The following is a 56,628-nucleotide window of genomic DNA, read 5'->3' as shown; positions in this document are numbered from 1 at the left end:
ACAACAGCGGCGAATGCGGCGGGCGCGGCGAATCCGGCTCGCGACCAGCGCGGGTATATCGAAAGAGCGACATGAGCCTGCCTTCAAGGTGGGTCACGCGCATGGTGGCAGAACCCCCGCCACACCGATATTCACATTTTCGACAACCTTTAACGGCAGATCCCCGCCGAGGCGGGGATCCGGTTTTTCAGGCATGCCAGGACCAGCGCTTACAGATACCGGCCCTTCAACATCGCCCACGCCGAGCGCAACGCCAGCGCCTCGCCACCGGCCGGGCGACCCGGGCGTTCGCCATCGTTCCAGGCGTACACATCCAGGTGCGCCCACACCTGGCCTTCGGCAATGAAGCGCTCCAGGTACAGCGCCGCAGTGACCGAACCGGCCATGCGCGAACCGGCATTGGCCAGGTCGGCAATGCCGCTGTGCAGGTAACGCAGGTACGGGCGCCACAGCGGCATGCGCCACACCGGGTCACGCGTGGTGTCGCCGGCCTGCAGCCACTGCTGGGCCAGCGTGTCGTTGTTGCTGAACAGCGCCGGCAGGTCCGGGCCCAGTGCAATACGCGCCGCGCCGGTGAGCGTGGCGAAGTCCAGCACGATCTCCGGCTTCTGCTCGCTGGCGTAGGTCAGCGCGTCGCACAGCACCAGCCGACCTTCGGCGTCGGTGTTGTCGATCTCGATGCTCAGCCCCTTGCGGGTGGCGATCACTTCGCCCGGGCGGAACGCGTCCGGCCCGATCGCGTTTTCCACCGCGGCAATCAGCAGGGTCAGCTGCACCGGCAGGTCCTGCGCCATGATCAGCCCGGCCAGCGCCAGCGCGTGCGCGGCGCCGCCCATGTCCTTCTTCATGTTGCGCATGCCGTCGGCCGGCTTGATGTCCAGGCCGCCGGTGTCGAAGCACACGCCCTTGCCGACCAGCGCCACGTGCGGGCGACCGGCCTGGCCCCAGCGCAGTGCGATCAGGCGCGGCGCGCGGTGCGAGGCGCGGCCCACCGCGTGGATGGCCGGGAAATTCTGCTCCAGCAGTGCGTCGCCGGTGATCACCTCGACCTGCCCGCCATGCGCGGCAGCCAGTTCGCGGGCGGCATCTTCCAGCTGCTGCGGGCCCATGTCTTCGGTGGGCGTGTTGACCCAGTCGCGCACGCGCAGGCTGGCGGTGATCACATCGCGCACTTCGGCAGCGGGGCTGGCCACCAGCTGCGCCGGGGCGCGGTTGGGCTTGCGGTAGCGTGCGAAGCGGTAGCTGCCCAGGCCCCAGCCCAGGTGCAGCAGGGTTTCGATCGGCGCGGGCAGTGCGTCGGCCAGCTGCCACACCGTGCCTTCGGGCAGTGCGAACGGGGCATGCGCGTAGGCGTAGGCATCGCCGCTGTCGCCCACGCCGACGATCGCGCCGGCCAGGCCGTGCTCGCCCGGCAGCAGTACGACGCTGCAGCCGCTGCCGTTGAAGTGCTGCGCGTCCAGCCAGGCAACCAGTGCAGGCGCCTGCTGCGCGCGCCATGCCGCGAACTGTTCGCGATCCATCACGTGCAGCGGCAGGGCGTTGGCCGAATCGGTGGTGAAACCGGTGATCTGGGTCATGCGGGGTCGTGCTCCGTTCGTGGCCGGGCGTCCTGCGCCGATGCATTCGCATCGAGCCAGTCGGCCAGCCCGGTCAGGGTGTCGAACTGCAGGTCGGGCTGCAGCGAAGGATGGTGCCAGGTGTGTTCAACGCGGTTGATCCAGCAGCCGCGCAGGCCAGCCTGCATGGCGCCGACCACGTCCATTTCCACGTGGTCGCCTACGTGCAGCACGTGCGCCGGGGCCACGCCCAAGCGTTCGCAGGCGGCATGGAAGATGCTGGCGGCCGGCTTGGCTGCGCCGTGTTCGCGCGAGCCCAGCTGGAAGGCGAAGTGGTGGTCCAGCCCGATCCGGGCCAGGTCGGCATTGCCATTGCTGAGTGCGGCCACCGGCACGCGGGCGGCGATGCGGGTCAGCGCCTCGATCGCATCCGGGTAGCACTCCACCTGGTTGCGCGCGGCGTAGAACGCCTCGTAGGCCGGTTCCAGCAGGCCCAGGTCGGCCCCGCTGTTCTCCAGCGCCTCCTGCAGGGTCAACCGGCGCAGCGCGCTGAGGTCGTAGTGCAGGTGCGGGTTATCGCGGAAGGAACGCTCGCGCAGTTCGCGCATCGCCGCCACCGGGTACATCGCGGCGGTGGCGGGGCTGTGCTGGAGCATCCACTCGTACAACACCTGGTCGATGCGGGCGCCGATGGGGGCGAACGGCCACAGGGTGTCGTCGAGGTCGAGGGTGATGGCTAGGACTGGGAAATTCACCCGGCCATTCTACGCCTGTGGGGGCAGACACGCAGGGCGTGGCTCTACCGGTTACTCCAGCAGCTTGGCCCAGCCCTGGGTGCCTTCCAGCCGCGCCAGCACCAGCTTGATGCAGACCAGCAGCGGGACCGACAGCAGCAGGCCGATCATGCCCCACAGCCAGCCGAACACCATCAGCGCCAGGATCAGGATCAGCGGCGAGATCGCCATCTGCCGGCCCAGCACGATCGGGGTCACCACCTGGCCTTCAATGGTGTGCAGGGCCAGGTAGCAGGCCGCCGGCAGCATCGCCTGGAACGGGTCGCTGAACTCCACGAAGCCCATCAGCAGCATCAGGGTCACGCCGATCAATGGCCCCACGTAGGGCGCGAAGTTCAGCAGCGCCGCCACGGTGCCCCACAACAGAGCCTCCTGCAGGCTGATTCCGAGCAGCAGCAGTACGCCGGAGAAAATCAGCCCGACCAGCGCGTTGATCACGGTGATGGTCAGCACATAACGCGACACCTCGCGCTCGATCGAGCGCAGGATGTCGGCGGTAAACCGCTGCTGCTGGCGGCTGGGGAACAGCGCGATGGCGTGTTTCTGCAGGTTCTGCCCGTAGATCATGAAGAACAGGGTCAGCAGCACTACCGCCAGTACCGAGGCGGCCAGCCGCGGCGCCCGGGTCAACACCTTATAGGGGTCGTCCAGCTGGGTGCGCACCACCTGCACGCGCCGGGCACTTTCGCCGCCGGCCACGCGCGCGAAGTTTTCCGCCGCCTGGTTGGCCTGCTGCACCGGCTTGGTCAGGTTCTGTACCTGGCGCGCCACCTTGCGCAGTTGCTGCGGCGCCTCCTGCGCCCAGTCCATGGCCGGGCCCACAAGCTGCACGCCCAGCGCGGTGGCGCCGCTCAGGCCGACACCAATGACCAGCACCGCAGCCAGGAAGCGCGGAATCCACAGGCGGCCCAGGAAGCGCAGGATCGGGTTGCCGACCAGCGCGAAAAACATCGCCAGCAGGATCGGCAGGACGATGTCCTGCGCGGCCCACAAGGTGAAACAGACAGCGAGGAAGGCCAGCACCACCAGCGACATCGGGCCACGGGGGCGCGGTGCGTGCGGCGGCGGTGCGACGACGTCGAGGTCGGCAGCAGGGGAGGTCACAGGAACGCTCATGCAGGTCGCACGCTGGGTAGGTCACGCATTATTGGGTACGCCGGTGGGTATGGCGTGTGGGTAGCGCCCTGCCGCTGGCAGGGCGATGACGATGACTAACGTTCGGACAGGTCCGTCGCCGCTTCCGCCGGCTGCGGCTGTGCCGCTTCCTGCGTGGCGGTGACCTGCGCGCGCGGCGTGGCCACCGGCGCAACGGTCGGCTGCGGCGTCCGCACCGGTGCGACCGGGGTGGGGTCCACGGCCTCGTCGACCTTGTCGGCCGCCTGCTCGGCGGTCTCGGCCGCGTCGCTGGCCTGCATCGAGGCGACCGCTGCCTGCGCACTGGCCAGCAGATTGGAGACCGACCCGATCATCTGCAGCCAGCGTGCGCCATGGAAGCGGGCACCGCCCGGTTCCAGCTTGCCCGCCAGGAAGCCACCGGCCAGGCCCACGCTGATGATGCGCAGCGGGGTCCAGCCCTCGCGCCAGGCCTGGCTGAGGGTGAACCAGCTGCACTGGGTTTCGTCGACCCGGACCGACACGACCTTTTCCGCGCGTTTGACCCGGTGGCGCAACGCTTCGAACTTCATGGCGAACGCTCCGTCGGTTCGGGCTGCCCTTCGACATCCTCATCGGTGGGCTCGTCGAACAGGCCCAACCGCGCCAGCTGCCGCCGGGTGGCATGCATGCCGGTGTGGCGGAAGAAGAACGACACCCGCCAGATCGCATAGCCGGTCATGGCCAGGCTGACCAGCGAAGTGATCAGCAGCGAATGGAACCAGGACAGGCCCCAGCGCTGCATCAGCGCGATCAGCGTGCCGGCCAGCAACAGCCAGGCCGAGGCGCCGAACACAATCGCCACCCCGCTCCACGCCAGGGCCCGACCAAATGCACTGCGGGCGAGGGCGAACTCGAACGAGGCCAGCCGCCGCAGCGAACGCAGCGTGTGCTTGGCCGAATCCACCGTGGCGCGGCCGGCCTGGCCGACCTCGCGGATGCTTTCATCCAGGCGCGGCGCGGCGCGCGCGCCCGTATCGCCCTCCGGTGGAGGCGTTGCTCCACCGTCGGGCGTCGACTGTGCTTGATCGCTCACGCCGACTTACTTGTCGCCGCCGCTGCGGGCCAGCTTGGCGATGATCCAGCCTGCAGCGAAGGCCACGCCGAACGAGGCCAGCGGGCGCTCGCGGATCAGCTCGGCGGCGCTGTCGACCAGGTCCTTGCCCTTGTCCATCAGCGCGTCGACCTGCTCCTTGGCAGCGGCGCCGCCGAATTCAGCAGCGGCCAGGCCGGACAGCGCGGTGTCGGACAGCTCGGCCTTGACGTTGGCACGGCCGATACGCAGCTCATCACCGGCAGCGCCGGTGGCGCCCTTGATCGCACCGCCGGCGGCGCTGGCGGCCGACTTCAGGTGCGAACCGGCTTCGCCCAGGTGTTCCTTGAGGTTTTCGGTATTGGTGGGGCTCATCGTGACTCTCCGTTATGTAATCGATGGGGAAGGTGACCGCGGATGAACCCGTCGGCAACGAACACAAGGTAATAGCACCGACCGGGTGTAGAGGGTGTCAGCTGGCGTGATCCGCACGCGAAGGCTGGCTGAGCGGTTCAGCGCATCACCAGGTCGCCGCGTGCGTTGCCGCGCACGATGCGCAGCACCAGCTGCTGCGGCGGCTTCTGGAAGTTGGCGCGCCAGCTGGCCAGGTCCGCGAACTCGCCCACGCTGGACTGGATGATCACGTCGCCTGCGGCCAGCCCGGAGTTGGCCGCCCGGCTGCCGCGCTTGACCTCGCTGACCATTACGCCGCCGTCGCCGGCCTGGCGCAGTGTTTCGGGCAGGTCGACAAAGGTTGCACCGGCCAGGCGCGGGTCGAGGGTTTCGCCCGCCACCGCGCGCGGCTGCTCCTTCAGCGTCGCCTTGACCTGCAGCGGCTTGCCGTCGCGGCGCACGTCCAGGCTCAACGCGCTGCCCACCGGCTGCAGGCCTTCCACATTGTGCAGCGCCACCGCGCTGTCAATCCGCTGGCCATTGGCCGCCACCACCACATCGCCCGGCTTGATCCCGGCCGCCGCTGCGCCCGAACCGGCCAGCACGCGGGTGACCAGCGCGCCGCGCGCTTCGCTCAGGCCCAGGTTCTGCGCCAGCGCCTGGGTCAGGTTCTGTGCCTCGATCCCGAGCGTGCCGCGCACCACCACGCCGTGCTTGACCAGCTGGTCCACCACGTCGCGCGCCAGGTTGGTGGGAATGGCCAGGCCCAGCCCGATGTTGCCGGCCATGCTGCCCTGCGGATTGAAGCTGGCCGTGTTGATACCGACCAGCTGGCCCTGCAGGTTGACCAGCGCGCCGCCGGAGTTACCCGGGTTGATCGACGCGTCGGTCTGGATGAAGTTCTGGTAGCCCAGCCCGCGGATACCGGTGCGGCCGACCGCCGAGACGATGCCCGAGGTGACCGTCTGGCTGAAGCCGAACGGGTTGCCGATCGCCACCACGAAGTCGCCCACGCGCAGCTGCGCGCTGTCGCCCAGCGGCAGCGCGGTGAGCTTGTCGGCCGGAATGCGGATCAGCGCCACGTCGGTGTCGCGGTCCGAACCCAGGAACTCGGCCTTGACCGTGCGCCCGTCGGACAGGGTCACCTGCACGTCGTCGGCGTTGTCGATCACATGGTGGTTGGTCAGTACCAGGCCCTCGGCCGCGTCGATGATGACGCCCGAGCCCAGCGACTCGTTGATCCGTTCCTGCGGCACTTCCGGGAACAGGCGGCGGAAGAACGGGTCGTTGAAGTAGGGGTTGCGCACCCGCACCACCTGCTTGGTGTTGACGCTGACCACCGCCGGCATCACCCGTTCCAGCATCGGCGCCAGCGACGGCACCGGCTGCCCGGCCACCGAGGCCGGCAGCGCGGCCGTGGCCGGAATCGCCAGCGACGCCGGCGCCGCCTCGGCACGGTTGTCCAGGTTGGCATTGATCGCGGAGGCGACGAAGCCACCGAAGGCGGCAGCAAGTGCGAGCGTAAGCAGGGTCGGAAGCGGTCGCATGGGAGTCCGGTGGGTGCGGGGGACGGGTATACGGTAATTCAAGCTGAATGAGTCTGTCTCGGCACGGCTGAAACTGGGGTGAGCGGTAGGGGGGGCCGCGGGATTACAGGCATCGGTGCGGGTCTGCACGGACGCGACGCGCGGACGATGCGCGGTCGCAACCGCATGCCGAAACCAGCCCTCCATCCACCGGTAGGGTCGGTTCCCAAACGACCGCCGATAACGCCGATCGGCGCTTTAACGCATGGACCTCAAACCGAATAACGCTCTGCCACCACACGTCCACGTACCTGCAAACCCGCGCACTTGCAGAAAATTTGGCAACAAACCGATCGCACACAACGACCAATTACGCCGCACGCGCCACCGCTCCGCCGCACCCGAACAAAACCGCCGCCACGCATCTTCGTACCAACCGCACCGCTGTTTTAAAGCACTTTTCAGAAAACTGCCTGCCGACACACGTTCCCAACCACCCACCTACCCACCACACCCGCGACTCAAAACCTGCGACAAGACCGTTCCACCGCGGACAACTCCGGTATAGCATCGCCAGCGAAATCACTGACCAGGCCCCTCAGGAGGGCAACATGAGCAACGGAAATGGTGTGACCGCGACCCTGTCGCAGGGCGTCGACAGCGTAAAAGAGACGGCCGAGAACGTTGGCGAAACCATCGCCCACACCGCTGAAGAAGTGGTGGCCTCGGTGAAGAAGACCGCCAAGCGCGCCCGCAAGGCCGCCACCACCCAGGTTGCCAAGGTCAAGAAGGCCGTCAAGAAGGCCGAGAAGACCGTCGCCAAGAAGGCTGACAAGGCCGCCAAGTCGGTGGGCAAGACCCTGGCCAGCGCCAAGAAGAAGCTGGAAGCGGCCAAGTCCAACGCCAAGGCCGAAGCGGCCGCGCTGACCAAGAAGGTTGCCAAGAAGAAGGCCGCCGCCGAAAAGGCCGTGACCAAGACCACCAAGGCCGCCAAGAAGGTTGCCGGCAAGAAGGTCGCCACCGCCAAGAAGGCCGTGACCAAGAAGACCGCCGCTGCCAAGAAGGCCGTGACCAAGAAGACTGCCGCTGCCAAGAAGGTCGTGGGCAAGAAGGTCGCGACCGCGAAGAAGGCTGTCGCCAAGAAGTCGGCCACCGCCCGCAAGGTCGCTGGCAAGAAGACCGTTGCCGCCAAGAAGGTCGTCGGCAAGAAGGTCGCCACCGCCAAGAAGGCTGTGGCCAAGAAGTCGGCCACCGCCAAGAAGGTCGTGGGCAAGAAGACCGCCACCGCCCGCAAGACGGTCGGCAAGAAGGTCGCCACCGCCAAGAAGGCTGTCGCCCGCAAGTCGGCTGCTACCAAGAAGACCGTCGGCAAGAAGGTCGCCACCGCCAAGAAGGCCGTAGCCCGCAAGTCGGCCGCCACCAAGAAGGCTGTCGGCAAGAAGACCGCCGTGGCCCGCAAGTCGGTCGCCCGCAAGGCCGCTCCGGCCAAGCGCGCCGCCAAGACCGTGGCCCGCAAGGCCCCGGCCAAGCGCGTCGCCCGCAAGTAATAGCGTCAAGCACGGCGCCTGCCTTCGGGCCGGCGCCGTGTAGCAATCCCGAGTCGATGTTACACCTGCACCGATTGGGACGTTCAATCGTGCCTCAACTCGTGCAGGTCCGACTTGTTAGTACGTCGGTAGTTGTGAAATGGCGCATTCAGCTTGAATAGCGCTGAGCCGAATGCCTTCAACACTGAATCCTGGTGTCGCTGTGCGCTTGCAACGGCACAAGCTGCCGAATCGGCGGCGACCTAGGTACTTCATCCGAAGATCGAAGCAACCGCCGCGTAGTGGTGGGTCTCCTGCGTGCCGGCAGCAATGCCAAGCCGGAGTTAAAACGCTTGGCGTGACAGGGCGCACCAGACCCGTTGATGTCCACATCCTGTGAAGTAAACTTGCCCGAAACGATAAATCAAGGGGCAAGGGATGCTGGCGATAGTTACGGGCGTGATATCAGGGCTTGTGGTGATCTTCTTTGCTTGGACTGCCAAGCGGATATTTCTAGCGCGTCGCCTGTTTCTCATTCAGCCGAAGCTATTCGACTACTCAGACCTCGTCAGCCAAAAAACCGCGAGAACAATTGAGTTAACCGTATTCAACGGCGGCTCTCGACCTGAAGAAGACGTAAGGGTCCAACTTTCCCCTGCCTTCAACTACACCATTCTTGCTGCAGACCGTCCGGATATGGCTGTGGGGCCAGATGGTTTCCTCAGAATTGATCGCCTTGCACCGAAACAAGACCTCACGGTGGTTATGACCGCTGAGGGCGGGGAGTTTCGCAAGGAGCACGTTGTAGGCTTGGCGTCGAAAGAAGTTGTGGGGAAGGTCAAAGAGAAGCTTCAGGACGCTCAGCTATCGCCAGTAGGCAGTGTAGCGGTGATGCTGCTCATATTTGTGGTGATGCCCCTGCTCGGGTGGGGAGCGGGCAACTTCATTGAGAAGGAGGTCATTCCAGTCTTCGGGTCGCAGATTGGGGATGATGAGCGAGAGGCGGCGACGGCTGTCGTCAGTAGCGCGCTTCGCTTCAAGCAGATTGCTGGTTCGTCGTTTGTCTCTTATGGAGCTTCAAAAAAGACCGCAGACCAGATGCTGGACACGGTTCAAGTCGAGAAGCTAACTCGAACTGGTGATGTCGTGCATATCGAGGTGGCTATCAGCAATCGTACAAAGGAGCGCTTGGTCTACTCTTTGTCCTCCGCTTCGCAGATGAGTGATGGGCGAGGTAGGTCAAAAGATTCGCTTAACTACATTGAGGCCGATATCGTTGCTTTTCCAAACACCGACAAGACGGTAGCTCTGTCCGATTACCTCCCTCCAGCAGCACGTCCGCAAACTCTTTTGCTTGAAGTCAGGGCGGAGTCGGACGGTGTTTACGCTCGCCGCACGTTGGAACTCCAAATCATTACGAATTGAACCAAGCAAGCCCATTGCCTTCGATCATGCAGGCCTTGGTGTAGTTCGTTGGCACTTGCCGTAAGAGTCGAGGTAGGAGCTTTCGATGGCGGGGTCAACTCACGTGCACGTCTCAATCATCCATCAGTATGATGATTGCGCTGCAAAAAATCAGTCAAGGAAGTCTTTCCAGCATGCTCGAAACGCAGAGAAATTCATGGCCCCAAGAATTTGTGTAGGGTCAGTTCAGGCGAGCGGAAAGCCTTAGGTGCAGATGGATTGAGTCAGTTGAACTTCAGGGGTGAGATTCGATGGACGTGAAGCAGTCTCCGTTTTCTCTTTATGACTTTCTTGGATATCTATTTCCGGGCGCCATTGCGATCTTCGCGTTCGAGTACATCTTCAGTTACCTTGGATTGGATACGGGCCTTACCGAGCTAACCGCCCTCACGCGGGCATCAGCCCTGCTCCCGTTTATCTTGTCTTCGTACATTGCGGGACATCTCATTTCATTACTGTCGTCTTTTACGATTGAGCGTCTCTATATCTGGACCCTGGATTATCCATCCAAGTCTCTTCTGAGTTATGAAAGAAGAGCAATCTTCGAAGACAAGTTATCCGCTTTGAACTGTGTGAAGTTCGTTTGTCTAATCATTCTGGCTCCGGTTGCTCTAGGTGTGCTGGCGATGTGTTTCTTCTCTGCTGGTCGACCTGGCCTAGCGCAATCTATGGATAATCTGCTGACAAAGATCATTCGATTGAAAATTACCCGGCTTCTTATCGAAAAGGGACAGGTGGACAACCCCAACAGGTACGCTGGGCCGTGCGATAGCGATTTCTTTCGCTTTGTCTACCACCACGCTCTAGAGAATTCACCCGCCCACATTGGGAAAATGCAGAACTATGTTGCTCTATTTGGCTTCCATCGTGCGATGAGTTTCCTCTGTTGTCTCCTCTTCTGGATTGGTATCGTTTCGGTTGTCTCAAGTTCCGAAGACAGGGCGATGCGAGTGGTAGTAGCGTCTTCAGTACTCTCGTTATTCTTCTTCTTTGGCTTTGCTAAGTTCTATAGAAGGTTCAGCTTGGAAGCTTTGATGGCAATGGCTGTGACCTACTTTTACCCACCTGAGATGGCGGAGATAAGCGTCGCGCCCGTACACCCATCAAAACGCGAGGGATTTTCGAGAGGAAGACACTCCCAGTTCAGTGCCGTATTGAACGATCTCAATCGACGCATCACGACGACGCGTGACAGGCGAAAGGCTGCGAAAGCAGCTAGAGGTGGTTGAATGCGCAACCTAGACTTCAGCTCCTGGCAGGCCATGCTCTCGACCCTGGTCGGGTTGGCCGTCATTACGCTCATAGGCGTGGGTATCCGCCTGCTCTTCATGCAGACCCTGCAGCAGCGCCGCGAGCGCGAGAACCGCCAGATCAACGAGCGGCTGCGTACCCTGATTGCCGCCTACAAGACACTGGGTGGGTCATTCACCGGGGCATTGCACGTTGATCCGCGCCACCTGCGCGACCTGCGGCAACTGGAAGCGGGCAGTGACGAAGGCCTGGACCTCCCGGCCAGCGCCGGCAGCGACCGCGCCCGCCGCATACGCGATGCCGTGGAAGCGGCCCTCTCCGACATCGTGCTGCTCGGCACCGACGAGCAGGTTCGCCTGGCTGCGCATGCCGCCAACGAACTGGCCGAAGGCCGCGCCGTGCCCACCGCCGAGCTGGTGGTGTCGCTGCGCGACTTCATCCGCGAAGCCCTCGACCTGGCACCCATTCCTCCAAGCGTGACCATTCCGCGCCAGGGGCCCGCCCGGCCTGCGCCGGGTGGCGCGCGCGGCAAGGCCGGCGGTGACGACCGCGCTGGCGGACGGGGCGGCGGTGGTGGCGGTATGGGAGGAATGGGTGGCGGTGGCGCAGGCATGGGCATGGGCCACCGCACGGACGACGACGGCAGCCACACCCGCTGACCAAGGCGGTGGCTGCATGCGTCGTCGTCGCTGCGTGGCGGCCTGTTACTTCTTGCCGCTCAATTCCACGATCGGTACGAAGCCGGCATAGATCATCCGCTTGCCGTCGAACGGCATCGGGTTGTTGGCCGGGTCCATGCGCGGGTCTTTCATCATCTTCTCCATGCCGGCATCGCGGGTGGCCTTGTCCGGCCATTCGATCCAGGAGAACACGATGGTCTCATCGTCCTTGGCTTCCACGGCGCGGAAGAAGTCGGTCTGCTTGCCGTGGGTGACATCGTCGCCCCAGCATTCCACGACGCGGGTGGCACCAAATTCGATGAACACCGAATCGCCTTCATTGGCGTGTTTGATGAACTTCTCTTTGTTGGCGGTGGGTACGGCCAGTACGAAACCGTCGATATAGGACATCTGCAGCCTCCGGTAACCGGTGCGCCGGAATGGGCACCTTCAATGGGTACGACGCGGGGGAGTGAGGGAAATCGACAATGCGCTCTGGATCCGTCAGATCCGGTGACGACCACGTGTGCACGCGGTGTCATCACGAAGAATCAAGGGGTTGCGCGACGGAATCGACCCGTTTTTGCCAGTCAGGGTCAGAAAATCCCTAACATCAGTGGGGAACATTCTGATGTTAATGGGCGCCGATTCAGCCCACTATTCAGTGGCCGGGCAGGACGCTCCCCAAGAGACCTGCGGTGTGACGCCCCAGCTGCGTCAGCCGGTGCACTACGGAAAATGGGCGCGTTCGCCGACTACTCCCCAAGAGCGGCTTCCCCAACGCGCGACGCCCCGCAAGGGTATCGTCGTGACCAGATTTCCCTTTTCTCCTTGCTTCAATCAACTTCCTGCGCGGTGTCCACGCGCGGTTCATGCATGTTCGTGCACGCGCAAAACACCTGAAAAATGCAGCGCGCGCGTATGCCAGAGCGCGACTGAACCGTTGCCCAAAATCCACGGTGTTGAAAGCGGCGCACTTCAGGGCGCGTTGTGTCGAATAACGGAGAATTTACATTCCCGATGCAGAAGCCGCTTGCGCCACTGCACGAACGAACAAGAAAAGGTGTACCCCCATGAAGACTTCCCTGATTGCCCTGGCGCTGGCCGCCGCCCTGCCGTTCGGCGCTTCTGCTGCTGAAGGCCTTTCCTACAATTACGCCGAAGGCGATTACGTCAAGACCGATGCCGACGGTGGCAAGGCTGACGGTTGGGGTGTAAAGGGTTCGTACGGTTTCCTGCCGAACTTCCACGCGTTCGGTGAGTTCAACCAGCAGAAGACCGACATCGGCGACTTCAAGATCGACCAGTGGCGCGTCGGCGTGGGCTACAACCACGAAATCGCCACCAGCACCGACTTCGTGGGCCGCGTTGCCTACAACAAGTTCGACCCGAAGGAAGGCCTGGACTTCAACGGTTACAGCGCTGAAGCCGGTATCCGTACCGCGTTCGGGCAGCACGCCGAAGTCTATGCAATGGCCGGCTACGAGGACTACAGCAAGAAGCACGGCATCAATCCGGATGGCCAGTTCTATGGGCGCCTGGGTGGCCAGGTCAAGTTGAACCAGAACTGGGGCATCAACGGCGACATCAAGATGGATCGCCACGGTGACAAGGAATGGTCGGTCGGCCCGCGCTTCAGCTGGTAAGCGGCGTCTGATCGCTTCGCTACGCGCGGTACCGGCGTAGCGGCAGGGGCCCGGCAACTTGCCGGGCCTTTTTTATGCGCGCGCTGGGGCGATAATGCGGCGACTTCCGGAGATCTCCATGTCTGAGTCCATCCCGTTGCAGCAACCCCGCGTCGGCTGCGGCGCCGTCATCCAGCGCGCCGACGGCGCGGTGCTGCTGGTCCAGCGCGGGCGTCAACCCGAACAGGGCCACTGGGGCCTTCCCGGCGGCAAGGTCGACTGGATGGAGAAGGTCGAAGACGCAATGGTGCGCGAAGTGCTGGAAGAGACCGGCCTGCAGGTCAGCGTGGAAAGGCTGCTGTGCGTGGTGGACCATTTCGAGCCTGCGCTGGGCCAGCACTGGGTCGCCCCGGTCTACCTGGTGCGTGCACCGGCCGACGCACAGGCCATGCACCTGGAGCCGGAGGCGATACTGGCGCTGGACTGGTTCCAGCCCGATGCGCTGCCCGCCCCGCTGACGCGCTCCGCTACGGCAGGCCTGGCGCGGCTGTCACCACCGCGCTGAAACAATCAGCGCCGCGCAGCGGCGCCTTCGCCGCGCGCGACGGCTTCCACTTCTTCGCGGCTGGCGCACGCGGTGTCGCCCGGCGTGGACATCGCCAGCGCCCCATGCGCGGCGCCCAGCTCCACGGCCGCCTGCTCGCCCAGACCCTCCAGCAGCGCATGCACCACCCCGGCCACGAACGCGTCGCCACCGCCGACACGGTCGAGCAGGTCGACATCGCGCACGGCGGAGACGTACAGCGCCTCACGGTTGCGCAGCGCGCCGGCCCAGCCATTGCGGGCCGCATTGCTGGCATCGCGCAGGGTGAACGCTACCGCCTGCAGGTTGGGGAACTGCTGCAGGGCGCGCACTGCCGCTGCGTCGGCCGGGCCCACGTCCATCGGCGTGGCACGCTTGCCCAGGTCGGCCAGGTCCACGCCCAGGCAGGCCGCGAACGAATACTCATCGCCGACCAGCAGGTCGCATTCGGCGGCGATCGCGCAGTTGGCGTGGCGCGCTGCGTCCGGGTCCGGGTGGCTGTTCCACAGGCTGGCGCGGTAGTTGAGGTCGTAGGACACCGCCACCCCATGTCGGCGTGCGGCGCGCACCGCCGCAATGGCGGTCTGCGCGCTGTGTTCGGACAACGCCGCGAAGATTCCACCGGTGTGCAGCCAGCGCACCCCGTGCTGGCCGAACAGCACCTCCCAGTCCAGCTCCTGCGGCTGCAGCTGCGACGCGGCCGAGTATGCGCGGTCGCTCACGCCCAGCGGCGCGCGCACGCCGAAGCCGCGCTCTGTGAAATTCAAGCCCATGCGCGTGTCGCGCCCAATGCCGTCGTAGTCGCGCCACACGATCTGGCTGGTGTCCACGCCACCGGCCTGGATCAGCTGCTGGGCGAGCAGGCCGAGCTCGTTGCGAGGCAGCGCGGTGAGCACCGCACTGGCATGGCCGAAGGTGCTGCTCAGGCCGCGCGCCACGTTGTACTCGCCGCCCCCTTCCCATACCTGGAACTGGCGCGCGTTGCGCACCCGGCCTTCGCCGGGATCGAAGCGCAGCATTACTTCGCCCAATGCCATCGCCTGCCAGCGCGGGTGGCTGTGTGCGGCCAGCTGGAACTGCTGCATGCTCATCGTGCCTTGCAGCCGAGCAGGGCCAGGTCGACGCCTTCGGACATGCGCCTGTAGCCGTCGTCATTGGGGTGCAGGAAGTCGCGGGTGATCGCCTCGGGCAGGAACTCCGGCTTGGCCGGGTCGCGCAGGATCTGGTCGAAGTCGATCAGCGCGTCGAAGCCGCTGCGGCCGCCGCGCATCCAGGTGTTGAGAGTGGTGCGGGTACCGGCCGAGACCGGCTCGTAGCGGTCGGAGCCGCCAAACGGGGTGATCGTCGCGGCAATGGCCTGGATGCCGTTATCGTGCAGGCGTGCGGCCACCTGGCGGTAACCCAGCACCATGTCCTCGGCGTTGCGGCCGGCGACCGGCGGGTTGCCACCGTCGTGGCGGATGTCGTTGATGCCTTCAAACAGGATCACCCGGCTCACGTGCGGCTGCGCAATCACATCGCGGTCCAGCCGGGCCAGCGCGCTGTGGCTGCGCCCATGGTCCATGACCTTGTTGCCGCTGATGCCGGCATTGACCAGCACCACCTGGTCCGGACAGGCCTGCTGCAGGCGGGCGGCCAGCAGCGCCGGCCAGTCGCCGTTGCTGCCGCGGGTGGCCGTTGCTCCTTCGGTTATCGAATCGCCCAGCGCCACCACCACCACCGGCACGCTGCTGCGTTCGGCCAGCACCGCCGACACCACGTTCTGGCGGTACGCCAGCTTCACCGCGTTGCCCACCTCGGCCTGGCGGCCTTCGGCAATGCGCAACGCAGTACGCCGCACCGCTGGCTGGGTGGCGTCGGGGAAATAGACGGTCAGTGAAACATCGGCCAACGCCGGCACCGTCATCGGCACCGGGTCGCTGAGCAGCGCGGCGCCGACCGGTACCACCACCTCGCTGCGGCCGTTGAAGGTCACCAGCTTGGCCGGCGTGGCCGTGCCGGTGCGCTGCGCGCTGGCCCCGCCGATATGCAGCGGGGTTGCGCCCAGTTCATTGCTGATGCGGAAACGCAGCGCCGTGGCCGAGCTGGCCAGGCGCATGTCCTGGCGCACGGTCTGGTTGGCGAACTGCACCGGTGCCTCTGGGGTGCCGTCCTGGCGGTCGGGGGCCGGCGAAGCGGTCCAGGCCGGTACCCAGACCTGGGCCTGGGTGGGCAGCGCCGCGGCGCTGGTGGCAAGTGCAAGTGACAGTGCAGTGGTCCAACGCAGCATGGCAGCCCTCCCAGGCGGTCAGGGGTAGATCAGGAGAAGTAGGTGCCGCCGTTGACGTCGACGTTGGCACCGGTGATGAAGCCGGCCGCGTCCGAGGCCAGGTACACCGCGGTGTCGGCCGCTTCCTGCGGGCGGCCCTGGCGGCGCAGCGGCGTGTTGCCGGCCACGGCGGTGCGCACTTCCGGCTTGGTGAATTCGTCGTGGAAGCGGGTGGCGATCATGCCGCAGCACAGCGCGTTGACGCGGATCCCGCGCGGACCGAGTTCCTTGGCCATGGCGCGGGTAAAGGTCATCACTGCGGCCTTGGCGGTTGCGTAGATCGACGCGCCCGGACCACCGCCGTCGCGGCCGGCCTGCGAGGCGAAGTTCACGATCGCGCCGCCTTCGGGCATGTGCGGCACCACCGCGTGGGTGGTCAGGTAGACCGAGCTCATGTTGAGGTCCATCACCTTGTGGAAGAACGCCGGGTCGATCTCGGCCAGCGGACGGCGCTGCACCATGCCACCGGCCACGTTCACCAGCACGTCGATCTGCGCGCCATACGCGGCCTGGGTGGCGGCGACCATGCCGGCCACGGCCTGTGCGTCGGTCACGTCGGCGCGGTGCACGAACGCGGTGCCGCCTGCGGCCTGGATCTGCTGCAGGGTGTCCTGCGCGCTGGCCTCGTCGTTGGCGTAGTTGATGCACACCTTGGCGCCGGCGGCAGCCAGCTTGATCGAGATTTCGCGGCCGATGTCGCGGCCGCCACCGGTGACGATCGCCACCTTGTCCTTGAACTGATTCATTTGCTACTCCAGTGATGCGAGGGGGAAAAAGGGAAACGGATTCAGCGCGGTGGCGGCGCGTCGACCTTTTCGACGCGTCCGGTCACCAGCCACAGGGCGAGCAGGGAGGCCGGCACCAGTGCCGCCACCAGGATGAAAATGGGTGCGTAGGAATCGCGGGTCATCACCGGCACCAGCCAGGTGGTGATCAGCGTGCCGGCCACTGCGGCCATGCCGCCCAGCCCGGCCAGCGAGCCCACGGACTTGCCGTTGAAGATGTCGCCGGGCAGGGTCTGGATGTTGCCGATGGCGATCTGGAAGCCGAACAGCACGAAGGCAATCGTGATCACCGCCCACATCGGGTCGGTGGCCATCACCGCGCCGAGCAGGGCCGGGGCCATGATCGCGCCACCCAGGGTGATCACCCACTTGCGCGCGCGGTCCACGCTCCAGCCGGCACCGATCAGCCGGCCCGACAACCAGCCGCCGCCGAGGCTGCCGATCATCGCGCCCACGTAGGGCACCCAGGCGAAGATGCCGATCTGCTTGATGTCGAATCCGAAGGTGTCGGCCAGGTAGATCGGCAGCCAGGACACGAAAAGCCACCAGATCGGGTCGAGGAAGAAGCGCGAGATCAGGATGCCCCAGGTCTGCCGGTGGCCCAGCAGCTGGCGCACGTTCGGCGCGTATTCGGCCTTGGGCACTGCCGGTTGCTCGGCCGGCGCATCCAGGATCAATGCACGTTCGGCCGCGCTCACCCACGGGTGCTTGTCCGGCCCGGCGCGGTAGATGATCAGCCACGGCAGCAGCCAGACGAAGCCGATGGCGCCGATCAGGATGAAGGTGCCGCGCCATCCGAGCCACAGGAACAGCACCGCGATCAGCGGCGCCGAGACAATCGCGCCTATCGATGCGCCGGCGTTGAACACGCCCTGGGCCAAGGCGCGCTCGCGTGCCGGGAACCACTCGGCATTGGCCTTCACCGCACCCGGCCACGCACCGGCCTCGCTGATGCCGAGCATGGCGCGCACGATGCTGAAGGACAGGATCGAGTGGGTCACCGAATGCAGCGCGATCGAGATCGACCACACCGCAATCGACAGCGCAAAGCCGAGACGGGTGCCGATGATGTCGAACAGCCGGCCGAACACGAACTGGCCGGCCGCATAGAACAGCATGAACACGGTGACCAGCAGCGCGTAGTCTTCCTTGGTGGCGCCGACATCCTTCGAGATCTGCGGCCACATCACCGCCAAGGCGTTGCGGTCGATGTAGTTGATCACCGTGGCCACCGCGATCAGCGCCACGATCAGCCAGCGTACGTAGGTGCGGGTACGGGTAGACACGTTCATTTGCCGTCCTTGCCGGTGGCCGTATCAAAGCGTTTCCAGCCGCCGCTCCAGTTCCACTGCTGGCCGTCGCCGCTCACCGCATGGCTGCCTCCCTTGGACGGGTCATCGGCAAAGCCCAGCGCCACTCGCTGGCCACCGGCCAGGTCCAGCACCAGCACGCTGGCGCCCTTGCCGCGGTAGTGCGCCAGCCGGTCGATGCGGCTGTTGGCGCCGCGCACCGTTTCGGCAGTGCCGTCGTACTGGCCGTGCGGTTCCAGCACGCCATAGAAGATGGTGCTGGCCTGGCCGTCCACGCGCTGCAGCAGCAGCGGTTCGCGGCGCAGGTTGAACGACGGATCGTTGGCCCCGCTTTCGCCGATCAACGCGCGCGACGGCGCGGTGCTGGCGAAGCGGTAGGTATAGAAGCGGCCGTCCAGCAGCCAGGTCAGGCTGCGTGCATCGGTGCCCGGCTCGCTGGAGGCGTCCACCCACACGTGCTGGTAGCCGTTGGCCTTGCCCAGTACCGGGCGGTTGGCCACCGCCGACTGCGCCTTGAAGCCCACGTCCATGATGTGGCCGTTGAAGTGCAGCGGCAGGTCGTAACGGGCGGGCGTGCTGCCGTCCACGCGCAGCAGGTCCAGCACCACCGGCTGGCCCAGCGACGGGTGCGAGAGCAGCGCCTGGGTCCGGGTGAAGGCCACGCCTTCGTACGCCCCCTGCATGCGCGCCGACACGATCTGGGTGTCGTCGGTCACCGCGAACAGCAGCGGTGCAGGGGCCAGCGGCTGGCCCTTCTTCCAGTCGCCGCCGAAGTGGCTCTGCTCGTTCACCACCAGCGTGTTGTGCGCCACGGTCTGCCGCGCCCAGCTGGTGTTCTCGGGCAGGTAGATGCCACCGGCCTTGGATTCGATGTTGAGGAAGCGGGCGGCGCCGTAGTCGGTGACCACGCGCTGGCCGTTGTCGTAGAACAGCCAGTTGAGCTTGTCGAAGTGGCCGTGGCCCATGCCCTGCTTGGTGTTCTTCATCACCAGCGCCTGGCCGTCTTCACCACCCATGCGCAGGATCGCCAGCGCACCTTCCGTACCGTCGGGGCCGTCGCGCAGCAGGGTGGGCACGAACGCGAACGGCTTGGCCTTGCCGTCGGCGAGCGCCTTGGCCACCTGCAGGCCTTCGGGCGAGAGCAGCACGCGCTTCTGCGCCTTGGCCACCGAGAGCAGCCGCGTATCACCGGTGTTGGCGTAGGCGATGTCGATGCCTGCCACCAGCTCTTCGGTGTCCAGGCCCTTGTCCAGGATCGCGTCGTTGATCGGAATGAAGTAACCGCCGTAGCTGCTCTGTACCAGCGCATCCACGGCTTTCAGCAGCACCCCGTCGCGACGCTTGAAGATGCCGCGCTGCGGCTCGTTGCGCTGCACCGCGTTGGCGAACAGGATGAACGGCGCCAGCGCATAACGCTGGTAGTAGGGGCCTTCCTCGTAATAGCCGTCCGGCGAGAACAGCTGGTCCACCTGCTTGAGGAAACCGGCGCTGCCATCGCGCTTGCTGCCCATCAGCGCCTTTTCCACCAGCACCGGGTCGCGCAGCACGTAACCGGTCATGCCGGTGGCGGCCACCGCCCAGGTGGCGTGGTTGTGGATCTTGTCGAAGTTTTCCGGGGTGCCGGCGAGGAAGTCCGCCATCGCGCGGAACACGTTGTCGTCGATGGTGCGGCGGTCTTCGGCGCTGAGGCTGTCGCGGATCGCGTCGTAGCCCTGTACCGCGTTGACCAGCCACACCGAATCATTGAGGGTCTGCCAGAACAGCCGCCCCGGGATCTGTCCGCGCCCCTGCGGGTGCGCACCGAGCCCGGGGTAGAGCTTGGCGTACCCCAGCAGCAGGTCGCGGGCGAAGGTGGCATAGGCCTTGTCACCGGTGAGCCGGTACAGTGCGCCCGCTGCCTGGATCGCCTGGTAATTGCGCTTGTGCTGTTCGTGGGTGTAGCCGCCGCCCTTGTCCTTGGGTACGGGCACGTCGATGCCGGCCTTCATCATCGCGCGCACCAGTTTTTCGGCGCGCGTCTGCTCCTTGGCGAATACCGGGTAGCTGGCGGCGTCGCGGCGCATCTGTTCCCACTGCGTGGGCGTCACCAGCACCGGCGCGGTGACGGCCTCGGTGCCACGCATGGCCGCGTTCGGCGCCTGGGCGTGCGCGGCGGGCAGCGCAGCAGCGCTGAAAGTGGCCGCCAGCAGCAGCATCAGGGGCGTGGAACGGGTCATGGGACGGTCTCCGCGGAGGTATCGGACTGCAACGCCGCCGTGGCGGTGAAGGTGTTGCCTTGCAACGTCAGGTGCGGCTCGCCCACCTGGCGGGTAAAGCGCACGCGGCCACTGCGCAGCCAGGTGGTGTCCTGCAGGCTGGCCTGCTGCACGCCGTGCAGGCGCAGGCTGGTGTCGCCCGCGTTGCCCACCTGTTCCAGCCGGTTGCCGTGCAGCAGGAAGCTGGGGCCGAAGGTGCTTTCATCGGTGCCGCCGCGGTACAGGTTCACCAGCGGGCCACCGATGCGCTGGAACACCGAATCGGCGATCTCCACGGTTTCGGCGTTGTAGGTACCCAGGTCGTCGGTTTCCGCTGCGGCGGCGATCACGCTGCCGCTGATGTCGCTCACGGTGACGCGCTCCAGGCGGATCGCATCGGCCAGGGTGCCCTTGCCGGTGCTGATCACATCGAACGCCTTGTTGCTGGTCAGCCCGTGGATGCGGCTGTCGGCGATCTCCAGCGTGTAGTCGAAGGCCTGGCTGCCCGGCGGCACGCGAACGACCGCGTTGCCGGCTGCATCTGGCGCCAGGCTGCCGTCGATCTCCAGCCCGGCCAGGCGCAGCGAGCCGCCGGCGCGGATCTCGAACAGGGAAGGCCGCGAGAAGCGCAGCGTGGCGGTGCCCTTGGCCGGGCCGACCACGCTGAGCGGGTGGTCCACGGCCAGCACCTGGTTGATGCGGTAGTCGCCGGGCTGCAGTTGCAGGCGGTCGCCGGCGCCGCTGGCGGCCATGGCGGTCACCAGGGTGTCCTCGCCGGGCGCCACGCGGTGCTCTCGGCCACTATCCAGCGCAGTCTTCCGCACCTGCTTGGGATACCACTCCACGCCGACCTGTTCGCGTGGGATCGGCGCAAGGTCGCGCGGCGCGCCCACCTCGGTGCCGGCCGGCGGATACAGCAGGCCATTGGCCGCGCGCTGCAGGGTGAGGGTGCGGCCTTCCACGCCACCCGGGAAACCCGGTGATGCGGCGGGGCTCTGTATGTTGCCGCTGAAGGCAATGCCCGACAGGTCGCCCTGGCTGCGCAGCACGTCGCCAGTGCCTGTCCCGACGAAAAGGTTGTTGCTGATCGCGCTGCGCACCGGCATCGCGTTGCGTTCGTCGTCCAGCCCGGCGCCCAGGAACAGATAGCGCACCTGCACGAAGCTGTTGTGGCTGATCCGCGCGTTGTCGACCTGCTCGTAGCGGTTCAACTGCGCATCGCGGGTGCCGGCCATGAGCGCCAGCGCGGAGGCGAAGCCGTCGCCGGCCACGCCTTCGAAGTAGTTGTCGCGGATGATCTGGTCGCGGTTGATCACGCGCACCCCACCGGTGTGCGGCTTGCCGTTGCCCAGGAACACATTGCGCTCCACCACGTTGCCGTGGCCATGGCGCAGCACCATCGACCCGCGCGATTCCTTGAACACGTTGCCGCGGTACAGATTGCCGCCGGACTTGTTGGAGACGATCTCCACCTCGCCGTCGCAGTGCTCGAACCAGTTGTTTTCCACCACCGTGTTCGAAGCCGACTGCGAATCGTGGCTGGTGCCGACCCGGATGGTCTCGCCGCCGTTGCTGCCCAGGTTGGGGCGCGGCCCGAACCAGTTGTGGTCGATGCGGTGCCGGTTGTCCAAGCCGCTGGTAGCGTTGCGCACCACCACCAGGGTGGTGCCGGCATTTGTCTTGCCGACCAGCTGGTTGTGGTCGAAGCGATTGTACTTGCCGTACATCGCCACCCAGTTATCGGACTGGGCACGGTCGGGCTTGTTGTAGCCGTCGATGACGATCCCGGTGACCCGACTGTGCTCGGCCCACTCCTTGGACGACCGCCGGAAGCTCACCACCTCGCCACCGGGTGCCCAGCCGTCGCGGAACACCAGGTTGGACACCTCCAGGTACGCCCCCGCCAGGCGCAGCTGCGACTGCCCGCTCAGGACCACCTTCCCGGGTGTCTGCGCCGTCAATCGAATTGGTTGACCAATTTTGCCAGTGCCGGTGAGCAGCAGGTCCACATCCCGCCACACTCCATCCGCCAGCACCACCGTATCGCCCGGCTTGAGCGCCCTGGAGGCAGCGGCATAGGCAGCCGCGTCGCGCACCAGGTACTCCTCAGACCAGGCGTTGCCGGGCGCCGTGCCCAACAGAACGAGAAGCAAGGCTTTGGTAGGGTCGGTCCCCAGACGACGCTGTGCATGGATGCACGAGTGGCGCGTTCGCAGGACGCGAAGGAGCGCCCCGCCCGCAACGCGAATCGCACCTTTAACGCATGAACCCAACCGGAGCGTGCTTCTCACGGCCGAACGGGGAAAATCATCTTGCCGTGTCACAGGAAACCCTCCCAGATCACCATCGACGCCAACGCGAACCTGATCCTACCAGCTCCCCTGACGCCCGCGTCAACCAAAATCACATACCACTTTAGCCGCATCTGGTATGCGGTTTGCGCATATCCCTGCTGCATCCGCACATAAACTCCAGCCAAACTGGTCTAGGAGCATCACCGGGGTAGACTTTAGTACCAATTCATTGACATTGGTCTTTCAACCGTGAATCTTCGGACCGAATCCGTGTAGTCGGACGATCCATCCTGGGAGGGAGATCACGATGTTGCATGACCGCCGTACGGCCTCACCGCGAGGCCTTCGCCACACCGCGCTGCACAGCGCACTGTTCTATGCCCTTTGCGCCACCGCGGCCGTGCCGCTGGCCCACGCACAGGACGCCACCCCGGCCACCGCGCCGGCGCAGGCCACCACCCTGGACCAGGTCCAGGTCACCGGTACCCGCGGCACCATCCAGACCTCGATCGACAAGAAGCGCGAGGAGACCGTGGTCTCCGACGTGCTGTCGGCCGAAGACATTGGCGACCTGCCGGCGCTGTCGATCGGCGAAGCCATCGAAACCATCACCGGCGCGTCCACCCACCGCGAAAAGGGCGGCGCCTCGGAAATCTCGATCCGTGGCCTGGGCCCGTTCCTGGGCTCGTCGACCTTCAACGGTCGCGAGGCCACCAACGGCAGCGGCGACCGCTCGGTGAACTTCAACCAGTTCCCGTCCGAGCTGATCAACACCGTGGCGATCTACAAGACCCAGCGCGCCGACTTCGTCGAAGGCGGCGTGGCCGGTACGGTCAACATGGAAACCGTCAAACCGCTCGAGTACGGCAAGCAGACCATCCAGCTGGATGGCCGCGGCACCTGGCAGGAATACGACGACCGCCTGAAGGACGGCGACGGCGTGGGTTGGCGCGGTACTGCCAGCTACATCGACCAGTTCGAGTTCGACAATGGCGGCAAGCTCGGCGTATCGCTTGGCCTCCAGGCACTGGAAGGCAGCAACCCGGAAGAAATGTTCTCCAGCAGTTCCACCTGGGTGGCCTGCGACGGCCGCGAAGTGGTGGCCGCCACCCGCAACTGCAGCCAGGTCAACGGCAACGACGTGGCCAACGGCGTGCCGTACTACCTGGCACCCAGCAGCCGCATCTACCGCCAGTTCATCGAACACGACAAGCGCGATTCGCAGTTCGGTGCGCTGCAGTGGCGGCCCAACGACGCAGTGGAAGTGAACCTGGACTACCAGCACTCCAAGCGCGAATACACCGAAGACCGTTCGGACCTGTCGCTGTCCTCGATGATGCGCAACATCAACAACCGCGTGGTCAACGAAGACGGCGCGCTGATCAGCCACACCGGCAGCAGCACCATCGACTCCACCGGTAATTTCCTGGAGCGCAACGAGGAATACACCGGCGGTGGCCTGAACCTGATCGTGCGGCCCAGCCCGGCATGGATGCTTTCCGGCGACCTGTCGTACTCCAACACCCAGCGTTCGCAGATCGAGCGGTCCACCCGCCTGCGTGCCGGCCGTACCGACGTCAACGGCAATCCGGTGGCGGGCATCAAGAACACCCGCTATGTCGACTACACCTACGACTATAGCGGCGACGTGCCGAGCATCTACCTGGATCCGGCGTTCGACGTGAACAATCCGGACAACTTCACCGACTCGGCGCTGGTCCGCCGCCGCCAGCAGGACCGCGAGCACACCATCCGCGCCGGCCGGTTCGATGCGGCGTTTACCCCGGAAAGCGGCTTCTTCACCGCATTGAAGGGCGGCCTGCGCCGCTCCGAGGCGACCTACACCGACTTCACCGACACCGTGGATGTCACCACCACGAACGTCGCCGCGATCCGCGCCGCCAACCAGGCCTGCCGACAGGCGTTCCCGCAGAACGACTTCCTGGCCAACGCCAGCGGCAACACCATCGACCAGTGGGCCAGCTTCGACAGCCGCTGCCTGTTCAAGGCCTTCACCGGCGCGGACGACACCGGGTTGAGCGCCGACCTGCGCGATCCGGCCAACAACGATGTCACCGAGAAAACCAGCGCCATCTACCTGATGGGCGAGTACAGCAGCGAATGGTTCGGGCTGCCGGTGACCGGCAACATCGGCGTGCGCTGGGTGCATACCGACGTGCGTTCGATGGGCCTGCGCAGCGGGCTGGACGTGACCAACAACCCCGACGGCACCGTGACCCTGCGGCCAAACGGCGACTTCACCGAGCAGGTGCTCAAGGCCAGCAACAACGAATGGCTGCCCAGCTTCAATGCCGCCTTCGAACTGCGTCCGGACCTGCTGCTGCGCGTGGCCGCCTACCGCGCGATGTCACGCCCGGACCTGGCCGCGCTCGGGTACGGCCGCAGCTTCAACCTGGATGAGGTCGACACCGAATTCGGCAGCGTGGCCGATGCACTGGGCAGCATCACCGCCACCGGCAACCCGCGCGCCACCCCGCTGATGTCGTGGAATGCCGACGTCTCGCTGGAGTGGTACGCCAACGCCGATTCCATGCTGTCCACCGCCATCTACTACAAGCAGTTCAACGGCGGCTCGGTGCCGGTGGTGGTGGGTGAAAGCTTCGAGATCGACGGTGAGAGCGTCACCGTGCCGGTCGAGCAGCTGGCCACCAGCGACCAGAAGAGCGACCTGATCGGTTTCGAGCTGACCGGCTCGCACACGTTCTCCTACCTGCCGGGCATCTTCTCCGGGCTGGGCGTGAAGGCCAGCTACAACTACGCCCATTCCAACTTCAAGACCGAAGACCTGCGCCTGGGCGAATCCACCAACCCGTCCACCGGCGTGGTCACCCCGGGCATCGTCGAGCCGGCCAACATCTTCGGCCTGTCCGAGCACGTGGCCTCGGCGCAGGTGTACTGGGGCTTGGGCAAGCTGGACCTGCAGGCGATCTACAAGTACCGCTCCGACTACTACCAGCAGTTCGTCGGCGACCCGGCCCAGAACCGCTACGTGCGCGACAATGGCTCGCTGGACTTCCGTGCGACCTACAAGGTGAACAAGCATCTGTCGCTGTCGTTGTCGGCCAGCAACCTGACCGACGAGCCGCGGGTGTCGGATATGCCCATCCTGGGCAGCTTCCGGGAGTACACCACCTACGGGCGGCGGTATTATCTCGGGGTGCGCTACCGCTTCTGAGCGCGCGTGCCGGTTCCCAGCCACCGTACTGCCAGGCCCTGATATGTCCGAACCCCGCCTTTACCAGTCCATTGCCGCCGAAATCGTCGCGCTGATCGAGAAGGGCGAGTTCCCGCCCGGCTCGCGCCTGCCCGGCGAACGCGACCTGGCCGAACGGCTGGGGGTGAGCCGGGTGACCGTGCGCGAGGCAGAGATCGCACTGGAAGCGCAGGGCCTGATCACCATCAAGACCGGCTCGGGCGTGTATGTGAAGGCACGCCCGTCGGCGGCCCCGGGCGCTTTGCCGGACGTTTCGGCCTTCGACCTCACCGCCGCACGGGCGGTGATCGAAGCCGAGGCGGCGGCGATGGCGGCCAGCCGTATCACCGACGCCGAAGTGGAACTGCTGGAAGGGCTGATTGCAGCGATGACCGACCCGGCCTCGGGCGAGGCCGCGGCCAGCGAGGCCGACCGCCAGTTCCACCTGGCCATCGCGCGGATTGCCGGCAACCCGGTGGTGGAGCACTGCGTGCAGCTGATCTGGCGGATGCGCAATGAACTGCCGCGAGTGCGCCAGGTGTACGCCAACGTGTGCCACAACGACAACGACACCCGTAACGATGAGCACACGGCCATCCTCGACGGCCTGCGCCGGCGGGACCCGGGTGCGGCGCGGGCGGCGATGCGCGACCACTTCCAGCGCCTGTTCGAATCGATGCTGGAAGCGACGGAAAATGAAGCGCTGGCGGAGATCCGCCGGCGGACCCAGCAGGACCGTGAGCGCTTCCTGGCGGCTACTGCGCGGTGAGGCATTCGGGAGCAGCCACGCAGGGCGTGGCTCTACCCCGGGTTGCGTATCGTCGGTAGAGCCACGCCCTGCGTGGCTGCGGCGACACGGCCTGCATCACTCGCCCTGGTACTGCTTTTCCTCAACCAGCTGCGACCCCGCAATGCGGTTGATCTCGTTCTTTACCTTCACCCGCTCGCCATTGGTGCCATACACCCCACGCGCCAGCTGGATGAACTGATCGTCGAACACCTGCGCTGCTTCCTTGTCGCGCAGCTGGTCCTGGATCACCCACATGCGCTCGTTGATTTCCTTCAGTTGCGTCTTCAGCGCGGCCAGGCCCGGCTGTGCGCCGACCTGTTCCTGCCACAGCGGCAGCAGGCCATCGAGTTCGGTGCGCACGTTGGCCACCTTGCCCGCATCGGTGATGCGCTCGGCCTTGATTTCCAGGATGGTGATCTTGTCGATCAGCTCGCCAATCGATACCGGGGTCAGGATCGCGTCCACGCCATTCTCGCTGCAGGTCAGTCAGGGCGGCCATGATAGCGCGGCCCGGCTGAAGGCCTGGTAGGCAGCTTTTACGCCGAATTTGCGCACGGCCGTGGCGCCCCGCATGGCGCCTTTACGCCGCCCCTCACCACACTGTGCGCTTCAACGGCGAGGCCGCTTCTGGAGTTACACACGTGGTGGCAATACTGGATTCAAGGCGCGCGCTGCGCCGCATGGGTGCGCTGGTGGTGGGCCTGGCCCTGAGTGGTTCGGCGTTGGCCGGCGTGAGCGGCAGTGCCACGCTGACCTCGGACTACGTGTGGCGCGGCAGTTCGCAGACACTGGAAGACCCCGCTGTGCAGGCCGGCATCAAGCTGGCCAGCGAATCGGGCTGGTACGCGTCGGTGTGGGGCTCGGGCGTGTCGTTCGAACCGGATGTGGGGGCGCGCAGCGAGTTCGACCTCGTGGCCGGGTGGGGTGGCCAACTGGCGCCGGACTGGGCGCTGGACGTGAATCTCACCCACTACCTGTACCCGTCTACCCAGGTGGACCTGGACTGGACCGAGCTCAACAGCACCCTGACCTGGAAAGAGCGGGTGTGGGTCAGCGTGGGCGTGTCGGACGATGCGCTGGCCAGTGGCCGCACCGGAACCTACGCGCAGCTGGGCGCACGGCTGCCCTTGAATGATCAATGGCGCCTGGAAGGCGCGGTCGGCCAGTATTGGCTCGACAGCGCCTACGCAGACGACTACCTGCATGGTCAGCTCAGCGCCATCTGGACCGTGCACGGCCCGTGGGAACTGCGCGTCACTGCGCATGACACCGACCGTGCCGCCAAACGTCTGTTCGGCAGCAACGCCGGCTCGCGGGTGGAGTTCGCGGTGCAGACCGCGTTCTGAATCAACCGCCGCGAACGCGCAGGGTCAGCCCCTTGAGGAAGTTGCGCAGCAACTGGTCGCCACAGGCACGGAAGTTCTTGTGGTCCGGCTGCCGGAACAGCGCCGACAATTCCGGTTTGGACACCGGGAAACCGGCGCTTTCGAAGATCGCGTGCATGTCCACGTCCTTCAGCTCGAAGGCCACGCGCAGCTTCTTCAGCACCAGGTTGTTGGTGATGCGCTTTTCCACCGGGCGCAGCGGCTGGCTTTCATCGCGGCCGCGAAAATTCACGATCAGCCCGTCCAGGAAGTGCGCCAGCGTGCGGTCGTCGCAGGCCACGAAGCCTTCCTCGTCTTCCTTGCGCAGCCAGCCGGGCACGTTGGCCTTGTCGACCACGAACGCCGGGTCGGCGAGGGCACAGATCTCGGCAATCCTGCCGTCGCTGAGATCGAGCATGTAACGGATGCTGCGCAGTACATCGTTGTTGATCATGGGGGACGTCCAATACCGCCATCGCGGCTGCGTGGCTGGCGGCCATTTTACCCCCAGCCGGGCAGCCGGCCCGGAAACCGGTGTCTGGCCTGTCATCTGACTGCCATGAAAGTGAAGCACAGTGCGCTCCTCAGGCACTTACAGGCAGTGGAGCGGGCAATGCGCAGGTGGCAGGTTCTGGCGGGTGTGGGCATGGTCTGGCTGGCCGCGACGGCCTCGGCCCAGGCCCCGTATGTGGCGATCGAACAGCGCGTGGACCCGCAGCAGCTGGCCGAAGTGGGGCTCACTCCCGCCCAGTTGCAGACCCTGAACCGCCTGCTGCGCGAGGCCGATGCCCGTGCGCCGGCCCCGGTGGCGGCCGCCCCGATGGACCCGGCCGCTGCTTCGGGGCCGCTGCCCGGCGCGCCCACCCCGGCGCCGATGTTCCCCGGCCTGGACGACGGTCCCATCCATGCCAACGTCACCGGCCAGGTCGACGGCTGGCAGCCGGGCACCGTGTTCACCCTGGACAACGGCCAGCAGTGGCAGGTGCTCAAGGGCGAACTGAAGCTCAAGGCCAGCCGCGCCAACCCTGCCATCGTGGTGGTGCCGGGCATCGCCGGGCGCTGGTTCCTGCAGGTGGACGAAGACCTGCCCAAGGCCCGCGTGTTCCGGATCCGCTGATCCGCCAGCGCGCGCCAACACAGCGGCGCGCAGGGTGCGAAAATGGTCGGGAATCCCACGGAGACCCACGATGACCCGTACCGCTCTGATCACTGGCGCCACGTCCGGCTTTGGCGCCGCCGCCGTCCATCGTTTCGCCCAGGCCGGCTGGCGGGTCATCGCCACCGGGCGACGCGCCGAACGGCTGCAGCCGCTGGTCGACGCCTACGGCCCCGAGCGTGTGCACGCCGCCGTGTTCGACGTCCGCGACACCGCCGCAATGGACGCTGCGCTGGCCGCGCTGCCGGCCGGTTTTGCCGACATCGACCTGCTGGTCAACAACGCCGGGCTGGCCCAGGGCACCGCCCCGGCACAGAGCGCGTCGCTGGACGACTGGCGCACCATGATCGACACCAACGTCACCGCGCTGGTAACGCTCACCCACCGCCTGCTGCCGCAGCTGGTGGCGCGCAAGGGCGCGATCATCAACATCAGCTCGGTGGCCGGCGTGTACCCGTACCCGGGCGGCAACGCCTACGGCGGCACCAAGGCCTTCGTCAGCCAGTTCTCGCTGGGCCTGCGCTCGGACCTGCACGGTACCGGCGTACGCGTGACCACCATCGAACCGGGCATGGCCGAAACCGAATTCACCCTGGTCCGCACCCACGGCAACCAGGCCGCTTCGGACACGCTGTACACCGGTGCCAACCCGATGACCGCCGACGACATCGCCGAGCAGATCCTCTGGGTAGCCAACCTGCCGGCCCACCTCAACATCAACCGCCTTGAAGTGATGCCGGTCAGCCAGTCCTTCGCCGGTTTCCAGGTGGCGCGCGACTAAGCCGCGGTCCACACCGCCAATTCATACCCATCCGGGTCGGTGAAGTGGAACCGGCGTCCGCCCGGGAATTCAAACGTCGGCGTGGAAATCTTCGCGCCGGCCGCTTCCACCCGTGCCTGGGTGGCCTCCAGGTCATCCGCATACAGGATCACCAGCGGCCCACCGCTGCGCACCGGCCCATCGGTGGTGAACCCACCGCGCAACCTCCCGTCGTTGAACTCGGTGTAGCCCGGGCCGTAGTCGGTGAAGGTCCAGCCAAACACCGTGCCGTAGAACGCCTTGCTGCGGGCAATGTCGCCCACGTTGAATTCGATGTTGTCGATGCGGCGATCGTTGCCTTCAGAGGTACCCATGCGTGCTCTCCATGACGTGGAGCGCCAGCATAGCCGCAAAAAAAAAGCCCCGCAGTGCGGGGCTTTTTCAGGGCTCAAGGTTACTGCGCCTTGATCGCCATCGCCTGCAAACCAGTGCCGTCCAGCTTCTGCTTGGCTTCGGCCAGTTCGCCGGCACTGCCATACGGACCCATGCGCACGCGGTAGACCGTCTTGCCGTTGATCTGCGCCGACTCCACGCGCGCAGCCAGGCCGATCATCGCGAGCTTTGCCTTGGTGGCTTCGGCATCACCCGACGCACCAAAGGCACCGGCCTGCAGGATGTAACGCACGTTGCTGGCTGCCGGTTGGGCGGCGGCTGCTGCCGGCGTGGCTGCAGCCGTGGTCGCAGCCGTGGTCGTCGCTTCCGGCTTGGGCGTCGCTGCCTCTGCAACCAGCTTCGGCGCTGCCGCCGCAGCCGGGCGCTCGGCCACCGGCGCGGGCAACGGGGCCGGTGCGGCGGTGGTGGTGGCTGCAGTCGCTGCCGAAGTAGTCGGCGCCGCTGCGGCTGCCGGAACCGGGCGGCCTTCCAGCGCAGCCTGCGCGCGCTGCGCTTCCGCCTTGGCCTTGCGCTGCTCTTCCGCGCGCGCGCTGGCGGCCAGCTCCGCGTCGGACATCTCCACTTCCTTGCCGGGCAGCAGGGTGTAGAAGTCGTACTGCGTCGCCGCCGGCTTGGCCGGTTCGGCAGGCTTGGCCGCACCCGGCTTGGGCAGCTCGGCGCCCACGTCGGTGTCGGCGTCGCTGACCGGGGCCGGCTGCGCGTTCGGGTCCGGCTGCGGGCCTACCCGCAGGAAGCCGTCGCCATCGTTCTTGAACAGGTTCGGTGCCGCCAGGAACACCACGGCCGCAATCGCCACACCGGCCACCAGCCATACCCATCCGGGCGTGCCTTGGCTGGTGTTGCGTCGCGCCTGGCTCTTGCCGCGTCGTGCTGCCATTTACTGCTTCTCCACTGCTTACATTTTTTCCGGGGCGGAAACGCCCAGGATGTTCAGGCCATTGGCCAGCACCTGGCGCGCCGCGCACGCCAGCGTGAGCTTGGCATTGCGCTCGGCGTCGTCAGCCACCAGCACCTGGGTGCCGTGATACCACGTGTGGAAGGCATGCGCCAATTCACGCAGGTACTGCGCCACCAGGTGCGGTTCCAGCGCTACGCCAGCCGCTTCCACCACTTCCGGGAAGCGCGACATTTCCACCATCAGCCACAGCGACGGTTCGTCGGTCAGCGACGCCAGCCCGGTCAGGCCTTCAGCCGGGGTGTACGACAGCTTCTTTTCCTGCGCCTGGCGCAGCAGGCTGCACACCCGGGCGTGCGCATACTGCACGTAGAACACCGGGTTGTCGTTGCTCTGCTGGCGGGCCAGGTCGATGTCGAAGGTCAGCTGCGAATCGGGCTTGCGCGCGATCAGGAACCAGCGGGTCGCGTCGCGGCCGGCTTCGTCGATCAGGTCGCGCAGGGTCAGGTAGCTGCCCGCGCGCTTGGAGAGCTTCACTTCCTCGCCGCCGCGCATCACCGTCACCATCTGGTGCAGCACGTACTCGGGCCAACCCTTGGGAATGCCCACGTCCAGCGCCTGCAGGCCGGCGCGCACGCGCGCCAGCGAACCGTGGTGGTCCGCGCCCAGCTCGGTGATCGCGCGCTCGTAGCCGCGCTGCCACTTGCTCAGGTGGTAGGCCACGTCCGGCAGGAAGTAGGTATAGGTGCCGTCGGACTTGCGCATCACGCGGTCCTTGTCGTCACCGAAGTCGGTCGAACGCAGCCACAGCGCGCCGCCTTCCTCATAGGTATGGCCGGCCGCATTGAGCTGGGTCACGGTCTCTTCGACCTTGCCGTCCTTGTACAGCGAGCTTTCCAGGAAGTAGATGTCGAAATCCACCCCGAACGCGGCCAAGTCCTGGTTCTGCTCGTTGCGCAGGTAGGCCACCGCGAAGCGGCGGATCGCGTCCAGGTTGTCCGGGTCGCGCTCGCCCACCACCGAATGGCCTTCCAGCTCCACGGTGGCGCCGGCCAGGTAGGCCTTTGCCACGTCTTCGATGTAGTCGCCGCGGTAGCCGCCTTCCGGCCAGCCGGCACCGTCGGGCTTGATGCCCTTCGCGCGCGCCTGGGTGGACAGGGCCAGGTTCTCGATCTGCACGCCGGCGTCGTTGTAGTAGAACTCGCGCTTGGCGTTCCAGCCGTTCACTTCCAGCAGGCGCGCCAGGCTGTCGCCGATCGCCGCCGCGCGGCCATGGCCGACATGCAGCGGACCGGTCGGGTTGGCCGAAACGTATTCCACACCCACGGTGCGGCCATTGCCGCTCAGGTTGTGGCCGTATTCGGCGCCTTCCTTCAGCACGCTGGTCGCTTCGCGCTGGTACGCGCTGGGGGCCAGGTGGAAGTTGATGAAGCCCGGGCCGGCGATGTCCACGCGCAGCACGTCGTCGCTCTTGGGCAGCGCATCGAGCAGCGCCTGGGCCAGGGCGCGCGGGTTGCTGCGCGCCGGCTTGGCCAGCAGCATCGCGGCATTGGTGGCGAAGTCACCGTGTTCGCGGGTCTTCGGGCGTTCCACCACGAATTCCGGGGTCAGGGTATCGGCCGGCAAGGTGCCGTTGGCGCGCAAGGCTTCAATGCCCTGGCTGATCAGGGCGCGGAGGAGATTTTTCACAAGGCCTGCTTTGGGACTGGAGCGGCGGAATCGGTAATTTTAGCCCAGAAGGCGCCCCGATCCATTGAACCGGGGCAGAGCGGCTGGCTCGGAGGCCCGGGGGGCGGGTTTGTAGGCGCTATCGGGGCCGGGGGCTGAGCAGGCCGTTCAGCTCAGGGGGCGGGGCCGGCCCGCAGCCACCCCCGCTGGGCCATGGAAACCGCCGGGCCATCCCCCACCACGATATGGTCCACCAGCCGCATGCCCACCAGCGCCAGGGCCTGGTGGAGCTGGTGGGTGATCTGACGGTCGGCCGCCGAGGGTTCGGCCCGTCCGGAAGGGTGGTTGTGGCTGACGATCACCGCTGCCGCGTTGTGCAGCAGCGCACGGCGAACCACCTCGCGCGGGTAGACGGCTGCCTCGTCCACGGTGCCGGTGAAAAGCTCTTCGTAGGCCAGAGTCCGGTTCCGTGTATCCAGGAACAGCGCCGCGAACACCTCCTGAGGGCGCGGGCGAAGCCGCAACTTGAAGAAGCGCGCTGCCGAGTCGGGATCGCAGAAGCTGTCGCCCCGTTCCAGGTCCGACAGGACATGGCGACTGGCCAGCTCCAGTGCGGCGACCAGTTTGCAGGCGCGGGCCGGGCCCATGGTCGGCAGCTTCATCAACGTGGCCGCATCCAGATCGAGCAGTCGGCGCAACGGGCCATGTTCGTCCAGCAGTCGCCGGGCACTCTGCACCGCATCCATCCCACCACTGCCGCTACCGATGAACAGCGCGAGCAGTTCGGACTCGGACAGTGCGCGCGGACCGCGCGTCAGCAGCTTCTCGCGAGGTCGGTCGTCCTCGGGCCAGTCTTTGATTGCCATGGTGGCAGTATTCTTTCGCCGACAGGCAAGCAGCCATGGGAAACCGCCGCTCCAGCGGGTGAGACAATCGCGGCCCGGTCGGTCAGTCGAAGATGACGTGCGGATTCCTCTGGTAGTGCGGGAACCAGATGTCTCCTTGGCGGTCGAGCAGTCCCGCCGCATGTGTCGCAGCGATGACGCGGCTTTCATGGGGTCAGGTTGAAAGACCGGTACCGCTGCAACGGGCCGACACATGTTCGGTGATTCTCCTCTGCACATCATCGAACGCGCTGCCCAGCCCCAGCTGACGTGCAGTCAGGCTGTCCTCCGGCAGCATCGTGCGCAGCGTGTCGCTGGCGCCCAACGACCAATGCGGAGCAGCGACCGTGCGTAAGCGCGGATCGACGATGCCTGCAGCCATACCGGTGGTCCAAGGTTGCATCAGCGGCTTCGGGGACACGGACCACCACACCTGCGTGGGCTTTCCCGTTTCATGCAGCTGGACTTCCAGCCACGGGCTTGGGCGGGCAGGGTCTTCGCCGTAGGCCGTCATCCGATACAGTGTCCTGCCTGCCACCGCCCGATCCAGTTCCACCGCTGCTCCGGCCTGCCACTGCTCGGAACTGCAAGGTGAGCCGGCAGGGCGCGAGACCATCGCTTTGCGAAGCTCGTATGGGTCGACCCGGCTGTAGATGGCGTCGGAAACGATGAGCTGGCTTCCGGAATCATCCTCCAACGCCTCCACCAGTTGCCGAATCTCGTGCTTCGCAAGTGGCTTGGCTGCAATTGGCGCGCCTTTATCCGGGTACCTCTGCTGCAAGGCGAATCCTTCACCGGCCGGCAGGATCGTGAAATGCTCTTCGCCCGATCCAGGCGCTGACGAAATGAAGTGCACATCGATCTGCTCGACATGATCGACCGATCGGGGTGCATTGAACATCTTGGCGATGCCAATGATCAGGACAATGACACCGATCTGCCAAGGGCGACCACTGCGCTTGCGCTTCATCCCCTTCCCCTGTCATTCGCCTGCTCCCTTGCAGGTACCCGAATCCTAGGGCCAGTCGGAGACCGGGACAAGCAGCGGCTGGTCAGCCCGGCAACTTGAAGTAACGCGCACTCATCTGCCCCACCACATCCGCCATATCAGTCCGGGTCAATGCGCTTCTGGTGCGGCGCGCTCTCGTTGGGGGAATGCAGGAGAGTCCACATGCCGAAGCCTAGGGCGAAAACGGCAATCACCACGGTGGCTGCCACAAGGATTGCTGTCACTGTCGATGCTCCACATCAACGCGCTCATGGGTAGGTCGCGAAGTCTACGAGCGGCACGCGACCTGGCGTTGGACACTCGTCCCAGTATTGGACGAACCTGCCGCTCCGGAACCGGATGTGTCGGAACTGGCGTCGCCAAGCGCGTGATCCGCGACAGCCGCAGCTTTCGCTCACCGGCACACGGCCACCACCTGGCTTCTCTGGTCGATCAGAACCACCGCCTCCTGCAACGCACGGGCGCCCACCAGCACTTCCGGGTACTTCGGCGAGACGCGCACCTCCGCTTGGGCCTGGCTTACCTGTCCTACGCGGATAGGCTGCTGGACTGTCCCACGCCAGCTTTCCAGCTGGCCGTTGGTCAGCTGCGAACGGACTGCTTCGCCCAACGGCTGCTCGGAGATCTGCTCGTAAACGGACTGAGGCAGCACGAAGCCGACGTTGGCGCCTGTGTCGAGCTGGGCAACAATGGTGTGTGCGCCTACCGATACGGGAATTCGGAATGCCCGCGTATAGGTAAGGGCATTGGCGGCAGCCGGGTCCAGCTTCAGTGTCCGGGTGAACGCCAACGTCCGGTTCGGGTAATCGATCCGCAGCAGGCCGTCGGCGAAGAAGTCGCGGGCGAGGATTCCATCGAACGCGGCCTCGGGTGCGTTGCGTGCGTTGTAGTCGCGGGCGATCACTTCCACGTTCCGGTGCACCACGCCTTCCAGCTCCAGCGCATCGATCCGCACGGTGTCCACGCCGGCCTTGGTCACACCGTCCGAAGTGGTGGTTTCGCCATGCAGCGGCAGGTCCAGCGCCGTGACCAGCCGCATGTCCGCCCGCCCGACACCGCTGGCGCCGGTGTCCACCGCGAACCGGTAGGGCCCTCGGCCGTTGACCTGTGCCTGTACATAGATGCGTCCATCGATGCTTTCGAACGGCATCTGCACCAAGGCGTCGGCAATGGGCTGATGGGCGAGCCCGCAGGCATCGGCCCCGGTTGCCGGAGGCGAGGCGCTCGCGGCTGCGGCGGGGAGGAGAACAATGATCGAAAGCAGCTTCGGCAGGGCAGGGTGCATGGCGCGTTCCTTGCGGTATGGACGATTCCGGTCAGCATCATCCTGCGTCCGGTGCGGCGCGGCCCGCATCCCGCCTGCGACGAATTACCCGATCCGACCGACAGGACCCCGGCCATATGGAGTGAACGACCCGGGATCCCGAGTCTCCCCGGCGACTTCAGCGCAGTTCCACGACGCCATCGCCCCGCCCGCTCATGACAAAAAACACCGTTCTCATGCCCCTGGCGCATCAGGGCCGCAACAGAGCATCGGGTAAGCTACCCGCCTCAGATAGACAGGAATTCCGCAGGTGGCTGACTCCCCCCAGGCTTCCCCGGCGCAGGCGCGCCCGCTGGCAGGCCAGAAGCTGTTGTTGTGCGTGGGTGGCGGCATCGCGGCCTACAAGTCGCTGGAGCTGGTGCGACGCCTGCGCGACGCCGGGGCCCAGGTGCAGGTGGCCATGACCGCCGGTGCCCAGCAGTTCGTGACCCCGCTGAGCTTCCAGGCCCTGTCCGGCCAGCCGACCCGCACCACCCTGTGGGACAGCGCGGCCGAGCAGGCCATGGGCCATATCGAGCTGGCCCGCTGGGCCGACCGCATCGTGGTGGCCCCGGCTACCGCCGACCTGCTGGCGCGCCTGGCCAATGGCCACGCCGACGACCTGGTCACCACCCTGTGCCTGGCCACCACCGCGCCGCTCACCGTGTGCCCGGCGATGAACCACCGCATGTGGCTGCACCCGGCCACCCAGGCCAACATCAGCCTGCTGCGCGAGCGCGGCGCGCAGGTGATCGGCCCGGAAGACGGCCCGCTGGCGGAAGGCGAATCCGGCCCCGGCCGGCTGACCGAGCCGCACGCCATCGTGGCGGCGCTGGCCAGCCTGCAGGACCCGGCCGCGCCCGACGTCGCCCAAGAGCTGAAGGGCCTGCGCGTGGTGATCAGCGCAGGGCCCACCTATGAAGACCTGGACCCGGTCCGCTACGTCGGCAACCGCAGCAGCGGCAAGATGGGCTACGCGCTGGCCGCGGCCGCCGTGCGCCAAGGCGCCCAGGTGGTGCTGGTCAGCGGCCCGGTGCACCTGGCCACCCCGGCCGGGGTGCAGCGGGTGGACGTGCGCTCGGCCGCGCAGATGCGCAGCGCCGTGCTCGACGCGCTGCCGGCAGACATCTATATAGGGGCGGCCGCGGTGTCGGACTACACCCCGCGCCAGATCGCACCCCAGAAGCTGAAGAAGACGGCAGGTACGCAGACGTTGACGCTCGAACTGGTCCGCACCGCCGACATCCTGGCGGAAGTGGCCGCGCAGACCAACGCGCTCAAGCTGGTGGTCGGGTTTGCCGCTGAAACCCACGACGTGGAGAAGTACGCGCGCGGCAAGCTGGTCGACAAGCGGCTGGACCTGGTGATCGCCAATCAGGTCGGGATCACAAACGGTGGCTTCGAAAGCGACGAGAATGCTGCTACGGCGTACTGGCAGGGCGGGGAGCAGGTCTTCCCCGGCACCACCAAGGCGCTGCTGGCCGAACAACTGTTGTCCCTGATTGCCCAGAGGTTGCACGCATGACCCAAGCCCCGTCCCTGCAGCCGCTGCAGGTGAAGCTGCTCGATCCACGCTTTGGTGACGACTGGCCCATGCCGGCCTACGCCACCGAAGCCAGCGCCGGCCTCGACCTGCGCGCCGCGCTGGAAACCGAACTCACCCTGCAGCCGGGGGACACCGCGCTGATTCCCAGCGGTATCGCCATCCATATCGAAGACCCGAACCTGTGCGCGGTGGTGTTGCCGCGCTCCGGGCTGGGGCACCGGCACGGCATCGTGCTGGGCAACGGCACCGGCCTGATCGATGCCGACTACCAGGGACCGCTGCTGATCAGCGCCTGGAACCGTGGCCGCGAGGCCTTCACGCTGCAGCCCGGTGACCGTATTGCACAGTTGGTCGTGCTGCCGATTGCACGCGTGGACCTGCAGGTAGTGGATACTTTCACCGACAGCGCCAGGGGAACGGGTGGATTCGGCCATACCGGGGTGCGCTGACAGGGGGTAACACCGATGAGCAAGGCAACGGCGGAAGGACAGCCGCGACTGACAAGCAAGCGTAACGGGCTGGTGCTGGTGGGCCTTCTGGCCCTGATGGCGGTGTGGTTTGCCTGGAGCGGGGTGCGCCAATGGCGACAGGCCTCGACCGGGCAGGCGCTGGAACAGTCGCGCGACGAGATCGTGCAGGGCGTGCAGAACGCGCTCAACGGCCAGACCACGCAGCTGCGGACCCTCGTCAAGAGCGAGCGGGTCAGCACCGCACTGGCCGCCGGCGACGCCGACGCCACCGCGCTGGCCGTGCGTGAAGGCTGGCCGGGCACCGAAGAGGTCGAGGTGTTCACCACCGACCTCGACCAGGCCTATGCCGACCCGAAAACCTTCGGCTACGCGCGCCTGGCACTGATGGAAGCGGCCATTGCCGGCGACACCGTCACCGCGCGCGTGGTGCGCGACGCCGGGGGCCAGCGCCTGGGCCTGGCCGTGCCGGTGCAGCTGGGCAACCAGGGACCTGCTGTCATCTATGTCCGCCAGCCGCTGCTGCGCCTGACCGACACCTTCGACAAGGTGCGGGTGCCGTCGGCCGGCTACCTGGCGCTGCGCCAGGGCGGGCACAACATCATCGAACAGGGCGACACCTCGCTGTCGCAGGGCGCCGAAGGCCTGGCCCGGCCGATCGGCAAGACCGGCCTGCGCCTGTCGGCGGCGGTGCCGGACGTCGAACCGGGCCCGCTCGGCCTGGGCGCGATCCCGTCGTTCATCGTGGCCGTGCTGCTGCTGGCCATTGCCGGCATGCTGCAGTTCGGCAAGGGCAAGGTGAAGCTGCCGCGCCGCCGCACCGAGGTGGCCGAAGGCGAACACGGCCCGACCCTGCGCGAGAGCCTGGAACTCGACCCCGTGCCGGAAGCGACATCTGCAGCCAGTGAGGCGGGTGCGCCGCCGCCGCTGCCCAGCGGTCCCGGCAACGAGGTCGCCGAAGGCATCTTCCGCGCCTACGACATCCGCGGCGTGATCGGTCGCGAGCTCACCCCGCAGGTTGCAGTGCTGATCGGCCAGGCCATCGGCTCGGTACTGCAGGTGCAGGGGCTGCGCGACATCGTGGTGGGCCGTGACGGCCGGCTGTCCGGACCGGAGCTCAGCGCCAGCCTGATCGAAGGCCTGCGCCGCGCCGGCTGCGACGTCATCGACATCGGCCTTGCCCCGACCCCGGTGGTGTACTTCGCCAGCTATCACCTGCGCGCGGGCAGCTGCGTGGCGGTAACCGGCAGCCACAACCCGCCGGACTACAACGGCTTCAAGATCGTGGTCGGTGGCGAAACCCTTTCCGGCGATGCCATCACCGAGCTGTACCAGCGCATCCGCGACGGCCAGCTGCACGTGGCCGCCACGCCGGGCAGCCTGCAGCAGCGCGACGTCAATGCCGACTACATCCAGCGCATCGCCGACGACGTGCAGTTGGACCGCCCGATCAAGGTGGTGGCCGACGCCGGCAACGGCGTGGCCGGTGAGCTGGCGCAGCCGCTGCTGGAGGCGATCGGTGCCGAAGTCATTCCGCTCTACTGCGACGTGGACGGCACCTTCCCCAACCATCACCCGGACCCGAGCGACCCGGACAACCTGGAAGACCTGATCCAGACCGTGAAGCGCTTCGACGCCGACATCGGCCTGGCCTTCGACGGCGATGGCGACCGCCTCGGCGTGGTCACCAAGGAAGGAAAGATCATCTACGCCGACCGCCTGCTGATGCTGTTCGCGGCCGACGTGCTGCAGCGTAATCCGGGCGCGCTGGTCATCTACGACGTGAAGTGCAGCGGCAAGCTGTCGGACTACGTGCTGCGCAATGGTGGCAGCCCGATGATGTGGAAGACCGGGCACTCGCTGATCAAGGCCAAGATGCGCGAGACCGACGCCGAGCTGGCCGGCGAGATGAGCGGACACTTCTTCTTCAAGGAACGCTGGTTCGGGTTCGACGATGGCCTGTATGCCGCCTCGCGCCTGCTGGAAATCCTGGCCCAGCGCGAAGAGACGCCGTCGGAAGTGCTGGACGAATTGCCCGACAGCGTGTCCACGCCGGAACTCAAGGTGCCGGTGGAGAACGGCACCCCGCATGCACTGGTGTCGCTGTTCGTCTCTGCCGCGCAGGCGGACGACTCACCGTTCTTCGGCGCGCGACTGTCGACCATCGACGGCCTGCGTGCGGACTTCCCGGACGGCTGGGGCCTGCTGCGCGCCTCCAACACCACGCCGGTGCTGGTGCTGCGTTTCGAGGGCAACGACGAAGCGCCGCTGGAGCGCATCAAGGCGTTGTTCCGCGAACAGCTGCAGCCGTTGCTGCCTGGGGTTGAGTTGGGATTCTGAGGAGCCGACCAGCGGCCGGCATTACCCCTTGAAGCGCAGACCCACGCCCGGTTCGGTAAAGAGGTACTTCGAATCGAGCGCGGAATCGCCCAGCTTGTGGCGCAGCTTGCCCACCAGGATGCGCAGGTAATGCGTGTCGTGCTGGTGGGTCGGCCCCCAGATTTCGGCCAGGATCTGCGGCTGGGTCACCACCCGGCCGGCGTTGCGCAGCAGCAGCGACAGCAACGCGTATTCCTTGCGGGTCAGCGCCACCGGCGCGCCGTCCAGGTGCACCTCGCGGCGGACCAGGTCGATATGCAGGTGGCCGTCGTCGAACTGCGGCAATACCCCGTCGGCCGACACCGTGCGCGTGCGCAGCAGCGCACGCACCCGCGCCATCAGTTCCTGGGTGCCGAACGGCTTGGTCACGTAGTCGTTGGCGCCGTTGTCCAGCGCCAGCACCTTTTCGGTTTCGCTGGCGCGCACCGTGAGCATGATCACCGGCACCTGGCTCCACTGGCGCAGCTCGGCCAGCACCTGGTGGCCTTCCATGTCGGGCAGGCCGATATCCAGGATCACCAGGTCCGCGCCTTCGCCCACCAGCTGCTCCAGCCCGTCCTGCCCGGTGGCCGCCTGCAGCACGCGATAACCCTGCGCGCGCAGGCTGATCTCCAGGAAGCGGCGGATCTGCGCTTCGTCGTCGATCACCAGCACGCGCGCCGGTGGCACGCCGTGGGAGGCGTCAGGATTCGTCGTGGTCATCGGCAGGGTGCGGTTGCAGCAGCGGGAGCGTGATGCGGATCAGGGTACCGCGTCCGTCGCGCCCCGGCAGCGCCTGCACGCTGCCGCCGTGCGCGCCGATCATGCCCTGGGTGATGGTCAGCCCGAGCCCGGTACCATGCCGGCCGCGGTCGCCGCGCTCCACGCTGTAGAACATGTCGAAGATGCGCGCGCGCTCCTCATCGGGAATGCCCGGGCCGGCGTCCAGCACGTCGATGCGCAGCTCGCCGTCCACCAGCCGCGCCTGCACTTCCACCGCCGCGCCGGGCGGGGAGAACTTGGCGGCGTTCTCCATCACGTTGAACACCGCCTGTTCCACCAGCGCCGGATGCACCCAGATCGGTGCCAGCGTGCCGGGAATGTCCAGCTGCAGCCGCACCTCCGGCTGGTAGCGCTGCAGCCGGCGCGCGGCCGAGCCCACCAGCTCGTCCACCCCGATCCAGTCGCGGTTGATCTTCAGGCCCTCGTGGCCCAGCCGGGTCATGTCCAGCAGGTTCTGGATGTAGCGGTCCAGCCGCTCGCCTTCCACCAGGATGGTGTCCAGCAGCGCACGCCGGTCGCGCGCGTCCATCGCATCGGCGTAGCTGAAAAGGCTGTCGGCCGAACCGATCATCGCCGCCAGCGGCGAGCGCAGGTCGTGCGACACCGAGGACAGCAGTGCCGAGCGCAGCCGCTCGGTCTCGTTGCTCACGTGCGCCTTTTCCAGATCGGCCACCAGCCGCGTGCGCAGCGCCGCCTGCGCGATGTCATCCACCATCGCTTCGGCCAGCTGGCGCTGCTCCGGGGTCAGCCGCGGCGCACTGCGCGGGAAGCGGATGCCCGCCACGCCGATGGTCCGTTCGTCGCCGTCCAGCAGCGGCAGGAACCACCAGTCCGCGCCGGCCAGGGTGTCGGTGAAGCGGCCGCTGGGCTGGCCATTGCGCTGTGCCCAGTCGGCGGCGGCCAGGTCGGTGTCGCCCGGCGCGGCGCTGCCGCTGGTGCTGGTGTCGGCGCCGATGCGCAGCCAGGCCGGTGCATCCAGCGCCTGTTCCAGCGCCTCGCGCCCGGCCTGCGCCACCTGTTCGTTGCTGGCCGCGCGGGTCAGCTGCCCGCCCAGTACCTGGCGTGCATTGGCATGCCGGTTGGCCGCGCGCAGCGCCACCACCTGCATGCGCAGGCGCGAGGCCAGCCGCCCGGCCACCAGTGCCGCCACCAGGAACAGGAACACGGTGATCACGCCCTGGCGCGCGCTGATCGCGAAGGTGAAGCGGGGCGAGATGAAGAAGAAGTTGTAGGCCAGGAAGCACAACGCCGCCGCCATCACCGCCGCACTGGTACGGCTGCGTGCAGCCACCACCACCACCGCCACGATGAACACCATCGAGAGGTCGTACAGCCCCACCCAGCGCTCGGCCACCAGCGCCACCAGGCAGGCCAGCGCGGTCGCGGTGAGGGCGAGCAGGGAATCGCGGCCGGTACTCAGGGTCGGCATCGAAAGACCATGGCGACGCGCATGCGCGCGCGCCTGCGGGGTGCCGATGATGGTGATCTCGTAGTGCGCGCCGCGCTGGATCAGCTGCTGGGTGAGGGTGCGGTTGAGCATGCGCGCAAACGGCCGCTCGCGGGTACGGCCCAGCACCAGGGTGGACACGCTGTTGTGCGCGGCATGGTCGAGTAGCGCGTCGGCAATGCTCGGCCCGTGCAGCAGCTCGGCCTCGCCGCCCAGCCGCCGGGCCAGCGCGAACGCGGCGTCGATCTCGCGGCGGGTGCCTTCGTCCTCGCGTCGGCGCTGCACGGTCACCACCGTCCACGGCGCATCGCGGCGTTCGGCGATGCGCCGGCCCACCCGCACCAGGTACTCGCTCTGGCCGCCGCCGTCGATCGCCACCAGCACCCGCCGCCGCAGCGGCAGGTTGCCTTCGCCGCGCGCGGCGCGGGTTTCGCGCAGGCTGGTGTCGACCCGGTCAGCCGCTTCCTGCATGGCCAGCTCGCGCAGCGCGGTCAGGTTGGCCGGTGAAAAGAACGCCTGCAGCGCCTGTGCGGCCTGCTCGGGCACGTACACCTTGCCCTGCTGCAGGCGCTCGATCAGTTCGCGTGGCGGCAGGTCGACCAGCACGATGTCGTGCAAACGGTCGAGCACCGCATCGGGCACGGTCTCGCTGACCCGCACCCCGGTGATGCGCATCACCACGTCGTTGAGGCTTTCCAGGTGCTGGATGTTGATCGTGGTCCAGACGTCGATGCCGGCGTCCAGCAGTTCCATCACGTCCTGCCAGCGACGCTCGTGGCGGCTGCCCGGCACGTTGCGGTGGGCCAGTTCGTCCACCAGCACCAGTGCCGGGTGGCGCGCCAGCACCGCGTCCAAATCCATTTCCTGCAGCGCATGCTGCTGGTACGCGCGCTGCAGCAGGGGCACCTGCGGGAGGCCGTCCAGCAGCGCGGCCGTTTCCGCGCGGCCGTGGGTTTCCACCAGCCCGACCACCACGTCCACGCCCCGGCGCAGCTGTTCGTGCGCGCGCCCGAGCATGCTGTAGGTCTTGCCCACCCCGGGCGCGGCGCCCAGGAACACGGTCAGCTTGCCACCGGCCTCGCGCTGAAGGCTCTCCACCAGTGCATCGGCCTGTCGTGTACGGGAATCGGTCATGGGTGCAGAGTGTGATCCAACGCTGTATTGAGCTCCATCACATTCACCCGTGGCTGTCCGAACACCCCCCACTGCGGCCCCTCCGTTTGCGCGGCCACCAGGGCTTCCACCTGCGCGGCGTCCATGCCTCGCGCACGCGCCACCCGCGCCACCTGAACTGCTGCGGCCTGTGGCGAGATCTCCGGATCCATGCCGGCACCGGACTGGGTCACCAGGTCGCCGGGTACGGCACTGGTAGGCACGCCCTCGCGAAGCGCGACCGCCGCCGTCGCCTCACGCACGCGCTCCTGCAGCGCCGGGTTGCTGCGCGCCAGGTTGCTGCCGGCCGCCGCCATCGGGTCGTAGCCGGCGGCCGAGGGCCGGGTCTGGAAGTAGCCGTCCCCGGCAAACGGCTGCGCGACGAGGCGCGAACCCCGCACCTGGCCGTCGACGACCAGCAGGCTGCCATCGGCCTTCGCGGGGAACAGGGCGCGGCTGACCGTCGTCGTGCCTACCGCATACGCCAGCCCAAGCACCAGCAGGCTGGCCACACCCAGCCCAATGGCCGGGCGCAGTGCACCCCGGTGCTGCAGGGCGACGGAAACAGCGGCGCGGGTACGCGCCGGACGGGAAAGCGAAACAGCAGCAGAGCGGTTCATGCGCCGAATACCGAGAAGAGGAAGAGGTCGATCAACTTGATGGCCGCAAACGGCAGCAGCACGCCGCCGAGCCCGTACACCAGCATGTTCCGGCGCAGCAGCGCGGTGGCCGTGGCCGTGCGGAAGCGCACCCCGCGCAGCGCCAGCGGAATCAGGGCCGGAATCACCAGCGCGTTGAAGATCAGCGCCGCCAGCACCGCATTGCGCGGGCTGGACAGCTGCATCACGTTCAACGTCGCCATCGCAGGCAAGGTGGCGGCGAACAACGCCGGCAGGATCGCGAAGTACTTTGAGACATCGTTGGCCAGCGAGAAGGTGGTCAGCGCGCCGCGCGTGATCAGCTGCTGCTTGCCCACTTCCACCACCGCCAGCAGCTTGGTCGGGTCCGAATCCAGGTCCACCATGTTGCCGGCTTCCTTGGCCGCCTGGGTGCCCGAGTTCATTGCCAGGCCGATGTCGGCCTGGGCCAGCGCGGGCGCATCGTTGGTGCCGTCGCCGACCATCGCCACCAGCCGTCCACCGGCCTGCTCGGCGCGGATCCGGGCCAGTTTGTCCTCCGGGCGCGCCTCGGCGATGTAGTCGTCCACGCCCGCTTCGGCGGCAATGGCCGCGGCGGTAAGCGGGTTGTCACCGGTAATCATCACCGTGCGGATGCCCATCGCCCGCAGCTGCGCGAACTTCTCGCGCATGCCGTGCTTGACCACGTCGCTCAGCTCGATCACGCCCAGCACGTGGCGGCCTTCGCACACCACCAGCGGCGTGGCGCCGTTGCGCGCTACCTGTTCCACCCGCCCGGCCAGCTCGGCCGGCACGCTGCCACCCAGTTCGCGCACATACGCGGTGATCGCATCGGCGGCACCCTTGCGGATGCGCCGGCCGCCGTCCAGGTCCACGCCGGACATGCGGGTCTGCGCGCTGAAGGCGAGGTACTCCGCCTTGTCAGGCTCGCCCGTGGTGCAGCCCTGCTCACGCGCAAGGCGCACGATGGATTTGCCTTCCGGGGTCGGGTCGGCCAGCGAGGACAGCAGCGCCGCTTCGCGCAGCTGGGTCGCTTCGATCCCGGCCAGCGCGTGGAAGTGGCTGGCCTGGCGATCGCCGTGGGTGATGGTGCCGGTCTTGTCGAGCAGCAGCACGTCCACGTCGCCGGCCACTTCCACCGCCTTGCCGCTCTTGGCCAGGATGTTGGCCGCCAGCGCACGGTTCATGCCGGCAATACCAATGGCCGGCAGCAACCCGCCGATGGTGGTCGGAATCAGGCACACCAGCAGCGCGATCAGCAGCAGCGGGTCGACCTTCACCCCGACGAACGCACCGATCGCCGGCAGCGTGGCCACCACCACCAGGAAGGTCAGCGTCATCGCCGCCAGCAGCAGGGTCAGGGCCACCTCGTTCGGCGTCTTCTGCCGGTTGGCGCCTTCCACCAGCGCGATCATGCGGTCCAGGAAGCTGTGCCCCGGCTCGGCGGTGATCTTCACGATGATCTGGTCGGAGAGCACCTTGGTGCCGCCGATCACGCCGCTGCGGTCGGTGCCGGCTTCGCGCAGCACCGGGGCCGACTCGCCGGTCACTGCCGCTTCGTTGATGGTGGCCAGGCCGTGCACGATCTCGCCGTCGGCCGGCACCAGTTCGCCGGCACTGACGATCACATGGTCGCCTGGGCGCAGCTCGGCAGCCGGTACCTGGGTTTCACTGGCACCGGCATGCGCGGCTGCAAGGCGACGTGCGCTCAGGTCCTGGCGTGCACGGCGCAGCGACGCGGCCTGGCCACGACCGCGCGCTTCGGCCACCGCTTCGGCGAAATTGCCGAACAGCACGGTGAGTAGCAGGATCGCGGTCACCGCCAGGCCGAAGCCCAGCGGCGCGTTGCCGGTGAGCGTGACCAGCAGGCTCACCAGCGTGCCCACCATCACCACCGCCATCACCGGGCTGTGCAGCAGGTGGCGCGGCGACAGCTTGACCACCGCGTCGCGCAGTGCCCGGCGCAGGCCGGCGCCATCAAGCAGGCGTGGGCGGCGGGTGGAAGTTGCATTCAAGGGATAGGTACTCATGGTCTCGCGTCTCAGCGCAGCGTCAGCGACAGGTGGTCGGCAACCGGCCCCAGCACCAGCGCCGGCATGAACTGCAATACGGTCAGGACGACGATCAGCGCGATCAGGGTCAGCGCGAAGGTCGGGGTTTCAATCTGCAGCGTGCCGGCCGATTCCGGCGCACGCCGCTTGGCCGCCAGCTGGGCGCAGACAATCAGCGGAATCACCAGCACCGGGTAGCGGCCCAGCAGCAGTACCAGGGTGCAGCTCAGGTTCCACCACGGCGTCGCATCGCCCAGCCCTTCGAAGCCCGAGCCGTTGTTGGCGAAGGCCGACACGTACTCGTAGAACACCTGGCTGACGCCATGGAACGCGGGATTCGAGGTGCCGGTGATCGACGGAATGGCCAGCGTGATCGCGGTGAACGCCAGGAGGGTGATCGGCTGCAGCAGTACCAGCAGTGCGAGCAGGCGCACCTGCGGGGTCTCCAGCTTGCGGCCCAGCAGCTCCGGGGTACGTCCGGTCATCAGACCGGCCAGGAATACGCCCAGCAGCAGGTACACGAGGAACTGCTGCAGGCCGCAGCCGATGCCACCCCAGATCGCGCTGACCAGCATGTTCACCATCGGCACCGCACCGGCCAGCGGGCTGAGCGAATCGTGCATGCCGTTGACCGAGCCGTTGGAGACCTGGGTGGTGATCGCCGCCCACAAGGCCGTGCCGTCGGCACCGAAGCGCACTTCCTTGCCTTCCATCAGCAGCGGGCTGGCGGCCGTGGCCGAATGGCCTTCCAGCCACACCGTGGCGGCCACCGAGACGCTGGACATTGCCAGCATGCAGCCGAACACCAGCCCGGCCAGCCGCTTGCGCCCGGTGAAGGCACCGAGCATGAACACCACCGCGATCGGGATCAGCAGGATGCCGATCAGTTCCAGTGCGTTCGACAGCGGGGTCGGGTTTTCCAGCGGCATGCTGCTGTTGGGGCCGTACCAGCCGCCCCCGTTGGCACCCAGCTGCTTGGCCGCGACCATTGCAGCGACCGGGCCCAGCGGCAGCTTCTGGCTGTCCATGCCGGCCGTGGCGTCGATCGGCGTGGCGGTGGGGCCACCGGCCAGCGTGGAGGGCACGCCCTGGCTGGTCAGCAGCACGGCCCACAGAAGGCACAGCGGCAGCATGAAGCGCACGCACGAACGCACCACGTCGGCGTAGTAGTTGCCCACGTCGATGCGGCGGTCGGCCGGCAGGGCAGGGTCGGCGGGTTCGCCTTCCGGAGCGGTACCGAACAGCGCCCGCAGCGTGGCCACCACCAGTGCCAGGCCCATCATCGGGGTGACGACCTGCAGGCCGGTGATCGCGGTCATCTGCGAGAAGTACGACAGCTGCGCCTGGCCGGAGTAGTGCTGCTGGTTGGTGTTGGTCAGGAACGAGACCATCGTGTGCAGCGCCGTGTCCCAGCGCATGTTGGGAATCTGGTCGGGGTTGAACGGCAGCCAGGCCTGGGTCATGAGCACCGCCTGCACCAGCACGGCAATCACCAGGTTGCTGAGCAGGAAGGCGCCCACGTAGCCGCGCCAGGACATGCCGCGCACCGGGTTCACCCCCAGCACGCGGTACAGCGGCTTCTCAATCCAGGCGAACAGCGCGTCGCCGCGCATCGGCCCACCGCGCATCACCCGGGCCAGGTACAGCCCAAGCGGAAAGGCCAGCACGATGCTGGCCAGCAGGATCAACAGGATCTCGGTCATGGTCGGCTCCGGTCAGAACTTTTCGGGCGCAAGCACGACGTACAGCAGGTAGGCGGCGACGACGAGCACCAGCACCCCGCACACCAGCGAAAGCCAGGCGGGCAGGGTAGGGCTCGCCGCGGCGGCGGCAGCAACAACAGGCAGGGTCAGGCTCATAGGACGTCCAGGTGGAACCACTCCACGTCAGGCCGTCATGGTGGTCCCCGGGCGCGTAAACGCTCCACGCCCAAGGTCTTGGATGAGCGTAAAAAGGCCGTAAAAAGTAGAGCCGGGCTCTGCCCGGCTCCTTCAACCCTTACCCGCGCGGGTCGGTCTCCACACCCTTCAACAACCGGTACCGCTGCAGGGTCTCCTCGATCTCCGCATCCAGCGCCTTGCGCTGGTCCAGGTACGAGGCCTGCATGCGCTTCTGGGTCACCAGTTCGGCGTGCCGCAGGCGGATGTCCTCGGCCTGCTTGGGCAGCACCGGCTGGCCGGCCAGTTCGCGGTCGCCCGCGCTGCCCAGCAACGTCACCAGCGCGTCGCGCAGGCTGGCCACGTTGTAGTTGGCGGTGTTCACGTTGTTGTCCAGGATCCCGGTGCGCTCCACGAACACGCGGCGCAGGTCGGCTTCGTCCTCGTAGGTGGAGAGCATCGCCTGCTCGGTGCGCTTGCGGGTGTCTTCCGCCGCCTGGTCCAGCTGCGCCTGTGCCGCCGCCACGGCGGCATCGGCACGCTCTTCCTCGGTCAGGGTGCGCTCCACGCCACCCTTGCGCAGGCCGCTGTTGACGCTGAATTCCTCGCGCGCGCTGTTCACCGCCTCCTGCGGCAGGGCATCGCTGCAGATCCGCTCACTGCCCTTGTTCCAGCAGTACAGCTTCTTGGCCTTGGCATCGGTGCTGCTGCGCTTGGCCTGCGCCTGTGCGCCGAGCACGGGCGCGGCCAGCAGCAGGCCGATCATGGTGAACGTGGCAATCCTGGACATGGGAGCCCCCTGCTCTCAACGCGTAGGACGGCTGCCGTAGCGGGACCGATAGTCCTCCAGCGGCTGCCGGTACCCGACAAGTTCCGGATTTCCGGAGGCAAAATCAAGCAGGTCGCCCAGCGTGGCCACGGCCACCACCGGAATGCCGGCTTCTTCGGCCACGGCCTGGGCGGCCGAACGGCGGTCGTCTTCCGAGGCGATCTCCTGGCGGTCCAGCGCCACCACGATGCCGGCCGGGGTGCCACCGGCCTGCTTGATGATGGTCAGCGCCTCACGGATGGCGGTGCCGGCGGTGATCACGTCGTCCACGATCAGCACGCGCTTGCCGTTTATGTCCGCGCCGATCAGGTTGCCGCCCTCGCCATGCGCCTTGGCTTCCTTGCGGTTGAAGCTCAGCGGCAGGTCGCGGCCGCGCTGGGCGAACTCGCAGGCGGTGGCGGTGGCCAGCGGAATGCCCTTGTAGGCCGGGCCGAACACGACGTCGAACTTCAGGCCGGTGGCTTCCACCGCATCGGCGTAGCAGGCGGCCAGCTGGGCCATCTTGGCGCCGGAATCGAAACGGCCGGCATTGAAGAAGTACGGGCTCAGGCGGCCCGACTTGAGGGTGAACTGGCCAAAACGCAGCGCATCGGCGGTCAGCGCCAGCTGCAGGAAACGGTAACGGTGGTCGCTCATCTGAAGCTCTATTCAATTCTCTTGGAGCGCAGATGCTAATGCATCCCTGCCAATTCAGGCTCGTGACCCCCTGCCGCAGGCCGCTGCGATGGCCGGATCCGGCCAGCCGATGGACCGGGCAACCCGGTATGCTTTGTCGGTTACCGCTCTTGTATCCGGGTCAGCATGCGCATCATCAGTTTCAACGCCAATGGCATCCGTTCCGCCGCCACCAAGGGCTTTCTCGAGTGGTTCCGTGCCCAGGACGCCGACGTGCTGTGCATCCAGGAGACCAAGGCGCAGGAAGACCAGCTGACCGACCCGATGTTCCGGCCGGACGGCCACCACTGCTTCTACCGTGACGCAATCACCAAGAAGGGCTACAGCGGCGTGGCCATCTACAGCAAGCGTGAGCCCGACCAGGTCATCACCTCGCTGGGCTGGGCCCCGTTCGACGACGAAGGCCGCTACATCGAGGCCCGCTACGGCAACCTCAGCGTGGTCTCCTTCTATATCCCGTCGGGCAGCTCGGGCGACCTGCGCCAGGGCTTCAAGTACGAAGTGATGGAATGGCTGCGCCCGATCCTGGCCGAATGGCTGGCCAGCGGCCGCGACTACGTGCTCTGCGGGGACTGGAACATCGTGCGTTCGGCGCTGGACATCAAGAACTGGAAGTCCAACCAGAAGAACTCCGGCTGCCTGCCGCCCGAGCGCGACTGGCTCAACGGCCAGTGCGTGGACGCCGGCCAGGCGCTGGATGTCGGCGCCGGCCAGGGCTGGACCGACGCCTACCGCCTGCTGCATCCCACCGGCGAGGACTACACCTGGTGGAGCAACCGTGGCGCGGCCCGGGCCAACAACGTGGGCTGGCGCATCGACTACCAGTTCGTCAGCCCCGGCCTGCGCGAGCGCCTGCGCGGCTGCTCGATCTACCGCGATGAGCGCTTCTCCGACCATGCCCCGTTCACGGTGGACTACGCCCCATGAGTGAAGCGGCGGCGCCGGTGTCCTACAAGGGCTGGGCCGGCATCAAGCGCGCGTTCGGCACGCCCTCGGCGCTGACCATGGCGTTCCTGGGCTTCGGCAGCGGCCTGCCGTTCCTGCTGATCGCCTCGCAGACCCTGTCCACCCGCCTGCGCGACGTCGGGCTGGACCTGGGCAGCATCGGCCTGATCAGCCTGGCCAGCTTCTTCTACCTGCTGAAGTTCGTCTGGGCGCCGCTGATCGACCGCTACGCGTTCCCGCTGATCGGCTTCCTCGGCCGCCGACGCTCCTGGCTGCTGGCCTCGCAGGTCGGCGTCATCGGCGGCCTGTTCGCCCTGGCGTTCGTGCGTCCCGAACTGGGCGTGACCCCTCTGGTGCTGTGGGTGCTCGCGGCCTCGTTCGCCGGCGCCACCCAGGATTCGGTGGTGGATGCCTACCGCATCGAAATCGCACCGGAAAGCGCCCAGGCCGCGCTCGCCGCTACCTACACGCTGGGCTACCGCATCGGCCTGATCCTGGCCGGCGCCGGCGCGCTGTACCTGGCCCAGTTCGAAGGCTGGATCGTGGCCTACCTGGCCATGGCCTCGCTGATGGTGCTGCCGATCGCCACCACCCTGTTCTGCCGCGAGCCGGCCCAGCCGGAAGTGCGGATGCAGCGCCGCATCGATTTCTTCGGCGCCTTCTGGCAACCCATCGCCAGCTTCTTCACCACCAACGGCGTGGTGCTGGCGCTGGTACTGCTCGCCTTCGTCGGCCTGTACAAGTTCCCCGACCAGGTGATCGGCGTGATGGCCGGCCCGTTCTACCTGGACTCCGGCTTCACCAAGGCCGACATCGCCACGGTGTCCAAGCTGTTCGGGGTCTGGATGGGCATCGGCGGCGCGTTTGTCGGTGGCATCGCGGTCGCGGCCTTCGGCTTCCGCCGCATGTTGCTGGTGGCCGCGCTCGGCGTGGCGCTGTCGAACCTGGCGTTCCTGCTGATGGCGCACAACCCCGGGCAGCTGTGGGCGTTCTACGCCGCACTGAGCGCGGACAACCTGTTCCAGGGCTTTGCCGGCACGGTGCTGGTGGCCTTCATGTCCTCGCTGACCGACCGCAACTTCACCGCCACCCAGTACGCCCTGCTGGTCTCGCTGGCCAACCTGCCCGGCAAGTTCATGGGCGGCGCCTCCGGCTACATCGTCGAAGCTACCTCCTACAGCACCTTCTTCATCCTCAGCTCGGCCACGGTGCTGCCGACGCTGCTGCTGCTGGTCTGGCTGTGGCCGCGCATCCGCGACCGCAGCAACCCCTGAGCCGGCTTCGTCCGGCACGCAGTTGCCCGCCGCCGCCGGGTGGGCCATGATCGACCCCGTTGTGCCGTGGGGGCGGTGCGTTGCCAACAGGGGGAAACACATGGCTGATCTAGTGCTGCGGGATCTCGACCCGCTGCTCAACGAGCGCATCCGGCGGGTCGCGGTCGCGCGTGGCTGGACCCGCGAACACACCTGCGTGGTCCTGCTCGAGCAGGGCCTGTTCGCCAGCGAACTGGAAGTCCGCAGCGGCTTCCACGACCCCGAAGTGAACGCCCTGGCCGACGCCATCGCGGCCCTGCAGGCGCTCCCAGACGTAAAGGCGTTCTGACTCACGCCAGGTGAATCGCCCCCAGGATCCGCGGCCCCCGCGCCCCGGTAACGCTCGGCAGATTCCCCGGCAGCCCCTGTAGGGTCCGGTGCGCCAACCACGCGAAGCCCATCGCCTCCAGGTAATCCGGGTCCAGCCCGTGCACCGCACTGGACTCCACCACCACCCCCGGCAACCGCGCGCTGAGCCGCCGCAGCAACTGGGGATTCCGCACCCCGCCACCACACACCAGCACCCGTTTCGCCTCCGGCAGGTGCGCCAGCAATGCATCGGCCACGGTAGCCGCCGTCAATTCCAGCAAGGTCGCCTGGACATCCGCCGGCGCCAGCCCACGCCCCTCCAGCGCCGCCTCGGCCCACGCCAGATGGAACTGCTCCCGCCCGGTACTCTTCGGCGGCGGCAGCGCGAACCACGGCTCGGAACGCCACTGCGCCAGCACCTCCTCATCGACCCGCCCGCTGGCCGCGAACGCGCCGTCCGCATCGAACGGCACCCCACGATGCCGCTCGCACCACGCATCCATCAGCGCATTCGCCGGCCCGGTATCGAACCCGCGAGGGGTTCCTTCGCGCGGAATCAAAGTGAGATTGGCGATCCCGCCCAGGTTCAACACCGCGCGGTCTTCATCGGCGGTGCCCAGCATGGCCAGGTGGAAGGCCGGCATCAGCGGCGCGCCATGCCCGCCGGCGGCCACGTCGCGGCGGCGGAAGTCGGCCGCCGTGGTAATCCCGGTCAGCTCGGCAATCCGGTTCGCATCGCCCAGCTGGCAGGTGAAAGCCGGATCGGCCAGCGGGCGGTGCCGCACGGTCTGCCCATGCGAACCGATCGCCGCGACCCGGGTCGGATCCAGCGCGGCCTGTTCCAGCAGGCGGTTGGCAGCGGCCGCGAACGCGATTCCGATCTGCGCATCGATCCGGCCCAGCGTATCCAGCGAGCCCAGCTCGCCGCCTTCGCCCAGCGCCACCAGTTCGGCGCGGAGGGCCGGGTCCCATGCATGGGTCAGGCCCTGCACGAAGCGGCAGCCACCGTGGTCGGGGAACTGCACCAGCGCGGCATCGATGCCATCGGCGCTGGTGCCGGACATCAGGCCCAGGTAGAGCGGGGTAGAGAGATCAGGTGCGGTCATGGCCAGGCGGTTCAACAGGGTGCGTGCAGCTTCCGCGCAACCTGTTGCCGCCGTCAATGCGCGCGCATCAGCTGCGCGCGCTGCACCGCGCGGCGATCAGCCGCGGCTGCCCTTGGCCGGCTTGGCGGTGCTGGCCGTCGTCGTGGCAGCCTTGTCGGTCTTCGGCGCCGGGCTGGCGTCGGCATAGATCAGCTTCTCCATGCCCTGGATGCGCGCCAGCGCCGGCGCGGTCTGCGCGCGGAAGGCGACCAGCTCGCTGCCCTGCAGCGGCTCCGGCGGCGGCATCGTCACCGACAGCGGGTTGCGGTGCACGCCGTTGACGCGGAATTCGTAGTGCAGGTGCGGGCCGGTGGCCAGGCCGGTCGAGCCGACGTAGCCGATCACCGTGCCCTGCGCCACGCGCTGGCCGGTCTTGATCTTGCCGAAGCGCGACATGTGCCCGTACAGGGTGGTGTGGCCCCGTCCGTGGTCCAGGATCACCACGTTGCCGTACCCGCGCTGCACGCCGGCGAACTGCACGCGGGCATCGCCGGCGGCCATGATCGGGGTACCGGTGCGCGCGGCGTAGTCCACGCCCTTGTGCATGCGCATCTTGCCCAGCACCGGGTGCTTGCGCGCGCCGAAGGTGGAGCTCAGGCGCGCGAACGGGATCGGCATGCGGATGAAGCTCTTCTTCAGCGGGCGGCCGCTGACGTCGAAGTACTCGCTCTTGCCGTTGCGGTCGAAACGGAAGCCGCTGTAGGTCTTGCCGCCGGAGGTGAAGGTCGCCGCCAGGATCTTGCTGGTGTCCACCTTTTCGCCTTCGCGCCAGGTTTCGTCCATGACCACGCTGAAGCGGTCGCCGGGCTGCAGGTCCTTGGAGAAGTCGATGTCGTACTTGAAGATCTCGTCGGTCATGGTCGCGATCGCCGACGGCGACAGCCCGGCCTTGCGCGCGGCCGCATACAGCGAACTGGTGATCTCGCCGCTGGTCACCACCCGGCGGGTGGAGCTCTCGCGCTTGCTGACCTTCTCGGTGATCTTGCCGTCCTTGAGGCTCAGCTCCACGCGGTTGTCGCCGTCGCGGTCATAGCGGATGGTGCGCAGCTCGCCGGACAGCGGCAGGTCGAAGCCGATCTCGGTACCGGGGCGCAGCTTCACCAGCGAATCGCGCACGCCCGGATGGTCCAGCACCTGGTGCATCACCGTGGCCGGAATGCCGGCCTCGTCGAACAGGTCGCTCAGGGTCTGCCCGCGCTGCACGCGGAGGACCTGCCAGCTGTCGCCGGGCACCTGCTTCATGCGCTCCTGGGACAGCGGCGGCAACGGCAGGGCGAGCGTGGAATGGCTGAGGGAGTAGGGGGCGTCGATGGTGTGCGAGAAGCCCGGCACGATCGTGGCCACCAGCGCGCCGATGGTAGCGAACAGGCTGGCATGCATCCAGTGGCGACGGGTCCAACGCTCGTTGAAGGCCGCGGGAAGGTGCTGGCGAAGCTTCCGATGCAGGGCGGTGTCGTGGAGAACGTGAAGGCGTTCCTTGAAGCGCTGCTTGCGCGCTCGGCCTTGATCGGTATTCAGCATCGTCGATAAGTTCCTGGCTGACCCGGATCACGGGCCCAAACGTCGGTAACATAGACAGGTATAAATACCGCGTCAAACCCTTGTGCCTATTGGCTTTTGTGAAGCGCTTGCGGTTAACTTGTACTTAACGTCATTCATGTAAATAAGGCATCGCCGGGAGTTGCACGTGTCCTCGATTGAACAAGCCCTTGCCCAGATCGGCCGTGGCGCCGACGAAGTCCTCAAGATCGAGGAGCTGCGCCAGCGGCTGGAAAGCGGCCGCCCGCTGCGGGTCAAGGCCGGTTTCGACCCCACCGCCCCGGACCTGCACCTGGGCCACACCGTGCTGCTCAACAAGCTGCGCCAGTTCCAGGACCTCGGCCACCAGGTGATCTTCCTGATCGGCGACTTCACCGGGATGATCGGTGACCCCTCCGGCAAGAACGCCACCCGCAAGCCGCTCAGCAAGGACGACGTGCTGGCCAACGCGCGCACCTATGAAGAGCAGGTGTTCAAGGTGCTGGACCGCGAAAAGACCGAAGTGCGCTTCAACTCCGAGTGGTTCGGCAAGATGGGCGCGGCCGACATGATCCGCCTGGCCGGCCAGCACACCGTGGCGCGCATGCTCGAGCGCGACGATTTCGCCAAGCGTTACGCCGCCCAGCAGTCCATTGCCCTGCATGAGTTCCTGTACCCGCTGGTCCAGGGCTACGACTCGGTGGCACTGGAGGCGGACGTCGAACTGGGCGGCACCGACCAGAAGTTCAACCTGCTGATGGGCCGTGGCCTGCAGGAGCACTACGGCCAGAGGCCGCAGATCGTGCTGACCATGCCGCTGCTGGAAGGCCTGGACGGCGTGGCCAAGATGTCCAAGTCGCTCAACAACTACATCGGCATCAGCGAGCCGGCCATCGACATGGTCACCAAGACCATGAAGATCGGCGACGACCTGATGTGGCGCTGGATCGAGCTGCTGTCCTTTGATATCAGCCAGGCCGAAGCCGTCAGCCTGCGTGAGCAGGTCGCCGCCGGCAGCCTCAACCCGCGCGAGGTCAAGCTGCGCCTGGCCCGTGAACTGACGACCCGCTTCCATGACGCCGACGCCGCCGAACTGGCCATTGCCGGCTGGAACGCCGCCGTGACCGGGCAGGGCGACGTGACCCTGCTGCCGCTGCAGGAAGTGGCGATTCCGGCCGAGGGCCTGCGTATTGGTGCGTTGCTCACCGCTGCCGGCGTCACCCCGAGCAATTCCGAGGCGTCGCGCAAGCTCAAGGAAGGCGCGGTGAAAGTGGATGGCGTAGTAGTAGCCGACGCCCAGCAGCTGTTCGTGCCTGGCTTCGAAGGGCTGCTGCAGGTCGGCAAGCGCAACTTCGCCCGCGTGTTGCTGGTGGCCGCCTAAGCGCCACAAGGGTTCCGCGCCTCCGGGCGCGGGACTGGCATGAATGAATGCACAGTTCCGTGAAAAAAAGTCACGGACCCCCTTCACAAACGACCCGGTTCGGGACATACTTTCCCTCCCCCGACGCAGGGGCCACCGCAAGGCGGCAACCGCGAAGGAACAGGACGCCAACTTCTTCGAAAGAAGGTGTTGACGGAAACGAAAA

The 56,628-nt window shown here is 66.8% G+C and carries 51 protein-coding genes (1 of these 51 only partly in view); 18 read left to right on the top strand and 33 right to left on the bottom strand.

From position 1 onward, the window contains the following. From C2U58_RS17535 to C2U58_RS17500, 8 genes are all read right to left on the bottom strand, one after another. Window positions 1-73, bottom strand: partial view of a catalase family peroxidase gene (locus tag C2U58_RS17535; protein ID WP_102947027.1) — the 5' portion only. The gene continues 1,034 nt to the left of window position 1, outside the view; the window shows 73 of its 1,107 coding nt (coding positions 1-73); it begins with the start codon at window positions 71-73; its stop codon lies off the left edge, out of view. A gap of 136 nt (window positions 74-209) precedes the next feature. Continuing rightward, window positions 210-1,577 carry a leucyl aminopeptidase family protein gene (locus C2U58_RS17530; RefSeq protein WP_102947026.1) on the bottom strand — a complete coding sequence of 456 codons (1,368 nt, stop codon included), beginning with the start codon at window positions 1,575-1,577 and terminating at the stop codon, window positions 210-212. Continuing rightward, the gene (locus C2U58_RS17525; protein ID WP_102947025.1) at window positions 1,574-2,311 is read right to left on the bottom strand and encodes an HAD family hydrolase; all 738 of its coding nucleotides are present in this window, start codon (window positions 2,309-2,311) and stop codon (window positions 1,574-1,576) included. Before C2U58_RS17525 ends, C2U58_RS17530 begins: the two co-directional genes overlap by 4 nt. 51 nt (window positions 2,312-2,362) lie before the next feature. Then, window positions 2,363-3,466, bottom strand: coding sequence for an AI-2E family transporter (locus C2U58_RS17520; protein WP_102947024.1), 1,104 nt, complete (start codon window positions 3,464-3,466; stop codon window positions 2,363-2,365). Between the two features lie 95 nt (window positions 3,467-3,561). Beyond that, window positions 3,562-4,035 (bottom strand): protein sip-5, encoded by a 474-nt coding sequence (locus C2U58_RS17515; protein ID WP_102947023.1) that lies wholly within the window; start codon window positions 4,033-4,035, stop codon window positions 3,562-3,564. Next, a complete protein-coding gene (locus C2U58_RS17510) occupies window positions 4,032-4,538 on the bottom strand; it encodes a hypothetical protein (protein ID WP_102947022.1) in 507 nt (168 codons plus the stop codon). The genes C2U58_RS17515 and C2U58_RS17510 overlap by 4 nt, the downstream gene beginning before the upstream one ends. A gap of 6 nt (window positions 4,539-4,544) precedes the next feature. Beyond that, window positions 4,545-4,910 (bottom strand): hypothetical protein, encoded by a 366-nt coding sequence (locus C2U58_RS17505; protein WP_070208571.1) that lies wholly within the window; start codon window positions 4,908-4,910, stop codon window positions 4,545-4,547. Window positions 4,911-5,047: 137 nt separating this feature from the next. Continuing rightward, the gene (locus C2U58_RS17500) at window positions 5,048-6,475 is read right to left on the bottom strand and encodes a Do family serine endopeptidase (RefSeq protein WP_102947021.1); all 1,428 of its coding nucleotides are present in this window, start codon (window positions 6,473-6,475) and stop codon (window positions 5,048-5,050) included. A gap of 590 nt (window positions 6,476-7,065) precedes the next feature. On the opposite strand from C2U58_RS17500, the gene C2U58_RS17495 reads away from it, so the two are divergent. From C2U58_RS17495 to C2U58_RS17480, 4 genes are all read left to right on the top strand, one after another. After that, entirely contained in the window at window positions 7,066-8,001 is a 936-nt protein-coding gene (locus tag C2U58_RS17495) for a histone (protein ID WP_102947020.1), read from the top strand. 417 nt (window positions 8,002-8,418) lie between these two features. Continuing rightward, window positions 8,419-9,405, top strand: coding sequence for a hypothetical protein (locus C2U58_RS17490; RefSeq protein WP_102947019.1), 987 nt, complete (start codon window positions 8,419-8,421; stop codon window positions 9,403-9,405). Window positions 9,406-9,695: 290 nt separating this feature from the next. Further along, window positions 9,696-10,673, top strand: a complete 978-nt coding sequence (locus C2U58_RS17485; RefSeq protein WP_102947018.1) for a hypothetical protein — start codon at window positions 9,696-9,698, stop codon at window positions 10,671-10,673. Beyond that, window positions 10,674-11,354 carry a hypothetical protein gene (locus C2U58_RS17480; RefSeq protein ID WP_102947017.1) on the top strand — a complete coding sequence of 227 codons (681 nt, stop codon included), beginning with the start codon at window positions 10,674-10,676 and terminating at the stop codon, window positions 11,352-11,354. A 45-nt stretch (window positions 11,355-11,399) separates the two neighbouring features. Here C2U58_RS17480 and C2U58_RS17475 read toward each other — a convergent pair whose 3' ends face one another. Beyond that, window positions 11,400-11,765, bottom strand: coding sequence for a DUF1428 domain-containing protein (locus C2U58_RS17475; protein ID WP_102947016.1), 366 nt, complete (start codon window positions 11,763-11,765; stop codon window positions 11,400-11,402). 662 nt (window positions 11,766-12,427) lie between these two features. On the opposite strand from C2U58_RS17475, the gene C2U58_RS17470 reads away from it, so the two are divergent. Then, window positions 12,428-13,000 (top strand): Ax21 family protein, encoded by a 573-nt coding sequence (locus C2U58_RS17470; protein WP_102947015.1) that lies wholly within the window; start codon window positions 12,428-12,430, stop codon window positions 12,998-13,000. 118 nt (window positions 13,001-13,118) lie between these two features. After that, a complete protein-coding gene (locus C2U58_RS17465) occupies window positions 13,119-13,544 on the top strand; it encodes an NUDIX domain-containing protein (protein ID WP_102947014.1) in 426 nt (141 codons plus the stop codon). Window positions 13,545-13,549: 5 nt separating this feature from the next. Here the strand turns inward: C2U58_RS17465 and C2U58_RS17460 are convergent, their stop codons facing one another. The 6 genes from C2U58_RS17460 to C2U58_RS17435 are packed head-to-tail and all read right to left on the bottom strand — an operon-like array spanning window position 13,550 to window position 22,295. After that, on the bottom strand, window positions 13,550-14,653 hold the full coding sequence (locus tag C2U58_RS17460) for a sugar kinase (RefSeq protein WP_102947013.1): 1,104 nt from the start codon (window positions 14,651-14,653) through the stop codon (window positions 13,550-13,552). Continuing rightward, entirely contained in the window at window positions 14,650-15,831 is a 1,182-nt protein-coding gene (locus C2U58_RS17455) for a GDSL-type esterase/lipase family protein (protein ID WP_102947012.1), read from the bottom strand. The genes C2U58_RS17460 and C2U58_RS17455 overlap by 4 nt, the downstream gene beginning before the upstream one ends. Before the next feature lie 29 nt (window positions 15,832-15,860). Next, window positions 15,861-16,616 (bottom strand): glucose 1-dehydrogenase, encoded by a 756-nt coding sequence (locus C2U58_RS17450; RefSeq protein WP_102947011.1) that lies wholly within the window; start codon window positions 16,614-16,616, stop codon window positions 15,861-15,863. Between the two features lie 41 nt (window positions 16,617-16,657). Beyond that, window positions 16,658-17,947, bottom strand: a complete 1,290-nt coding sequence (locus C2U58_RS17445) for an MFS transporter (RefSeq protein ID WP_102947010.1) — start codon at window positions 17,945-17,947, stop codon at window positions 16,658-16,660. After that, window positions 17,944-20,181, bottom strand: a complete 2,238-nt coding sequence (locus C2U58_RS17440) for an oligoalginate lyase (protein ID WP_253256782.1) — start codon at window positions 20,179-20,181, stop codon at window positions 17,944-17,946. The genes C2U58_RS17445 and C2U58_RS17440 overlap by 4 nt, the downstream gene beginning before the upstream one ends. Next, on the bottom strand, window positions 20,178-22,295 hold the full coding sequence (locus C2U58_RS17435; RefSeq protein WP_253256781.1) for a polysaccharide lyase 6 family protein: 2,118 nt from the start codon (window positions 22,293-22,295) through the stop codon (window positions 20,178-20,180). Before C2U58_RS17435 ends, C2U58_RS17440 begins: the two co-directional genes overlap by 4 nt. 505 nt (window positions 22,296-22,800) lie before the next feature. Here C2U58_RS17435 and C2U58_RS17430 point away from each other — a divergent pair. Both C2U58_RS17430 and C2U58_RS17425 read left to right on the top strand, forming a co-directional pair. Next, window positions 22,801-25,689 carry a TonB-dependent receptor gene (locus C2U58_RS17430; protein ID WP_102947009.1) on the top strand — a complete coding sequence of 963 codons (2,889 nt, stop codon included), beginning with the start codon at window positions 22,801-22,803 and terminating at the stop codon, window positions 25,687-25,689. 43 nt (window positions 25,690-25,732) lie between these two features. Then, window positions 25,733-26,476 carry a FadR/GntR family transcriptional regulator gene (locus C2U58_RS17425; protein ID WP_102947008.1) on the top strand — a complete coding sequence of 248 codons (744 nt, stop codon included), beginning with the start codon at window positions 25,733-25,735 and terminating at the stop codon, window positions 26,474-26,476. 96 nt (window positions 26,477-26,572) lie between these two features. On the opposite strand, the gene C2U58_RS17420 is transcribed toward C2U58_RS17425, so the two are convergent. Then, the gene (locus tag C2U58_RS17420) at window positions 26,573-26,962 is read right to left on the bottom strand and encodes a DUF6165 family protein (protein ID WP_070208576.1); all 390 of its coding nucleotides are present in this window, start codon (window positions 26,960-26,962) and stop codon (window positions 26,573-26,575) included. Window positions 26,963-27,150: 188 nt separating this feature from the next. Here C2U58_RS17420 and C2U58_RS17415 point away from each other — a divergent pair, with 188 nt between their 5' ends. Then, the gene (locus C2U58_RS17415; RefSeq protein ID WP_102947068.1) at window positions 27,151-27,843 is read left to right on the top strand and encodes a TorF family putative porin; all 693 of its coding nucleotides are present in this window, start codon (window positions 27,151-27,153) and stop codon (window positions 27,841-27,843) included. Window position 27,844: 1 nt separating this feature from the next. Here C2U58_RS17415 and C2U58_RS17410 read toward each other — a convergent pair whose 3' ends face one another. Further along, window positions 27,845-28,315: a DUF1456 family protein gene (locus C2U58_RS17410; protein ID WP_102947007.1), complete on the bottom strand. Its 471-nt coding sequence runs from the start codon at window positions 28,313-28,315 to the stop codon at window positions 27,845-27,847. Between the two features lie 159 nt (window positions 28,316-28,474). Between C2U58_RS17410 and C2U58_RS17405 the strand changes: the two genes are divergently transcribed. Beyond that, window positions 28,475-28,978 carry a hypothetical protein gene (locus tag C2U58_RS17405; protein ID WP_172448185.1) on the top strand — a complete coding sequence of 168 codons (504 nt, stop codon included), beginning with the start codon at window positions 28,475-28,477 and terminating at the stop codon, window positions 28,976-28,978. A 70-nt stretch (window positions 28,979-29,048) separates the two neighbouring features. Next, on the top strand, window positions 29,049-29,798 hold the full coding sequence (locus tag C2U58_RS17400; RefSeq protein ID WP_102947005.1) for an SDR family NAD(P)-dependent oxidoreductase: 750 nt from the start codon (window positions 29,049-29,051) through the stop codon (window positions 29,796-29,798). Here C2U58_RS17400 and C2U58_RS17395 read toward each other — a convergent pair. The 6 genes from C2U58_RS17395 to C2U58_RS17370 all read right to left on the bottom strand — a co-directional run bounded on the left by C2U58_RS17395 (window position 29,795) and on the right by C2U58_RS17370 (window position 35,971). After that, window positions 29,795-30,151, bottom strand: coding sequence for a VOC family protein (locus C2U58_RS17395; protein ID WP_102947004.1), 357 nt, complete (start codon window positions 30,149-30,151; stop codon window positions 29,795-29,797). The genes C2U58_RS17400 and C2U58_RS17395 overlap by 4 nt on opposite strands. Before the next feature lie 80 nt (window positions 30,152-30,231). Beyond that, a complete protein-coding gene (locus C2U58_RS17390) occupies window positions 30,232-31,107 on the bottom strand; it encodes an SPOR domain-containing protein (protein ID WP_102947003.1) in 876 nt (291 codons plus the stop codon). Window positions 31,108-31,125: 18 nt separating this feature from the next. Beyond that, on the bottom strand, window positions 31,126-32,814 hold the full coding sequence (gene argS / locus C2U58_RS17385) for an arginine--tRNA ligase (protein WP_102947002.1): 1,689 nt from the start codon (window positions 32,812-32,814) through the stop codon (window positions 31,126-31,128). A gap of 152 nt (window positions 32,815-32,966) precedes the next feature. Then, complete coding sequence (radC, locus tag C2U58_RS17380) at window positions 32,967-33,659, bottom strand: DNA repair protein RadC (protein ID WP_070208582.1); 693 nt, start codon at window positions 33,657-33,659, stop codon at window positions 32,967-32,969. 193 nt (window positions 33,660-33,852) lie between these two features. After that, the gene (locus C2U58_RS17375) at window positions 33,853-34,647 is read right to left on the bottom strand and encodes a hypothetical protein (RefSeq protein ID WP_102947001.1); all 795 of its coding nucleotides are present in this window, start codon (window positions 34,645-34,647) and stop codon (window positions 33,853-33,855) included. A gap of 433 nt (window positions 34,648-35,080) precedes the next feature. Next, window positions 35,081-35,971, bottom strand: coding sequence for a pepsin/retropepsin-like aspartic protease family protein (locus C2U58_RS17370; protein WP_216362417.1), 891 nt, complete (start codon window positions 35,969-35,971; stop codon window positions 35,081-35,083). 289 nt (window positions 35,972-36,260) lie between these two features. On the opposite strand from C2U58_RS17370, the gene coaBC reads away from it, so the two are divergent. The 3 genes from coaBC to C2U58_RS17355 are packed head-to-tail and all read left to right on the top strand — an operon-like array spanning window position 36,261 to window position 40,342. Continuing rightward, the gene (coaBC, locus tag C2U58_RS17365; RefSeq protein WP_102947000.1) at window positions 36,261-37,514 is read left to right on the top strand and encodes a bifunctional phosphopantothenoylcysteine decarboxylase/phosphopantothenate--cysteine ligase CoaBC; all 1,254 of its coding nucleotides are present in this window, start codon (window positions 36,261-36,263) and stop codon (window positions 37,512-37,514) included. Next, window positions 37,511-37,984: a dUTP diphosphatase gene (gene dut / locus C2U58_RS17360; RefSeq protein WP_070208590.1), complete on the top strand. Its 474-nt coding sequence runs from the start codon at window positions 37,511-37,513 to the stop codon at window positions 37,982-37,984. Before coaBC ends, dut begins: the two co-directional genes overlap by 4 nt. Before the next feature lie 15 nt (window positions 37,985-37,999). Beyond that, window positions 38,000-40,342 carry a phosphomannomutase/phosphoglucomutase gene (locus tag C2U58_RS17355; RefSeq protein WP_102946999.1) on the top strand — a complete coding sequence of 781 codons (2,343 nt, stop codon included), beginning with the start codon at window positions 38,000-38,002 and terminating at the stop codon, window positions 40,340-40,342. 21 nt (window positions 40,343-40,363) lie between these two features. Here C2U58_RS17355 and C2U58_RS17350 read toward each other — a convergent pair whose 3' ends face one another. The 8 genes from C2U58_RS17350 to pyrE form a co-directional block, all read right to left on the bottom strand. Continuing rightward, window positions 40,364-41,083 carry a response regulator transcription factor gene (locus tag C2U58_RS17350; RefSeq protein ID WP_102946998.1) on the bottom strand — a complete coding sequence of 240 codons (720 nt, stop codon included), beginning with the start codon at window positions 41,081-41,083 and terminating at the stop codon, window positions 40,364-40,366. Further along, window positions 41,064-43,724 (bottom strand): sensor histidine kinase KdpD, encoded by a 2,661-nt coding sequence (locus C2U58_RS17345; protein WP_102946997.1) that lies wholly within the window; start codon window positions 43,722-43,724, stop codon window positions 41,064-41,066. Before C2U58_RS17345 ends, C2U58_RS17350 begins: the two co-directional genes overlap by 20 nt. Beyond that, entirely contained in the window at window positions 43,721-44,362 is a 642-nt protein-coding gene (gene kdpC / locus C2U58_RS17340) for a potassium-transporting ATPase subunit KdpC (RefSeq protein ID WP_102946996.1), read from the bottom strand. The genes C2U58_RS17345 and kdpC overlap by 4 nt, the downstream gene beginning before the upstream one ends. After that, entirely contained in the window at window positions 44,359-46,410 is a 2,052-nt protein-coding gene (gene kdpB, locus C2U58_RS17335; RefSeq protein ID WP_102946995.1) for a potassium-transporting ATPase subunit KdpB, read from the bottom strand. Before kdpB ends, kdpC begins: the two co-directional genes overlap by 4 nt. An 11-nt stretch (window positions 46,411-46,421) precedes the next feature. After that, a complete protein-coding gene (kdpA, locus tag C2U58_RS17330; RefSeq protein ID WP_102946994.1) occupies window positions 46,422-48,134 on the bottom strand; it encodes a potassium-transporting ATPase subunit KdpA in 1,713 nt (570 codons plus the stop codon). A gap of 12 nt (window positions 48,135-48,146) precedes the next feature. Further along, on the bottom strand, window positions 48,147-48,239 hold the full coding sequence (locus C2U58_RS20435) for a potassium-transporting ATPase subunit F (protein ID WP_102947066.1): 93 nt from the start codon (window positions 48,237-48,239) through the stop codon (window positions 48,147-48,149). A 190-nt stretch (window positions 48,240-48,429) separates the two neighbouring features. Continuing rightward, window positions 48,430-49,098: a hypothetical protein gene (locus tag C2U58_RS17320; RefSeq protein WP_102946993.1), complete on the bottom strand. Its 669-nt coding sequence runs from the start codon at window positions 49,096-49,098 to the stop codon at window positions 48,430-48,432. A 15-nt stretch (window positions 49,099-49,113) separates the two neighbouring features. Continuing rightward, a complete protein-coding gene (pyrE, locus tag C2U58_RS17315; protein WP_102946992.1) occupies window positions 49,114-49,773 on the bottom strand; it encodes an orotate phosphoribosyltransferase in 660 nt (219 codons plus the stop codon). 165 nt (window positions 49,774-49,938) lie between these two features. Between pyrE and C2U58_RS17310 the strand changes: the two genes are divergently transcribed. The 3 genes from C2U58_RS17310 to C2U58_RS17300 all read left to right on the top strand — a co-directional run bounded on the left by C2U58_RS17310 (window position 49,939) and on the right by C2U58_RS17300 (window position 52,359). Continuing rightward, window positions 49,939-50,739, top strand: coding sequence for an exodeoxyribonuclease III (locus C2U58_RS17310; RefSeq protein ID WP_070209417.1), 801 nt, complete (start codon window positions 49,939-49,941; stop codon window positions 50,737-50,739). After that, window positions 50,736-52,031: an MFS transporter gene (locus C2U58_RS17305; protein WP_102946991.1), complete on the top strand. Its 1,296-nt coding sequence runs from the start codon at window positions 50,736-50,738 to the stop codon at window positions 52,029-52,031. Before C2U58_RS17310 ends, C2U58_RS17305 begins: the two co-directional genes overlap by 4 nt. 100 nt (window positions 52,032-52,131) lie before the next feature. Beyond that, a complete protein-coding gene (locus C2U58_RS17300; RefSeq protein ID WP_095362623.1) occupies window positions 52,132-52,359 on the top strand; it encodes a hypothetical protein in 228 nt (75 codons plus the stop codon). 1 nt (window position 52,360) lies between these two features. On the opposite strand, the gene C2U58_RS17295 is transcribed toward C2U58_RS17300, so the two are convergent. After that, window positions 52,361-53,485: an anhydro-N-acetylmuramic acid kinase gene (locus C2U58_RS17295; protein ID WP_102947065.1), complete on the bottom strand. Its 1,125-nt coding sequence runs from the start codon at window positions 53,483-53,485 to the stop codon at window positions 52,361-52,363. Window positions 53,486-53,581: 96 nt separating this feature from the next. Then, window positions 53,582-55,045: a peptidoglycan DD-metalloendopeptidase family protein gene (locus C2U58_RS17290; protein ID WP_102946990.1), complete on the bottom strand. Its 1,464-nt coding sequence runs from the start codon at window positions 55,043-55,045 to the stop codon at window positions 53,582-53,584. Window positions 55,046-55,211: 166 nt separating this feature from the next. On the opposite strand from C2U58_RS17290, the gene tyrS reads away from it, so the two are divergent. Beyond that, window positions 55,212-56,423, top strand: a complete 1,212-nt coding sequence (tyrS, locus tag C2U58_RS17285; protein WP_102947064.1) for a tyrosine--tRNA ligase — start codon at window positions 55,212-55,214, stop codon at window positions 56,421-56,423. Window positions 56,424-56,628: the final 205 nt, after the last annotated feature.

The sequence above is a fragment of the Stenotrophomonas sp. VV52 genome (genome assembly GCF_002893095.1).
Lineage (GTDB): Bacteria > Pseudomonadota > Gammaproteobacteria > Xanthomonadales > Xanthomonadaceae > Stenotrophomonas > Stenotrophomonas aracearum.
The sequence above is the reverse complement of the archived record's forward strand: the minus strand, read 5'-3'. Positions and strand labels throughout refer to the sequence as shown.

Bases quoted from the DNA above. Each gene is read 5' to 3' on its own strand.
- C2U58_RS17530 (WP_102947026.1), bottom strand. From the start codon at position 1,577: ATGACCCAGATCACCGGTTTCACCACCGATTCGGCCAACGCCCTGCCG.
- C2U58_RS17520 (WP_102947024.1), bottom strand. From the start codon at position 3,466: ATGAGCGTTCCTGTGACCTCCCCTGCTGCCGACCTCGACGTCGTCGCA.
- C2U58_RS17515 (WP_102947023.1), bottom strand. From the start codon at position 4,035: ATGAAGTTCGAAGCGTTGCGCCACCGGGTCAAACGCGCGGAAAAGGTC.
- C2U58_RS17505 (WP_070208571.1), bottom strand. From the start codon at position 4,910: ATGAGCCCCACCAATACCGAAAACCTCAAGGAACACCTGGGCGAAGCC.
- C2U58_RS17500 (WP_102947021.1), bottom strand. From the start codon at position 6,475: ATGCGACCGCTTCCGACCCTGCTTACGCTCGCACTTGCTGCCGCCTTC.
- C2U58_RS17495 (WP_102947020.1), top strand. From the start codon at position 7,066: ATGAGCAACGGAAATGGTGTGACCGCGACCCTGTCGCAGGGCGTCGAC.
- C2U58_RS17490 (WP_102947019.1), top strand. From the start codon at position 8,419: ATGCTGGCGATAGTTACGGGCGTGATATCAGGGCTTGTGGTGATCTTC.
- C2U58_RS17485 (WP_102947018.1), top strand. From the start codon at position 9,696: ATGGACGTGAAGCAGTCTCCGTTTTCTCTTTATGACTTTCTTGGATAT.
- C2U58_RS17480 (WP_102947017.1), top strand. From the start codon at position 10,674: ATGCGCAACCTAGACTTCAGCTCCTGGCAGGCCATGCTCTCGACCCTG.
- C2U58_RS17475 (WP_102947016.1), bottom strand. From the start codon at position 11,765: ATGTCCTATATCGACGGTTTCGTACTGGCCGTACCCACCGCCAACAAA.
- C2U58_RS17470 (WP_102947015.1), top strand. From the start codon at position 12,428: ATGAAGACTTCCCTGATTGCCCTGGCGCTGGCCGCCGCCCTGCCGTTC.
- C2U58_RS17465 (WP_102947014.1), top strand. From the start codon at position 13,119: ATGTCTGAGTCCATCCCGTTGCAGCAACCCCGCGTCGGCTGCGGCGCC.
- C2U58_RS17460 (WP_102947013.1), bottom strand. From the start codon at position 14,653: ATGAGCATGCAGCAGTTCCAGCTGGCCGCACACAGCCACCCGCGCTGG.
- C2U58_RS17455 (WP_102947012.1), bottom strand. From the start codon at position 15,831: ATGCTGCGTTGGACCACTGCACTGTCACTTGCACTTGCCACCAGCGCC.
- C2U58_RS17450 (WP_102947011.1), bottom strand. From the start codon at position 16,616: ATGAATCAGTTCAAGGACAAGGTGGCGATCGTCACCGGTGGCGGCCGC.
- C2U58_RS17445 (WP_102947010.1), bottom strand. From the start codon at position 17,947: ATGAACGTGTCTACCCGTACCCGCACCTACGTACGCTGGCTGATCGTG.
- C2U58_RS17440 (WP_253256782.1), bottom strand. From the start codon at position 20,181: ATGACCCGTTCCACGCCCCTGATGCTGCTGCTGGCGGCCACTTTCAGC.
- C2U58_RS17430 (WP_102947009.1), top strand. From the start codon at position 22,801: ATGTTGCATGACCGCCGTACGGCCTCACCGCGAGGCCTTCGCCACACC.
- C2U58_RS17425 (WP_102947008.1), top strand. From the start codon at position 25,733: ATGTCCGAACCCCGCCTTTACCAGTCCATTGCCGCCGAAATCGTCGCG.
- C2U58_RS17410 (WP_102947007.1), bottom strand. From the start codon at position 28,315: ATGATCAACAACGATGTACTGCGCAGCATCCGTTACATGCTCGATCTC.
- C2U58_RS17405 (WP_172448185.1), top strand. From the start codon at position 28,475: ATGCGCAGGTGGCAGGTTCTGGCGGGTGTGGGCATGGTCTGGCTGGCC.
- C2U58_RS17400 (WP_102947005.1), top strand. From the start codon at position 29,049: ATGACCCGTACCGCTCTGATCACTGGCGCCACGTCCGGCTTTGGCGCC.
- C2U58_RS17395 (WP_102947004.1), bottom strand. From the start codon at position 30,151: ATGGGTACCTCTGAAGGCAACGATCGCCGCATCGACAACATCGAATTC.
- C2U58_RS17390 (WP_102947003.1), bottom strand. From the start codon at position 31,107: ATGGCAGCACGACGCGGCAAGAGCCAGGCGCGACGCAACACCAGCCAA.
- radC (WP_070208582.1), bottom strand. From the start codon at position 33,659: ATGGCAATCAAAGACTGGCCCGAGGACGACCGACCTCGCGAGAAGCTG.
- C2U58_RS17375 (WP_102947001.1), bottom strand. From the start codon at position 34,647: ATGAAGCGCAAGCGCAGTGGTCGCCCTTGGCAGATCGGTGTCATTGTC.
- C2U58_RS17370 (WP_216362417.1), bottom strand. From the start codon at position 35,971: ATGCACCCTGCCCTGCCGAAGCTGCTTTCGATCATTGTTCTCCTCCCC.
- dut (WP_070208590.1), top strand. From the start codon at position 37,511: ATGACCCAAGCCCCGTCCCTGCAGCCGCTGCAGGTGAAGCTGCTCGAT.
- C2U58_RS17355 (WP_102946999.1), top strand. From the start codon at position 38,000: ATGAGCAAGGCAACGGCGGAAGGACAGCCGCGACTGACAAGCAAGCGT.
- C2U58_RS17350 (WP_102946998.1), bottom strand. From the start codon at position 41,083: ATGACCACGACGAATCCTGACGCCTCCCACGGCGTGCCACCGGCGCGC.
- C2U58_RS17345 (WP_102946997.1), bottom strand. From the start codon at position 43,724: ATGACCGATTCCCGTACACGACAGGCCGATGCACTGGTGGAGAGCCTT.
- kdpC (WP_102946996.1), bottom strand. From the start codon at position 44,362: ATGAACCGCTCTGCTGCTGTTTCGCTTTCCCGTCCGGCGCGTACCCGC.
- kdpB (WP_102946995.1), bottom strand. From the start codon at position 46,410: ATGAGTACCTATCCCTTGAATGCAACTTCCACCCGCCGCCCACGCCTG.
- kdpA (WP_102946994.1), bottom strand. From the start codon at position 48,134: ATGACCGAGATCCTGTTGATCCTGCTGGCCAGCATCGTGCTGGCCTTT.
- C2U58_RS17320 (WP_102946993.1), bottom strand. From the start codon at position 49,098: ATGTCCAGGATTGCCACGTTCACCATGATCGGCCTGCTGCTGGCCGCG.
- pyrE (WP_102946992.1), bottom strand. From the start codon at position 49,773: ATGAGCGACCACCGTTACCGTTTCCTGCAGCTGGCGCTGACCGCCGAT.
- C2U58_RS17310 (WP_070209417.1), top strand. From the start codon at position 49,939: ATGCGCATCATCAGTTTCAACGCCAATGGCATCCGTTCCGCCGCCACC.
- C2U58_RS17305 (WP_102946991.1), top strand. From the start codon at position 50,736: ATGAGTGAAGCGGCGGCGCCGGTGTCCTACAAGGGCTGGGCCGGCATC.
- C2U58_RS17300 (WP_095362623.1), top strand. From the start codon at position 52,132: ATGGCTGATCTAGTGCTGCGGGATCTCGACCCGCTGCTCAACGAGCGC.
- C2U58_RS17295 (WP_102947065.1), bottom strand. From the start codon at position 53,485: ATGACCGCACCTGATCTCTCTACCCCGCTCTACCTGGGCCTGATGTCC.
- C2U58_RS17290 (WP_102946990.1), bottom strand. From the start codon at position 55,045: ATGCTGAATACCGATCAAGGCCGAGCGCGCAAGCAGCGCTTCAAGGAA.